The organism is Cupriavidus sp. FW305-26, assembly GCF_058787975.1.
This window is the reverse complement of the sequence record NZ_JBYTAH010000021.1, coordinates 1-54,964: the sequence shown is the minus strand read 5'-3', so window position 1 is coordinate 54,964 and position 54,964 is coordinate 1. Positions and strand designations below refer to the sequence as shown.

Here is a 54,964-nt window from a genome sequence, read left to right as displayed (position 1 = left end):
ACTTGTTTCATCGGACTCCTCTTCTTGTCATGATTTCGGAAGAAACAGTATAGGCTGGCCGGCGCCAGGCCGATTTCCGGTTTTGTCCTACATGCCGCACTAGACTGAGTGCACTAGTGTCCTGTTCCGTAGATACGGAACAGGACACTAGCCAATCACGCCATCAGGCTGCGGCTGCCAGCCGCTGCTGTGCCGCACCAAAGTGCGGGTGGCGCGAGAACAGGTCCGCTGCCCAGTTGACGAACACCCGCACCTTGGCCGACAGGTGCCGGTTCTGCGGATACATCGCCGAGATCGGCAGTTCTTCGGTCTGCCAGTCGGTCATGACCTCCACCAGCCGGCCGCTGGCCACATAGGGCTCGGCCATGGCGCGCGAGACCCGTGCCACGCCGTGGCCTTCCAGGGCGCAGCCCATGTAGACATCGGCATCGTTGGTGGAAATGGCCGACGGCAGCAGCACCTCGCTGCGCTCCATGCCGCGCGCCATGGGCCACGGCATCTCACGGCCGGTGCGGTTGGACAGGAAATTGACCGCCTTGTGCTGGGCCAGTTCGGCCAGGTCGTGCGGGGTGCCGAAGCGGTTCAGGTAGATCGGCGAGGCGTAGAACGCCAGTTGTACATGGCCGATGCGGCGGGCCACCATGGATTCCTCGACCGGCGTGCCCACGCGCAGCACCACGTCCACGCCTTCCTGCAGCAGGTCGATCGGCTTGCCGTTGATGGTCAGGTCCAGCTTCAGGTCCGGGTAGGCCTGGAAGAATTCGTGCAGGTGGGGCACCAGCACCAGCTGCGCCAGCCCCGCGGTGGTGTCCACCGACAGCGTGCCGCGTGGCGAGTTGTTCTGCCGCGTCAGCGACTGCTCGGCTTCCTCGACATCGGCCAGGATGCGCACGCACCGTTCGTAATAGGCCGCGCCGTCGTTGGTCACGCTGATGCGGCGCGTGGTCCGGTGCAGCAGCTTGACGCCCAGGTGGGTTTCCAGGTTCTGGATCAGGCGGGTCAGCGTGGCCTTGGGCAAGTCCATCGATTCCGCGGCGCGCGCAAAGCTGCCGACGTCCACGACCCGGGTGAATGCCTGCATTGATACGAGACGGTCCATGATGAGGTTCCGACGATAGATCCGAACGGCGTGCCGCGCGCGCTCGTGACGCACGTGGCCATGCTGGTTGTTGTTGTGGGGAGTCTGCCGGCTGGCTGGTACAGGGACTGCGCGCTGGCTGGGCGCGGGTTCCGGCATGGATTTCTGATCGGGCGCGCACCGGCCTGGCAGACCGCCGCGCGTGCCGAGAGCCGCAGTGAATCACAAAATCCAAGACCTTGTCATGCGTGGGGATATGCGGTTTCAGTGGCATGACGGGGCGGTTTGCGATTATTCCAATCCCGGAACAGTGCATTGGCGATCTCTCGCTTTATCCCATCCTCGTCAATCACCATAATCCGTTGCATCGCAACACTCAAGCGCATTGTTTCCGCCGTGCGCCAACGCCATGTCCGAGAAGCCAGGCCAACGCCCTGATGCAGCCAGCGCCGCCTCTGCCCCCACGGCAGCCGGGCAGGGGCAGGTGCGCGTGGCCGAGCATACGGTGACCAGTGACGGGCGCGAGATCCTGGTTCGGGTGTGCTACCCGGCGGGCTATCCGGCGCCGGGCGCCGAGGGCGCCGCGCTGCTGCCCTGGCTGGTGTACCTGCATGCCGGCGGCTTCGTCGAAGGCGGCCTGGAACACGCATGCCATCTGGTGCAGGACCTGGCCACCACGGTGCCGGCGGTGGTGGTAACGCCGGCGTATTCGCTGGCGCCGGACCATCCGTTCCCGGCGGCGCCGGAGGACGCGCACAGCACGGTGCAGTGGGTGCTGCGCAATGCCCGGCGGCTGAAGCTGGACAAGACCCGCTTTGCGCTGGTGGGCGAGGAGGCCGGGGGCAACCTGGCGATCGCGCTGGCGCAGATGCTGCGCGACCGCGGTACCGCGCAACCGCGCGGGCAATGGCTGATCCGCCCGGTGACGGACCCGTGCCTGCAGCATGCGTCCTGCGCGGGGTTCGACGGCGGGCAGGTGCCGATGGACACCCTGCGGCGCCTGGCCGACAACTATCGCGATTACCTGCCGACGCCGGCGGATACGGTGCATCCGTATGCCGCCCCGGCGCTGGCCTCGCGCCTGGCCGGGCTGCCGCCCACGCTGGTCCAGGTGGCTGAATACGACGCGCTGCGTGCCGAAGGCGAAGCCTTCGCCGGGCGCCTGGCCAAGGCCGGTGTGCCCGCCCAGGCCATGATCATGCCCGGCGCCTGCGGCGACGGCGTGGAAGAGGCCCATGACAGCTGTCAGGCATGGGTCGACGAAGGTGCGCGGTTCCTGCGGCGATGTCTGGCCGCGGCCGACGATACCTCATCCCTGACTGAACGCCGCGCTGACGCCAACGCCAGCCGGCCTGGAGCCAAGCCCGCCGGCTGAGCCGCTCCAGACAACCGCCAGCCGGCTCTGTTTCGGCCAGAGCCAGGACCGCCGCGACACGCAAGCGGTCCTAAGTCCGACCATCAGTTTGGCCATGGTCCCGGTCCGCCCACGCGGACCGGCAGGCGGCGTTCGGCCATTTGCTTTTCCGGTTGAAGAAAACCCGATCCAGGAGTTTGAGAAATGCAGCAGCAGAAACGACGTACTTTGATTGCCCTCGCCATCGTCGTGGTGCTGGGCGCCGGCGTGGCCGGCTCGATCTTGCGCCCGTGGCATGGCGGCGAAGCCCATGCCAACACCCCGCCGCCCGCGCCGGCGATTGAAGTGGCCGCCGTGGTCGGCCAGACCATCACCGAGTGGGATGAGTTCTCCGGACGGGTCGAGGCCGTGGAGCGCGTCGAGATCCGCCCGCGCGTCGGCGGCACCATTGACGCCGTGCACTTCCGCGAGGGCGCGCTGGTGAAGAAGGGCGACCCGCTCTTCACGATTGACCCGCGTCCTTATGCCGCGGAAGTCGCCCGTGCCGACGCCGCGCTGGGCGCGGCGCAGGTGCGCGCCGCCCATGCGCAGAGCGAACAGACGCGCGCCCAGCGGCTGCTGGACGACAACGCGATCTCGAAGCGCGAGTTCGACGAGCGCATCAACGCGGCCCGCGAAACCAGTGCCAACGTGCGGGCTGCCCAGGCGCAGCTGGAAACCGCACGCCTGAACCTGGCCTACACCCGCATCACCGCGCCGGTCGCCGGGCGCGTGTCGCGCGCCGAGATCACCGTCGGCAACCTGGTGGCTGCGGGCACGGGCTCGCCGGCCCTGACCACGGTGGTGTCGGTGTCGCCGATCTATGCCAGTTTCGAGATCGACGAGCAGAGCTACCTGCGCTACACCGCGCCGGGTGCCGGCGGTGGCCAGCCCAACCTGCCGGTCTACCTGGGCCTGGCCAACGAGGACGGCAATCCGCATGAGGGCAAGATCCAGTCGGTCGACAACCGCCTGGACCCGCGCAGCGGCACCATCCGCGTGCGCGCGGTGTTCCAGAACGAAGACGGGCGCCTGCTGCCGGGACTGTACGCCAAGGTCAAGCTGGGCGGCGGCGCGCCGCATGCGGCGGTGCTGGTCAATGACCGCGCCATCGGCACCGACCAGGGCAAGAAGTTCGTGCTGGTGGTCGACAAGACCAACAAGCTGGTCTACCGCGAAGTGGAACTGGGGCCTAACCATGACGGCCTGCGCGTGGTGCGCAAGGGCCTGAAGCCGGGCGAGACCATCGTCGTCAATGGCCTGCAGCGCGTGCGGCCGGGCGACACGGTCCAGCCCAAGCCGGTGGCGATGGCCTTCCGCAGCGAACTGGAACCACGCGGCACTACGCCTGACCGCAAGCAGGCTGCGAGCGAGAAGGGCGAAGCCGACGTGAAGCCGGTGAGCTGAGTCATGCGAGCCGATGGTTTGCTCCCCTCTCCCGCTGAGGGGAGAGGGAGCCGGCCTGAGCGATGTTTGATTCCGTCGCTTATGGTAACCACGTGAACCCGCACACCCAGCGCCCCTAGTTTTTTTCGCTCCCAAAGCAGTTGATGGTGCCCGCCATGGCGGGCCGCCAGGGGAGCGTTTTTGCAGAGACCAAGATGAATCTCTCTAAATTTTTTATCGACCGCCCCATCTTCGCGGGGGTGCTGTCGGTGCTGATCTTCCTGATTGGCGCCATATCGATGTTCAAGCTACCGATCTCGGAGTACCCGGAAGTGGTGCCGCCGTCGGTGGTCGTGCGCGCGCAGTTTCCGGGCGCCAACCCCAAGGTGATTGCCGAGACCGTCGCTTCGCCGCTGGAAGAGCAGATCAACGGCGTCGAAGACATGCTGTACATGTCTTCGCAGTCCAACAGCGACGGCCTGCTCACGCTGACCGTGACCTTCAAGCTGGGCACCGACCCGGACAAGGCCCAGCAGCTGGTGCAGAACCGCGTCTCGCAGGCCGAGCCGCGCCTGCCGGAAGACGTGCGCCGGCTGGGCATCACCACGGTCAAGAGCTCGCCGGACCTGACCATGGTGGTCCACCTGGTCTCGCCCAACGACCGCTATGACATGACCTACCTGCGCAACTACGCGGTGATCAACGTCAAGGACCGGCTGGCGCGCCTGCAGGGCGTGGGCCAGGTGCAGCTGTTCGGCTCGGGCGACTACGCCATGCGCGTCTGGCTCAATCCGGAGAAGATGGCCGAGCGCCAGCTCGCCACCAGCGACGTGGTCAGGGCCATCCGCGAGCAGAACGTGCAGGTGGCGGCCGGCGTGATCGGCCAGTCGCCGGCGCTGCCGGGCGCGGACCTGCAGCTGTCGGTCAATGCGCAGGGCCGCCTGAGCACGGTGGAGGAGTTCGGCGATATCGTCGTGCGCACTTCCGCAGACGGTGCCGTCACGTACCTGAAGGACGTTGCCCGCATCGAGCTGGGCGCGTCTGAGTACGCACTGCGCTCGCTGCTGGACAACAAGCCGGCGGTGGCCATTCCCATCTTCCAGGCGCCGGGCTCCAACGCCATCCAGATCTCGGATGACGTGCGCAAGACCATGGAAGAGCTCAAGCAGAACTTCCCGGACGGCATCGACTACAGCATCGTCTATGACCCCACGCAGTTCGTGCGCCACTCCATCGAGGCGGTGACGCATACGCTGTTCGAGGCCATCGCGCTGGTGGTGCTGGTGGTGATCCTGTTCCTGCAGACCTGGCGCGCGTCGATCATCCCGCTGCTGGCGGTGCCGGTGTCGATCGTCGGTACCTTCGGGCTGATGCATGCGTTCGGCTTCTCGATCAACGCGCTGTCGCTGTTCGGGCTGGTGCTGGCCATCGGTATCGTGGTCGATGATGCGATCGTGGTGGTGGAAAACGTCGAGCGCAATATCGAAGAGGGGCTGACGCCGAAGGAGGCCACCTACAAGGCCATGCGCGAAGTCAGCGGCCCCATCATCGCCATCGCGCTGACGCTGATCGCCGTGTTCGTGCCGCTGGCCTTCATGACGGGCCTGACCGGCCAGTTCTACAAGCAGTTCGCGCTGACCATCTCGATCTCGACCATCATCTCGGCGTTCAACTCGCTGACGCTGTCGCCGGCGCTGTCGGCACTGCTGCTCAGGAGCCATGACGCGCCCAAGGACTGGTTGTCGCGCTGGATGGACCGCGTGTTCGGCGGTTTCTTCAAGCGCTTCAACCGCTTCTTCGGCCGCAGCGCTGAAAGCTATGGCCGTGGGGTGAAGGGCGTGATCCGCCGCAAGGGCTCGGTATTCGGGGTCTACGCGGTGATGCTGGCGCTGACCTGGGGCGTGTTCCAGCTGGTGCCCAAGGGCTTTGTGCCGGCGCAGGACAAGCAGTACCTGGTGGGCTTTGCCAAGCTGCCGGACGGCGCCACGCTGGACCGCACCGAGGACGTGATCCGCAAGATGAGCGATATCGCGCTCAAGCATCCGGGCGTGGAATCGGCGGTGGCCTTCCCGGGCCTGTCGATCAACGGCTTCACCAACAGCCCCAGCGCCGGCATCGTCTTCGCCACGCTCAAGCCGTTCGAGGAGCGCAAGACCAAGGAGCTGTCCGGCGCGGCGATCGCGGCCGACCTGAACCAGAAGTACGCGGCCGTTCAGGATGCCTTTATCGCGGTGTTCCCGCCGCCGCCTGTGCAGGGCCTGGGCACCATCGGCGGTTTCAAGCTGATGATCGAGGATCGTGCGGCGCTGGGCTATGACGCGCTGTTCGAGGCCACCAACGCGTTTGCCAACAAGGCGCGCGCCACGCCCGAGCTGACCGGCATCTTCAGCAACTACCAGGTCAACGTGCCGCAGCTCGACGTCAAGCTGGACCGCGTCAAGGCCAAGCAGCTGGGCGTGCCGGTGACCGAGGTGTTCGACACGCTGCAGACCTACCTGGGCTCGGCCTATGTCAACGACTTCAACAAGTTCGGCCGGACCTACCAGGTCAAGGTGCAGGCAGACGCGCCGTTCCGCGCCCATGCCGAGGACATCCTGCAGCTGAAGACGCGCAACGCCGCCGGCGACATGGTGCCGCTGTCGTCGCTGGTGCAGGTCAAGCAGGGCTTTGGTCCGGACAGCGTGGTGCGCTACAACGGCTTTACCGCCGCCGACATGAACGGCGGGCCCGCGCCCGGGTTCTCGTCGGGCCAGGCCCAGGCCGCGGCCGAGCGCATTGCCGCCGAGACCCTGCCCAAGGGCATGAAGTTCGAATGGACCGAGCTGACCTACCAGGACATCCTGGCCGGCAATGCGGGGGTGTGGATCTTCCCGCTGTGCGTGCTGCTGGTGTTCCTGGTGCTGGCTGCCCAGTACGAAAGCCTGACGCTGCCGCTGGCGGTGATCCTGATCGTGCCGATGAGCCTGCTGGCGGCGATGACCGGGGTGTGGCTGACGCAGGGCGACAACAACATCTTCACGCAGATCGGCTTCATCGTGCTGGTGGGCTTGTCAGCGAAGAACGCGATCCTGATCGTGGAGTTTGCGCGCGAACTGGAGCATCACGGCCGCACCGTGGTGCAGGCCGCGATCGAAGCCAGCCGCCTGCGCCTGCGCCCGATCCTGATGACCTCGTTCGCTTTCATCATGGGCGTGGTGCCGCTGGTGATCTCCACCGGCGCCGGCTCCGAGATGCGCCATGCCATGGGCGTGGCAGTGTTCGCGGGCATGCTCGGCGTGACCTTCTTCGGGCTGTTCCTGACGCCGGTGTTCTATGTGGCGCTGCGCCTGCTGGCCACGCGCGGCCAGCGCCGCGCGGCCACGCAAGAGCAGGGCGCGCAACTGACGGCATCGGCTGAATAATGGTGATCAACATGAATGCCCCTGCATTTTCGACAACAAATTGGCTGCCTAAGCTGGCGACCCTGGCGGCAGCGCTGATCCTTGCGGGCTGCTCGCTGGCCCCGACCTACAAGGTGCCCGAAACGGCCACCGTGCCGGCCTTCAAGGAGGCCGAGGCCGCCCAGGCCGAAGGCGCGCAATGGAAGACCGCGACGCCGGCCGAAGGCCAGCATCGCGGCGACTGGTGGAAGATCTTTGGCGATGCCGAACTGGACCGCCTGATCGACGCGGCTGGCAGCTCCAACCAGGATCTGGCGATTGCCGCTGCCCGCCTGAAGCAGGCGCGGGCCTTCACGGGTGCCACTGAGGCGGATCTGTACCCGCAACTGAGCGTGGGGCTGGACCCGACACGCGCGCAGCCGTCGGCGGCCTCGCAAGGCTTGCCTGACGGCACGCGGGTGCCGCCGCAGACGGTGCTGAAGGCGCGCGCGTTCGCCAGCTATGAGCTCGACCTGTTCGGCCGCGTCGCGTCCAGCGTCAACGCCGCCCGGGCTGAAGGCGAGGCCGCGGAGGACCTGTACCGCTCGGTGCAGCTGGCGCTGCAGGCCGACGTGGCGCAGGCGTACTTCGCGCTGCGCACGCTGGACAGCGAGCGCGACCTGCTCAATGCCACCATCAAACTGCGCGAGGATGCGCTGTCATTGCTGAAGAAGCGCTATGACGCCGGCGAGACCACCGACCTGGATCCCGCCCGTGCCGAAGCTGAACTCGGCACCGCGCGCGCGGACCTGGCCGGCATCGAACGCCGCCGCGCCAACCAGGAGCATGCGCTGGCGGTGCTGACCGGCGTGCCGCCGGCGGCATTCTCGCTGCCGGCGCGCCCGTTCGACGCGGCGCCGATCGCGATTCCCGCCGGGTTGCCGTCCGAGCTGCTGGAGCGCCGCCCCGACATCGCCGCGGCGGAACGCCAGATGGCCGCGGCCAACGCGCGCATCGGCGTGGCCAAGGCGGCGTTCTTCCCGCGCATCACGCTGACGGGGCTGTTCGGCTTTGAATCGGCGGACCTGTCGAACCTGTTCAAGTGGTCGTCGCGCACCTGGGCGCTGGGGCCGCTGATCGGCTCCACCATCGCACAGACCGTGTTCGATGGCGGCCGCAACAGCGCCAACCTCGCCGGTGCCCGTGCCGCGCACGAGGAATCCGTGGCCGGCTACCGGCAGACCGTGCTGGTGGCGTTCCGCGAGGTGGAAGACAGCCTGGCGGACGTGCGCTGGCTCAGCCAGCAGGCCGGCGCGCTGGACGGCGCACTTGGCGGCGCCCGGCGCGCGGCGCGGATCTCGCGTAGCCGCTACGATGCCGGCGCGGTCGATTACCTGACGGTGATCGATGCCGACCGTACCGTGCTGCAGTCGCAGCGCGAGGCCAACCAGGTGGCAGGCCTGCGCGCTGCGGCAACGGTGTCGCTGATCCGCCGGCTGGGCGGCGGCTGGGGCCCGCTGCCGGAGACGGTGGCGGCCGTGCCGGCGCCGGCGGCCGAGGGCGCGCCGGCATCCCAGGCCCGCTAAGCAGCGCGGGACTGGCGCGATGCTTCCCAGTCACTACACTGGAAGCATCGCGCCATGCGTACACGATGCACGGGGGCGCCCCGGATGCATCCTGTCCCGCCGCCATGCTTGTTCGACACAGGAAACCGTTCTGGGGACTGATCTTCGCCGCGATCACCGTGGGCATGCTGCTGGCGCCGCTGCCATGGTCCGACCGCACCGCCATCCATGACGAGGTGGTGATTGCGCGCCCGCCAGCGCAGGTGTTCGACTACGTGTCCACGCCGCTGCACTGGCCCAAGTGGCATCCGGCCTCGCTCGGCGTGGCGGGAGCGACCGACCATCCGCTGGGGCAGGGCGAGCGCGTGACCGAGACCTTCATGGTGGCGCAGCGCGGTGGCGCGGTGGTCTGGACCGTCATCGAAAGCCAGCGGCCGCGCACATGGTCGATCGAAGGCGTGGCCGAAGGGCGCAGGGTCGGCACCATCACCTACCGGCTTACGCCCGCCATGACGCCGTCGCTGACCCCGTCGGCCGAACGCACGCGCATTGAGCGGGAATTCCGCTACCGGTCGCCTACGCTGCTCTTTGCCCTGATCAACCGCCTGACGCTGCGCGAGCGCGTCCAGGCCGAGTCCACCGAAGCCGTGCGCCGGCTCAAGGCGCTGCTGGAGACGCAGCCGCCATAGCGCGCGGCGACGCCTTGCGTGGGACACCGATCCGGCCTAAGTTGGAGCCATCCCTCAGTGCGTCCAGCGAGGCCCGTATGCCGTTCCAGCTGCAATCGACCGCATTCGCCCCGGGTGGCGAGATTCCCGCAGAGCACACCTGCGAAGGCGCCGATATTTCCCCGCCGCTTGCCTGGACCGGCCTGCCGCCCGGCACGGCCAGCCTGGCGCTGATCGTCGACGACCCCGACGCACCCGACCCCGCCGCGCCGAAAATGACCTGGGTCCACTGGCTGCTCTATAACCTGCCGTCCCATGCCGAGGCGCTGCCGGCGGATATCGGCAAGGCCGGGCTGCCCGCGGGCACGCGCGACGGGCTGAACGACTGGCACCGCGCTGGTTATGGCGGCCCGTGTCCGCCGATCGGGCGGCACCGCTACTTCTTCAAGCTGTATGCGCTGGACGTGGCGTTGCCGGACCTGGGGATGCCTGACAAGGAGGCGCTGGAGCGGGCGATGCGGGGCCATATCCTGGCCACCGCAGAGTTGATCGGCACTTACCAGAAGCTGCAGCGCTAGGCGCGGTGCGGCCGGAGGCTACGTCATGTCGTACCGAATGCTCCGCCTTGATGTTCGTTGGCCGTGGTGGCGGCTGGCGGCGGCCGGGGCGCTGTCACTGCTGGCCGTGGCCGGCCCGCTGCGTGCCCAGCCGCATGAATCCGGCCCGATCACCATCGGCGGTTCGGCGCAGGTGCAGGGGCCGCTGACGGTGCACGGCAAGCTGGTTGTCGCCGGCCACGTCTATGCCAGCGGCCCGCTCACCGCCGCGTATTTCACCGGGCCAGCCACCGCACGGGGGCTGCCGTACGGCGGCGGCTATCTCAAGGTCTTCAACGGCCCGGTGACGGTGCATGGCGACATGGTGGTCAGGGGCGACCTGAGCGTGGCCGGCCCGCTGACCGTGGACGGCCCCATTGCCGCCAGCGGCGGCATCGATGCCGACGGGCCCATGCGCGAGCGCGAATACGGGCGCTGACAGCGCGCACCGGCGCCACGCAATGCCGGCATTGCCTGCCGGTGTTGCACAATACCGGCTTTGCAATTCTTGCATCGACCGGGGACACCGCATGGCAAAGCAGGGCGCAATGGGGCTGAGAGGTATCGCATTGTTCGAGGCCGCCAAGGGCTTGCTGGTGATCGTGGCCGGCCTGGGCCTGGCCGCACTGCTGCACCGCGACGCCCAGGCGCTCGCGGAAGCCATCATCCAGCGCCTGCATGTCAATCCGGCCAGCCGCTATCCCACCATCTTCCTGTCCTTGCTTGCGCATCCCGACAACGCCCGCCTGTGGGCAATCGGCGGCTCTGCCGTGGTCTATACGCTGATGCGCTTTGCCGAAGCGTACGGGCTCTGGCGCGGGCTTGCATGGGGCAACTGGATCGGGGTGTGGTCCGGCGGCATCTACATTCCGCTGGAACTGTACGAGGCCCTGGTCCACCCCAGCTGGCTGCATGGCACGCTGGCGGCAGCCAACCTGCTGGTGGTGCTTTACCTGGCGCGGGGGCTGCTGGCGAAGTCGACCACCAGGGGGTCGTGATCCGATGAACGGTAGGGGCCGGGCGCGTAGTGGCCCGGCACCGCAGGCGCACCCGGCGCCGGGGCGTAGGAGAAGGCCGGAGGCTCGTCGGCATTGATATGCCAGGCATGCACGGCCATGACATGGCGGGCCGCGGCGGCATCGGCAAGCACATGATCGAGATAGCCCGCCTGGCCGTTGTAGACGTAGCTGTACGCCGGCTTCCCGGCGAATTCCGCGACCATGTCGGCATAGCCGCGGCGCGCCAGCACGCGCACGGGGTCTTCCATCGCATAGCTGTTCAGGTCGCCGATCACCAGCACGCCCGCGCCGGCCACGCCCGTCGGCGTTGTGCCCAGCCATTCGGCCAGCGCCTGGGCTGCCTGCACGCGCGCGGGATTCCAGCAACCCTGGCCATCACCCTGGTCGGCTTGCGCGCCGGTGGCCTCGGTGCACGTCTTGGACTTGAAATGATTGACCACGACCGTGACCGGCGTGCCGCCAGCCGCCGCGCGGAAGGTGCCGGCCAGCGGCTGGCGGCTGCGCTCGCCCAGCCAGGTGGTGGCCGCGCGCCCGGCGGGCACGGCGGTGCGGGCGTTGTACAGCAGGCCGACAGCGATGGCATCGCTGCCAAGCGCCGGCGTGCCGGGATCGAGCACGCGCCAGTCCGGCCCCAGCCGCGTGGCCAGCTGGCGGATCGCGCTGTACTGGCCGTAGCCGTCGTTTTCTACCTCCATCACGCCGATCACGTCCGCATCCAGTCCCCGCAGCGCGGCGAGCAGCCTGGCTTCCTGGCGTGCCAGCGCCGCGGCGTCCTGCGCGCCGCGGTTGCCGGGGGCATCGAAACCGCCGCCCTGGCCGTCACCATTGAAGTAGTTCTGCAGGTTGAAGGCGGCCACGCGCAGCGTGGTGGCCGGATGCCGCGGCGGGGCACCGCGGCGCGGGTTGGTGGCCTGGAATACCGGCGCGCTCGCTCCGGGCACCGGCTGCAGGCGCCACTGCCCGTGGCGTTTTTCCAGCACGCCCTGCACGCCGCTGACCGTGTCTCCGGCCCGCACCGGGTGGTCCGCGGCCAGGCGCGGTGGCGGGTAGGGCACCACGGCGGGATACTGCCGCGTCGAGCCATCGTCAAGCAACAGCCGGTTGCGGGCGTTGGCGGCGGCGGCTTGCCGCGCGGCCGTTCCCGGCAGTGCCTGTTGCGTCGGCGCGATGGGCCGGCCGTCGCTCAGCGCCAGAGTGCCATAGCGACCAAGCTCATGGGTATCGGCAACCGTCAGCGTCTGGGGCAGGCGCACCAGCATGCCTTCACGCGCGGCAAGATCGGATTCGCCCGCGACCGGCAAGGCCAGCGTCTGCGGCGTCACCGCCATGCTGCGTGCGCACACCGCCAGCGCACCGGACAGCACCAGCTGCGTCTGCCCGAATTTCTCTTCGACCCTTCCGGACACGCGCACCATGTCGCCGGCGCGCGCCGTGGTGCGTGGCGCATAAACAAACAGGCCTTCCGACACGCCGGGCCGGTGCAGGCGTTGCGCGTCCGCGGTCTGCAGGAAGAAGCCGCGCAGGCTGCCATCGCCGCTGAAGGCCGCGGTGACGACTGCCTCTACCTCCACCACGCTGCCCGCGAGCGGCGACGCCGCCGCGGCACCCTGGATCTCGGCGATCGACGTCGCCGGCGTGCCGCATGGTTGCGATGCAGCATGCGCGCCCGCCAGGCAGGTCAAGGCGAGGGCGGGCAAGACGGCCCGGGCGAGGTGGCGCTTGCGCAGGGACATTCGCATGGTGTTATCGGCAGGTAGTGGCAGGGTGGACGATGCTAACCGCCGCGTGTAACGGAATGCTTGCAGCAGGCATGTGGCCCCGCGATCGTGCTAAGGTAGCAGACACCCGCCGGTGCCCCGGCATCTACTCCATTGGTAAAACCGTCATGATCAAGGAAATCGCACAACTCACCATCAAGCCCGGCATGGACAAGCAACTGGAGCAGGGCGTGAGCCAGGCCACGCCGCTGTTCCTGCGCTCGCGCGGCTGCCACGGCGTGCAGCTGTTCCGCTCGATCGAGCAGCCGGAACAATACACGCTAGTGGTGGAATGGGAGACGGTGGACGACCATATGGTCCATTTCCGCGAATCGCCCGAGTTCCAGCAATGGCGCGCCCTGGTCGGTGAAACCTTTGCCGCGCCGCCTGACGTGCACCACGTGGCCAAGGTCCTGTAAGCGCACGCCATGAGCACCCGGCCGGAACGTCCCCGCCATTTCTCGATGCTGCGCGAGCTGCAGCTGGCCGATGTCTTTACGCTGGGCAATGCGGCCTGCGGCATGGGGTCGGTGTTCTTCGCCATGTTCTACGTGGCCGACCAGCAGTTGTCGCATTTCTACACGGCGGCGGCATTGGCGCCGCTGGCCTTTATTTTCGACGTGCTTGACGGCCGCATCGCGCGCTGGCGCCATGCGCATTCGGCGCTGGGGCGCGAACTGGATTCGCTGGCCGACGTGATCTCGTTCGGCGTCGGGCCGGCCACGCTGGCCTTTGCCGCCGGCATGCGCGGCGGCTGGGACCTGGCCGTGCTGATCTACTTTGTCTGCTGCGGTGTCAGCCGGCTGGCGCGCTTCAACGTCACCGCCGAATCCCTGGCCGAGGGCAGCGACAGCGGCAAGGTCGCCTACTTCGAAGGCACGCCGATCCCGACCAGCGTGCTGCTGACCGCGGTGCTGGCATGGTGCGCCTGGCAAGGCCAGCTTGGCGGCGAACTGCCGGGCGGCGCGTGGGTGCTGGGCCCGGCGGTGCTGCATCCGCTGGCGCTGCTGTTCGCGCTGTCGGGCACGCTGATGGTCAGCAAGACGCTGCGCATTCCCAAGTTCTGAGCCGCCGGCGGCTTCGCTTCTGGCGGCCCCTTGCTGCGGGCCTCAGGCAGGCGCCGCATTTCCCGCCTCGGGACCTGCTGGCCGCGTGATGACCTGCCCGTCGCGGGCCCCGCTGTGCGCGCCGTGCTGCCAGGTAATGGTGCCGTTGACGATCACGGTGTCGATGCCTTCGGCTGGCCGGGTGGGGGTTTCGTAACTGGCGGCATCGCGCACGTTGGCCGCATCGAAAACGACGATGTCGGCATGGTTGCCCACGGTAAGCGTGCCGCGCCGGTGCAGGCCGAAGTTGCGCGCCGTCAGTCCGGTCATTTTCCAGACCGCCGTCTCCAGCGGGAACAGGCCGACCTCGCGGCAGTAGTGCCCCAGTACGCGCGGGAAGGTGCCCCACAGGCGCGGATGCGGGCTGGCGCCGACGGGGATGCCGTCGGAGCCGATCATGGTTTCGTCGAAGGCAAGGATGCGCTGGACATCGTCCTCGTCCATCTGGAAGTAGATCGCGGTGCCAGGCTGCAGGCGGCGCGCCGCTTCGTCCTTGGGCACGCCCCATTCCCTGGCGATGTCGTCGAGATCGCGGCCCGCGCATTCGGGGTGCGGTTCGCTGGCGGCGATCAGCACCCGGCCGTCGAGCATGCCGCGGTCAGTGCGGATCATGGTGGAGCCGGCCGTGTACGGGTAGCAGTCGAGCGACACGCACTGGTGCTTCATGGCCTCGCGGATAAAGGGCAGGGTTACCTGGCTCTTGCCAAAATTGGCCTGCCTCTGCACCTTGTGGTGCGACACCACCACCGGCACGTCGAGCTCTCGGCCGATGCGGAAGGTCTCATCGAGCGAGGCCATGACGTGGTCGGACTCGTCGCGCATATGGGTGACGTAGAGCGCCTTGCGCACACTGAGCGGCCGGCAGACTTCGATGATCTCCTCGGTCGTCGCCATGGCGGCGGGCGGGTAGAAGGTGCCGGTCGACAGGCCGATCGCGCCGGCCTGCATGGCCTCCTCGACCAGCGCCTGCATGGCGGCGATCTCCTTGGCATCGGCTGGCCGGTCCAGCGCCGCCATGGTGACCGCGCGCAAGGTCGAATGCCCGACCATGGCGGCTACATTGACCGAGCTCGGCATGGTACGCAGCGCGTCGAGGTAGGCGGCGAAGGTGGTGAAGCGGCCTTGCGCCGGTGTGTCGATCAGGCTCAGCGGCATCGGCAGATCCATGTCGGCGCGCAGCGGCGCGGCGCTGATGCCGCAGTTGCCGGCGATCACGGTGGTGACGCCCTGCGAGACTTTGAACGGCATGGTGGGTTGCGACAGCACCGCCTGGTCATCATGCGTGTGCGCGTCGATGAAGCCTGGGGCGACGATCAGGTCCGTTGCATCCAGCACGCGGTCGGCCGTGTGCCCGGCGAGGTCGCCGATCGCAGCGATGCAGCCGTCGCGCACGCCGATATCGGCGCTGAAGCGGGGTGCCTTGCTGCCATCGATCACGGTGCCGCCGGCGATCAGCAGGTCATAGTGCGGGGCGTGTGCAGAGGTGGGGTCGGACATGGGATTCCTTTCCTGGACTGGAGCGTGGCGGTCAGCGGAAATGGCAGGCCACGTGGTGGATGCCGGTGGCGGAGGGACGTTCGGTCAGCAAGGGGGCCTGCTCCTTGCAGCGGGCTTGCGCATGCGGGCAGCGCGTGTGGAAGCGGCAGCCTGCCGGCGGATTGGCCGGGCTGGGCGGATCGCCCTGCAGCAGCAGGCGCCGCGCGGGCCTGCGCGGGTCGGGCACCGGCACGGCGGACAGCAGGATCTCGGTATAGGGGTGGCGCGGCGCCGAGAACAAGGTGTCGCGGTCGGCCAGTTCGACGATCTGGCCGAGGTACATCACGGCGACCCGGTGGCTGATATGGCGCACCACGGCCAGGTCGTGCGCGACGAACAGGTAGGCGATGCCGAACTCGGCCTGCAGGTCCATCAGCAGGTTGACCACCTGCGCCTGGACGGAAACATCGAGCGCCGATACCGGCTCGTCGCAGGCGATCAGCTTCGGGTTGAGTGCCAGCGCGCGCGCGATGCCCAGCCGCTGGCGCTGGCCGCCGGAGAACTCGTGCGGGAACTTGCGCACGGCTTCGGGCCGCAGGCCGACCTTGCTGAACAGCCATTGCACGCGCTCGTTGCGCTCGGCACGCGACTGCAGGCCGAAGTTGCGCAGCGGCTCGCCCACGATCTCGCCCGCCGTCAGCCGCGGGCTGAGCGAGGCATAGGGGTCCTGGAAGATGATCTGCAGGTCGCGCCGGCGCTGCCGCATGGCGCTTGCCGGCAGGCCCAGCAGTTCCTCGCCGTCGAGCTGCACCGAGCCTGAAGTCGGCTCGATCAGGCGCAGCACCGACTTGGCAGTGGTGGTCTTGCCGCAGCCGGATTCGCCGACCAGCGATAGCGTCTCGCCGTGCTCCACGGTGAAGGACACGCCGTCCACAGCCTGGATCGGCGGGCTGCCCGGTGCCAGCCAGCGCCGCGGTGCGAGGTAGTGTTTCTTCAGGCGGTCGACCTTGAGCAGGGGCGCTGGCGTGGCGGAGATTGTGCTCATGCGATGGCTTCCTGGGCTTGCGGGTTGCATTCGATGCGGCCTTCCTCGACGGCGAAGCAGGCCACCGCATGGTCGCCACCGTGGCGTGTGAGCTGCGGCAGCTCGCGCGCGCAGCGCGCGTTGGCATGCGCGCAGCGTGCCGCGAAGGCACAACCGCGCCGCGCTTCCTGTGGCGAGGGCACCAGGCCGGGGATTTCGGCCAGGCGGCGGCTGGTGTTCATCGACGGCATCGATGCCATCAGCGCGCGGGAGTAGGGGTGCAGCGGGCGGTCGAACAACTCAGTGACGCTGGCTTCCTCGACCTTGAGCCCGGCGTACATCACGATCACGCGGTCGCAGCATTCGGCCACCACGCCCAGGTCGTGCGTGATCATCACCACGCCCATGCCCAGTTCCTGCTGCAGGCGGCGGATCAGGTCCAGGATCTGCGCCTGGATGGTCACGTCGAGCGCCGTGGTGGGTTCGTCGGCGATCAGCACCTCGGGATTGCAGGCCAGCGCCCCCCCATCACGCGCTGGCGCATGCCGCCCGAAAGCTGGTGCGGATACTCGTTGACGCGGCGTTCGGGCTCTGGGATCTGCACCAGCCGCAGCATTTCCACCGCGCGCCTGAGCGCCTCGGAGCGGCTCGCGCCCTGGTGCAGCTGCACGGTTTCGCCAATCTGGCGGCCGATCGTCAGCACCGGGTTCAGCGAGGTCATCGGTTCCTGGAAGATCATCGAGACGCGATTGCCGCGGATGCGGCGCATCTCGCGTTCGCTGAGCTGCAACAGGTCCGTGCCGCGCAGCCGCACAGCGCCGCGGATGCGTGCCGGCGGCGTGGGCAGCAGCCGCATGATGGACAGCGCCGTCACGCTCTTGCCGCAGCCTGACTCGCCCACCACGCCGAGCGTCTGGCCGGCACGCACGGTGTACGAGACGCCGTTGACCGAGCGGGCCGGCCCGGTGAGCGTGTCGAAATGCGTATGGAGGTCCTCCACTTCGAGCAGCGGCTCGCCCGTGGCCGGCCTGACATGGGACATCGCGCGCGACATCGTGATGGTCATGGTTGCGCTCCCGGATTCAGAGTTGCCGCGCCAGGCGCGGATCGAGCGCGTCGCGCAGGCCGTCGCCGAGCAGGTTGATGGCCAGCACCGTCGCGGCCAGCAGGATGCCCGGGTACAGGATGATGTGGAAGGCCACGGCCACGAAATTGCGCCCCTCGGCCATCATGTTGCCCCAGCTCGGCATCTGGGCCGGCACGCCGACGCCGAGGAACGACAGCGCGGCTTCCGTGAGCACGGCGGTGGCGGCCACGAAAGTGGCCTGCACGATCAGCGGCGCCACCATATTGGGCACCACGTGGCGCACCAGGATCACCGGCAGGCGGGTGCCGACCGCATGCGCCGCCTCGACGTAGAGCTGCTCGCGCAGGGTCAGCGCCAGCGAGCGCACCAGCCGCACCACGCGCGGGACCTCGGGTATGGCGATGGCGATGATCACCGCGCCCAGGCTGGCCTGCGTGACGGCCATCAGCGCGATCGCCAGCAGGATGCCCGGGATTGCCATCAGGCCGTCCATCACGCGCATCACCAGGGAGTCCGCCCGGCGCACGAAGCCTGCGACCAGGCCCAGCAACACGCCGGACACGGTTGCCAGCAGCCCGACCGACAGGCCCACGATCATGGAGACGCGGCTGCCCCAGACCGCGCGGCTGAATACGTCGCGGCCGAGCGCGTCGGTGCCGAACCAGTGCTCGGTCGATGGCGGCTGCATGCGCGCCAGCGGGTCGATGTCCTGCGGGTCGACGGTGGCAATCCAGGGCGCGCCGAGGGAGAACACGGCGATCACCGCCAGCAACAGCGCGCCCAGGATCAGCGTGGGGTGCTTGCGCGCCCAGTGCCAGCGCGGCAGCACGAAAGGCGCATGGTCGGGTGCCGGTACGGCAGGTTCGTTCGCGGGCAGGGAAGTGGTCATGTCAGCGGTGTCTCGCGGCGAAAGCCATCAGTACTTGATGCGCGGATCGAACAGCCGGTAGCTGAGGTCGATCATCAGGTTGATCAGCACGTAGACCCCGGCGGAGACCAGCAGCACGCTCTGGATCACCGGGTAGTCGTGGCGCTGCACCGAGTCGACCACCAGGCGGCCGACACCCGGGATCGCAAACACGGTCTCGGTCACGACCACGCCGCCGATCAGCAGCGCGATGCCCATGCCGACGGTGGTGGCGATCGGGATCGCCGCGTTGCGCAGCGCGTGGCCCAGCACCGGCAGCACGCCCAGGCCCTTGGCGCGCGCAGTGCGGATGTAGTCCTCATGCAGCACTTCCAGCACGGTGGCGCGCGTCATGCGCGTCACCAGCGCGATATAGACCAGCGCCAGGTTGACGCAGGGCAGCACCAGGCTGCGCAGCCATGCGCCGGCGCCGTCGGCGAGGCGCGCATAGCCCTGCACCGGGAACCACGGCAACTGGATGGCAAAGGCGTAGACCAGCAGGTAGCCCACCAGGAACACCGGCAGCGAGAATGCCAGCACCGCGAACAGCATTACCAGCCGGTCGACCCAGCTGCCGGCGCGGTACGCGGCCAGCGTTCCCAGTGGCACCGCGACCAGCAAGGTCAGCAGCATGGTCAGCGCGGCGACAGAGATGGTCGGCTCCAGCCGCTGTGCCAGCAACTGCGCCACCGGCACCTGGGTGAAGATGGAGGTGCCGAGGTCGCCGGTGGCGAGCCGGCCGAGCCACAGCAAGAACTGCCGCCACAGCGGCTGGTCCAGCCCCAGCACGCCGCGCAGCCTGGCGATGTCGTCAACGGTCGCGAGGTCGCCTGCGATCAGCGCCGCCGGATCGCCCGGCGACAAGTGGATCAGCAGGAAGACCACCACGGCCACCACTGCCATCACGGGCAGCGTCGCGGCCAGGCGTCTGAGCAGGTAGCCCATTGTCGTGTTTCCCCCGGTGGTTCGTGCTTCGTGGTTATTTGTCGAGCATCCAGACCGTGGGCATGCCGGCCCACATCTTGTCGATGCCCTTGAGGCTGGCACGCGCCGCGAACGCCGACGAGTACTGGCCGGCGTTCACATAGGGCACCGCCTCATAGGCGCGCTTCTGGAAGGCATCGAGCAGTTCCTTGCGCTTGGCGGGCACGGTCTCGCGGACCCAGGCCGTGCGCAGTGCGTCGAGCGGCTTGTCGCAGGGCCAGCCGGGCAGGCTGGTGCCGCAGGGGGCGCTGAGGTAGGCATTGGTAATCGGGGAATCGGCATCGAACTCGCCCGCGACGGTCACGTACATATTCCAGCCCCCGGCCTCGGGCGCATCCCGCTTGGCGCGGCGCGCGCCGATGGAGGCCCAGTCCATGTTCTGCATGTCGACGTTCATGCCCATGCTGCGCATGGTCTGTGCCGCCATCAGGGCTTCAGCGTTGAGCTGGGGAATGTCGGTCGGCACCAGCAGCACCACCTTTTCGCCCTTGTAGCCCGCCGCACCCAGCAACTGCCTGGCACGCGCCGGATCGGCCTTGCGGTACGGTTCGGCGCCGGCAGCGGTATCGTTGGGGCCGCCGCAGATGAAGAAGGTGGCGCAGTAGTTGATGCGCATGTCGAGCGGATAGCCCATGGCCGCGGTGAAGCGTTCCTGGCTGACCGCCTGCAGGAAGGCCTGGCGCACTTTCGGGTTGTTGAATGGCGGATGCAGCTGGTTCATCACCAGCACGCCCTGGTAGGCGCCGCCCGAGCCGATCTTGATGCTGGCGTCGCCGCGCAGCGGGGTGATGTAGTCCGGCGGTACCTGTTCGATCAGGTCGACCTCGCCGCGCTTGAGCGCCGCGATGGCGCTGTTGGCGTCCGGCAGGTAGAGCCATTCGACGCGGTCCACGCGGGGCTGCTTGCTGCCGGCGAGGCCGCTCGCGGGCTCGCTGCGTGCCACGTAGTGCGGGTTGCGCACGAACACCGCCTTGTTGCCCGGCACCCATTCGTCGCGCTTGAAGATGAAGGGGCCGGAGCCCAGCACCTCGGGCAGCGGCGCGGTGGTGGGCATCCTGGCCAGGCGCTCCGGCAGGATCACCGGGGGAAAGCCCGAGGGCTTGGCCAGCGCATCGAGCACCATGCCAAAGGGCTCCTTGAGCGTCAGCGTGAACGTGCGCGCGTCGACCGCCTTCCACTCGGCGCCGGCTTCGCCCATGGCTCGGCCCAGGCTGTCGCGCGCGCCCCAGCGCTGCAGCGAGGCGATCGCGTCGGCCGAGGTAACCGCGCTGCCATCCGAGAACTTCAGGCCGGGACGCAGCGTGAAGCTCCACTGCCGGCCATCCTTCGAGCTGCTGTACTTCTCGACCATCTGTGGTTGCGGCTTGCCCCTGGCATCCTGCGCGAACAGCGTGTCGTAGACCATGTAGCCGAAGTTGCGCGTGATGTAGGCCGTGGTGAAGGTCGGATCGAGGATCTTCAGGTCGGCATGCGCCACGACCTTGAGCGTCTTGGTCTGTGCCAGCACGGGAAGGCTGGCGCCTGCCAGGACCAGGGCGCCCGCCGCGAGCGCGGCGGACAGGGATCGGTTTGGTGTCATGTGCAGTCTCCGCATTCTTCGTTGTCGTTGTTGTCGTGATCGCAGCCAGGCGACCGGCGCTCAGGCCGCGGCGCTGTCCAGGGGCCACTTGGGCCGCTGGATCTTGCGATAGGGCAGGGTCGTGAGGTCAAGCGTGACGGCCCCCGGGGCGCCTGCGTAGATCACGTGCCTTGCCACTTTCGAGAAGGACGCGTAGAAGTGCTGCGAGGACTTGACCACGATGATCTGCTTGCGCGCCAGGTCACAGCCCAGCTGGGTGAACATGTCCGTGCCCATGGCCTGGTTGCGCAGCGTGTTCAGCACGATGTCGATGCCGTTGGCTTCCAGCAGCGCGCAGTCGCCCATCGGCACCGGCGCGTCGGACAGCCCGGTCATCACCATGTCGGGCAGCAGAGCCTTGACCGTGCAGTCCAGGTCCAACGGGTCGCCCGATAGCGGACTGATCTTGCCGCCGATGCGCATCCGCAGGCGTGCGCCCACGCCGGCATCGAAGGCGATGCGCACCGCGATCGGGTCCCACATCGGGCCGACCGCCGCATTGCCGATGCCGCGCTCGATCATGCGACGCAGGACAAAGGTGGAGTCGCTGGCTGCGCCGCCGCCGGGATTGTCGGCGCCGTCGGCCAGCACCACCGGCCCGCCGTCGCAGGCCAGCGCCTCGTCAAGCGAGGTGTCGATGTCCGGGTAGCGCACCGTGAGCCCGTCGCGCATGGCGATCAGTTCGTCGGCGAGTTGCCGCGCCAGCGCATCGGCCCTGGCCTGGTTGCCATCGACGTAGACCAGGACCTTGGTGCCCATCGCCGGCACATCGCCCCATGAAAACCCATGCGCCACCGAGATCGACAGCACGCCGTCGCGCCCTTCCAGCGACTGGATGCGGTCGATGAAGCCGCGCGCCGGCTCGCGCGAGGTGTGGACCGTGACGATCATGCTGCAATCGACCACCGCTGCCACCGGGCGAACCTTGCCTTCCACCGTGGCCGCGCACAGGTCGACCAGTTCCAGCGCGCGTTCCAGCACGTCGGTATGCGGGTATTCCTTGAAGGCGACCATCACGTCGGCGTATGCCGTCATCTCGGGCGTCAGGTGGCAGTGCGGGTCCAGCTCCGCGCCGATCACCACGTCCGGGCCGACGATGGCGCGCACACGCTGCAGCAGGTCGCCCTCGCAGTCGTCATAGCCATCGGCCACCATCGCGCCGTGCAGGCCGAGCAGCACCATGTCCACCGGCAGCGCCGCGCGCAGGTCGGCCAATAGTTCCTCGCGCAGGGTTTCGTAGGCATGGCGGGTGGTGGTGCCGCTGGGCTGCGCGCCGGCCACCATGCCTTCGCACAGCTGCCAGCCGCGCTCCTTGCCGCGGATCCGTGCTGCCCACAGCGGCCCTGAGAAAAACGTCATCTGGTCAGGATGCTGGCCGGCCGCGAAGTAGCCGCGATCCCTGAAGGACGCCAGGCCGGTGGGCATCGGCGCAAAGGTGTTGGTTTCGGTAGCGAGGGAGGCACTGAAGACACGCACGATGGTTGGCTCCTGGTCAGTCGGGGATTAGCGGTTGGGGGAAAGCGCGATTCAGGCCGAGGCGGCCAGGCGGCGCAGGCGCCCCGGCCCAAGCATCCCGGCGCTCAGGCCGAACGAAGCAGGATGCGCCGGCACCGGCAGGCCGCGCGCCAGCGCGGCACAGGTCTCGCCCATGGCCGCCGAGGTCTGGATGCCGTAGCCGCCCTGGCCCGCCACCCAGAAGAAGCCCGGCACGGCGTCGTCGAACCCGCCCACCAGGTCGCCGTCGGCGACGAAGGAGCGCAGCCCGGCCCAGGTGCGCGCAGGGCGGCGGATCCTGAGCGAGGTCGCGGTCTCGATGCGGTCGATGGCGAGCGCGATATCCATTTCCTCGGGCTGGACGTCCTGTGGCTCGACCGGGTCGGCATTGGCCGGGGAGCCCAGCAACATGCCGGCATCGGGCTTGATGTACCAGTCCTCGTCGGCGCCGAAGACCATGGGCCAGCCGCTGGTGTCCATATCCGCGGGCGGAGCAAAGACGAAGGCAGAGCGGCGGCGGGGTTCAATCCCCAGCGGCTGCACGCCGGCCAGCCGCGCGATGACGTCGGCCCAGGCGCCGGCGGCGTTGAGTACCACCGGTGCCGCATATACCGCCCCGCCAGCCTCCACGCGCCAGTGGTCCCGCACGCGTGCCATGGCCGTGACTTCGGCATCGCACACCAGCTTGCCGCCGGCCTGGCGCATGCCGCGCAGGTAGCCCTGGTGGATCGCGTCCACATCCATGTCCGCGGCGCCGGGCTCATAAACGCCGCCGATCACTTGCTCCGCGCGCAGCGCTGGTACGCGCTCGCACGCTTGCGCGGCACTCAGCAGGCGGGCGTCGGGATCGACGGCGCGCACCACGTCCCAGTGCGCGTCAAGCAAATGCTGTTGCCCGGGGCCGGCGACCATCAGCGCGCCGCGCGGCGTGAGCAGCGGGTGCGAGGCAAAACCCGGCGGCGGATCCTGCAGGAAGGCGCGGCTTGCCATCGTCAGCGCGCGGACCTGCGTGGTGCCGTAGCTTTCCATGAACAACGCCGCCGAGCGGCCGGTCGAGTGGTAGCCAGGCTGGGCTTCGCGTTCGAGCAGGATGACGCGGCCATGGGGCGCGAGCCAGTACGCGACGGAAGCACCGGCAATGCCGCCTCCGATGATGAGATAGTCGGCTGGAATCGGTGAGGCAGCGTGAGTCGGGTGCATGGATCAGGTGGCAGGAGAGCGCCTGCGGGGCGCTCATGCATTCGGAATGGGAGTGAGTGTAGGCAAGAATTTGCGTATATGCAAATTGCGGATACGCAAATCTTGCGCTAAGGTGGGCGGCAAGGGGATAAGCCTTGGCGCGGTCTGCTCTGTTAGCATTCCGTCCAACGGAAAAAAGGACGCAGGCTTGAAACCACACACCGCCCAGGGGCGCGGCAGCGGCATCGGGACCGATGACGGCGAGTCGCGCACGCTCGACCGTGAAACCTTTGGCAAGCGCCTGCGCGCGGCGCGCAAGGCCTTTGGCTGGACGCTGGCGCACCTCGCCGAACTGTCGGGAGTCTCGATCACCACCATCTCGCGCGCGGAGCGCGGGCAACTGGCGCTGGGCTACGAGAATTTTGCCGCGCTGGGCCAGGCGCTGCAGATGGACATGGGCTCGATGTTCGCGGGTGCCGGCACGAAGACGTCACCGTTCCAGGGGCCGGTCGTGACCCGGGCCGGCGCGGGCGTGACCTACCGGGGATCGTCGCTGACCTATGAGTTTCTTGGCACAGAGGCCGTCGGCAAGCAGATGAGCCCGGTGGTCGGTACCGTGCATGCGCGCCGCATCGAGGGCCCCGGTGACTTCTCGCGCCATCCCGGCGAGGAGTTTGTCTATGTGCTCAGCGGCGAGATCGAAATCCATTTCGACAACGGCGAGAAGCTGCACCTGGCGCGGGGCGATGCGCTGTATTTCGATGCCCGCATGGGCCACGCCTACATCAGCGTAAGCCGGCAGCTCGCCCGGATCGTGGGTGTGACCACCAGCGAAAGCAACTTGATGAAGTCGGCCCAGGCGGCGAAGCCGGAGGCGGTGCCAAAACGGGCCGTCGGGCGCACGCAGGGGAAAGCCGCCGCGACCAGGGGCAAGGGCAAAGGCTGAAGGGGGAGGAACCCGCGCTTTCAGGTTCCGAGGTGAAACATTGCTTGCGGAGCCACGCGTGGCCGTGGATACGGCATGGGGTCGGTGTTCTTCGCCATGTTCTTCGTGGCCGACCAGCAGCTGTCGCATTTCTTTACGGCGGCGGCGCGGCTTGCATGCCGTTGCGAGCAGGCTGTCCCTGGTGAATTCGGTTTTTTTGAATTCTGGCTTCATTTTTCTTGAAGAGCAAAATCAGAATCGCCTGATTTATTTTTTCGACAGCACCATTTTTACTATCCATCTTGAGTTGCAGCGCCGTCATTCAATGACCGCCGCAGCGACAGCGTGCCGCGAGACGCAGCGTATCCAGTCACTAGTTTTTTTCGGCACGAAAGCGTTCAACTCCACGGAGTGCTTCGCATGGGTAGCCGATTACCGTTTTCCTCCCGTACCGTTACCGTATCCGGTGATGGGTTGCCGGAACTATTGGGACAGCCGCTGCTAGTATTTTCCAGGCTGTCCGGCACCGAGGGTATCAATTCGCTGTTCGAGTATGAGCTGGAACTCAAGACGCCGGACGACCGCAATGTCCTGTACGGTCCGGCGGGCGATTTCGACCTGGAAGCCATGCAAGGCAAGGAGCTGACAGTCAGTATCGAACTGGACGGCTCCGGCAGCGGCCTGGACGGCGGCCTCGGCAGGGGCAAGCGCGAGATAACAGGGATCGTCACCGATGTGCGCGGCCCTTACCACGAAAACGAGCGCATTCGCTATCGCCTGACCTTGCGCCCCTGGTTTTGGCTCGGCACGCTCACCTCCACCTTCAAGCGGTTCCAGAACATGAATGTCCTGGAAATCGTGGAAGTGGTGCTGAGCAGATATACATTTCCGGTCGAGCGCCGGCTTTCACTCATCGAGTATCCCAAGCGCCAGTATCAATTGCAGGCCGGCGAGACCGACTACCAGTTCGTGCGCCGGCTGCTCGCAGAGTGGGGCCTGAATTTCCATTGGGAGCACACGAACGGCCATCACCGCATGGTGCTGACGGATGGCAATGGCGCCTTCCAGAACATCCCCAGCCCCGCGTATCACACCATCAACTGGTATCCATCCTCGGACCGGGTGGACGAAGAACACCTCCACCAATTCGAGGTACGCGATTGCCTGATTACAGGCTCGTGGGCGCACGGGGATTACGACTACAACCAGCCCCGCGCCGACCTGAATGTCTCCGTTGACGACCCCCGCGAGACCAGCCATGCCACCTATGAACTGTACAGCTGGCCAGGCGATTACGTTCAGCCCAAGTCCGGCAATGACGCCCGCAAGGAAGGCGACATGCTGGCGCGCATCAATATGGAACGCCTGCGGCAACACGGCGTGCGGGTGCGCGGCCAGGGCAACGTGCGCGCAATGGCGCCGGGCCACACCTTTACGCTGAAGCGCTTCCTGCGTGCTAAGGCCAACCGCGAGTACCTGATTTTCGCTACGCGCCTGCTAATCGAGGACGTGGGCGAGTTCGCGGGTAGCGACCAGCAATGGCGCTGCGAGGTGGAATTCGAAGCCCAGCCCACCAGCGAAATCTTCCGGCCCGAGTCGGTCAAGAAGCCTTACATCGGCGGGCATCACATCGCCAGGGTCGTCGGCCCGGCCAATCAGGAAATCTGGAGCGATGATCTGGGACGGGTGCGCTGCCAGTTTGTCTGGGATCGTTACGGTAGTTTTGACGAGAATAGCTCCTGCTGGATTCGCGTAACCGGTTTTTCATCGGGCGGTCGTTTCGGCAACACGCACCTGCCGCGCATCGGCCAGGAAGTCATTGTCATATACGAGGGCGGAGACCCGGATCGGCCAATCATCATCGGGCCTGTCAATAACCGGCTGAACCTGCCGCCGTGGCAGTTGCCCAGCCAGCATGCATTGTCCGGCTACCAGAGCAAGGAACTGTTCGGCGAAGGCCGCAACCAGACCCTCTACGACGACACGCAGGGCCAGCAGCAGGTGCAAGTCGGGTCGGACTACCAGAACAGCCTGCTGGCCCTGGGCCACATTGTCCGGGTGAGGGGTTGGGAGGGACGCAAGGACAAGCGGGGAGAAGGGTTCGAACTGCGCACCGACGCGCATGGCGCGCTGCGCGCCGCACTTGGCCTGCTTATCACCACCTTTTCGCGCCTGAACGCTGAAGGCAACGCGATGAATGTGCGGGATGTCGTCCAGTTGCTCGAACAGGCACAGGGCATTGCCGCCACCATGGGAGAGAAGGCGACTGAAGCCCAGGCCCAGGACGGCGAACAGACCGACATTGCAAAACTGCTGGAGAAGCAGCTCGAGCAAATCCAGGGCGGAGGCGAACTGAAGGAATTTACCGCCCCCCATCTGGTATCGGCCAGCCCCGCCGGCATCGTCTCCACGGCAGCGGGTTCGACCCACATCGCCAGCGGTGGCGACACCGCACTGACCACGGGGGAACACCTGTCCGTCACCGCCGGTGGCGGCTTCTTTGCCAGCGTGCGCAAGGCGCTGCGCATGTTCGCCTATGAGGCTGGCATGAAGCTGGTTGCAACCACCGCAGCACCGTAGTGTTTCGCGGCGACGACATGTTCGGCGCGGGCCGGGCCGAGGTCAATGCGAAGCTGACGCCGACGCTGAACAAAGTGGCGGGCGAAATCAATAAGTTGCAGGGCAAGGTGCAGGTGATCGGCCACAGCGACAACCAGCCCATCAAGAGCGCCCGCTACCCGTCCAACCAGGTCCTGTCCGAGGAGCGTGCCGCCATGGTCAGCGAATACCTCGCCAGCCAGGGCGTCGCCAAGAGACGCCTCGAAGCCATCGGCAAAGGCGACACCGAGCCGTTGACGGACAACAAGACCCCCGCCGCCCGCGCGGCGAACCGGCGGGTGGAAGTGGTCGTCACACAGTAGGAAGCTCGGACGCCAAGGCGGGCTATAAAGGGCGGTTGAACCGGCGGCTTTCCCTTCACGCCTTCTCTCCCGCTACCTGGTTCACCGACAGGGCCTGCGCCGTCTGGATCAGCGGCGCCCGCGCTTCATCCAGGCTGAGGCTGGCACCGAGGCAGCGCAGGTTACGCCCGCGCTGCCTCGGTTGCCGCCGCAGCGCGTGTCCGGCTGACCATCAGTGCCAGCAACGCCGCCACCATGCAGGCCGCACCGGCCGCGTACAGCGCCGGCGTATAGGTCAGCAGCAGCGTACGGCTCAACCCCGCACCGAACGCTGCCACGGCCGCGCCGATCTGGTGGGCCGCGAAGATCCAGCCGAACACCATCGGCGCGCGTTCGCGCCCGAAGGCGGTGGCCGCCAGCTTGATAGTGGGCGGCACGGTGGCGATCCAGTCCAGGCCGTAGAACATCGCAAAGATCGACAGGCCGTACAGCGTGAAGGTCGAATGCGGCAGCCAGAACAGCGACAGGCCGCGCAGCGCGTAGTACCAGAACAGCAGCTTGCGGCTGTCGTAGCGGTCCGACAGCCAGCCCGACAGGATGGTGCCGATGAAATCGAACGCACCCATCATCGCCAGCGCCGAGGCGGCCGGCACCGGGCCCATGCCGAAGTCGCCGCACAGCGCGATGAAGTGGGTCTGGATCAGCCCGTTAGTGCTCAGGCCGCAGATGAAGAAGGTGCCGGCCAGTACCCAGAAGGTCTGGGTACGGGCGGCATCGCGCAGCACCAGGAAAGGCCCGCGCAGCGTGAACGGCGTGACGGTTTGTGCGGCGGGCGGCGTGGCTGGATGGGCCGGGATATCGCCAAACGCCGCCAGGCCGACATCGGCGGGTCGGTTGCGCATCAGTGCGAATACCAGCAGCGCCAGCGCCGCGCAGGCAGCCAGCACCGGCAGCACGGCCACGCGCCAGCCCATATGCTCGATCAGCCAGGCGGCCACCGGCAGGAAGGCCAGTTGCCCCGTCGCCGCGCTGGCCGTCAGGATGCCGATCACCAGCCCGCGCCGCGCGCTGAACCAGCGGTTGGCAACCAGGGCCGCCAGCACCAGCGCGGTCAGCCCGGAGCCAACGCCCAGCATCAGGCCCCAGGCGACAAAGAGCTGCCACAACTCGGTCGTCACGGTGGCCAGCGCCATGCCACCGGCAATCAGCGCCAGCGCGGCGCAGACCACGTTGCGCACCCCGAAGCGATCCATCAGCAGCGCCGAGAACGGTGCCATCAGCCCGAACAGCGCAAAGCGAAAGGCCAGGATCGATGAGATCTGGTCGGTGTTCCAACCCATCTCCTTGGTCAGCGGCTTAAGGAAGGCGCCAGGCAGGCCAAGCGCGGCCGAAGTGGTGAGCATCACCAGGAAGGTCAGGGCGGCGACCAGCCACGCGTAGTGGATGCCGCGCCGGTCGAGCCGGCTGGAAAGGGCTTGCGCGAACATGGGGGTCTCGTTGTCAGGGTCCGGGAAGGCGTTGGCAAAGGGCAAAGCGAAGCCATCCCCGCCGTGTCTGACGGCGGCGGGGTGTCTCAGCCTTGGGGAAAACGGGGTTTAGGCGGTGCTGCCCAGCAGGCGGCTCCGCACCGCATTCAGCATCTCGTCGGAGAGCGGATCGCCGTCGGCGGCACGCGCCAGCGTAAGGGCGCCGACAAGCAGGGCCATGCGCACCAGCGCTTCATCGTGGCGCAGCTGGGGGTCATCGGATTCAACGGTCTGCGCCATGTCGTCCACCAACGCGCGCAAGCCTTCCACGTAGGCCTGGCGCACGGGCTTGCCGGCCGGCTCGCGGGCCACGTCCACGGCCAGCGCCGCGGCGGCACAACCCACGCCCGGGTTGGCGCAATGCGCGGCGGTCAGGTAGGGCTCAACCAGGTTGGCCAGCATGGCCTTGCGGTCGCCATCGGCGCGGGCCAGGCGGCGTTCCCAGCGGGCGGTCGATTCTTCAAACGCGCGCTTGCAGGCCTGCGCGGCCAGCGCGTCCTTGGAGGCGAAGTGGCCATAGAAGCCGCCATGGGTCAGGCCCGCGTCGGCCATCAACTCGGCCACGCTGACGCCATTCAGTCCGCGTTCGCGGAACAGGCGCGACGACGCCTGTTCGATCGCCTCGCGGTTCTTGTCGGTTTGTTCGCGTGATGCGCGTGCCATCTGAAGACCTCTTCGGGATTTATGCCTTGACTGGAGTTTAGATGATGACCATACTTTATTCAATAGATGATGGCCATCATCTATGTGCAGTCTCCCTTTCGCCGCATTTGTGCCGATGTGTGTCCAGGTGCCGGCTCCCAATCTTCACAGGAGTGATCAGTCATGCAGAACCTCTTCGACCTTGGCGGCCGCGTTGCCGTCATCACCGGCTCCACCCGTGGCATGGGCCTGGAAATGGCGCGCGCGCTTGGCGCGGCCGGCGCCGCCGTGGTGGTGTCCGGGCGCGATGCAGGCGCGGCGCGCGACGCCGCCAGTCAGCTGGAGGCCGAGGGCATCCGCGCCACCGGCATCGCCTGCGATATCGCCGATGTCGACAGCGTGCGCGCCTTCGCGGAGCAGGCGCTGGCCGCGTATGGGCGCGTCGATGCACTGGTGCTCAATGCCGCCGCGAGCGGCCAGCCCGGATCGATGCTGAGCCAGGGACCCGAGGTGTTCGATGCGGCCATGGCGGGCAATGTGCGCGGCAACCTGGTGCTGGTGAACGCCCTGGCGCCGCAGATGATCGGTCGCCATGACGGATCCATCATCTTCATGTCGAGCATTGCCGCCAAGCGTGGCTCTGCCTTCCTGGGGATGTACAGCGTGACCAAGGCCGCCATCGACCAGGCGGTACGCAGCCTGGCGCTGGAGCTGGGGCCGTCCGGCATCAACGTCAACGCAATCAATCCCGGCCCGGTGCGCACCGAGTTCTCGCGCGACGCGCTGTGGGGCGATCCGGAGCGCGAGGCGCGGCTGGCTGCGGGCGTGCCGATGCGGCGCATCGGCGAGGCCAGCGATGTCGCGGGTCTTGCCGTCCTGCTGGCGGCACCGGCCGGGCGCTTTATCCACGGGCAGAGCATCGGCGTGGATGGCGGGCTGTCGGCGCAGTAACCCCGTGCCGTGGCGGGCGGCCGATGCTCAGTGTCATTGGCCGGGCGGAGGCGAAATGTGCATACATAGGAACGCGCCTTCAGCACGTTGAAGGGTTTTCCCGTATCGTCTTGACCTGATGTTCACCATGCCTTGCGTGCAGCCCTCGCACCACTAGTCCCGGCATGGCGGCAACCGGTAAAGACAGTGTCCAGCACAGCACCCCTCCAATCCGCTTCCACCGCGGACGCCGCGATGACTTCGCGCGAGCGCCGCGGCATGGCCGCCATCCTCATCGCCGTCGCCCTTGCCACCCTGGATACCGCGATCGCCAACACGGCGCTGCCGTCGATCGCGGCGGACCTGCGCGCCACGCCGGCCGCGTCGGTGTGGGTGATCAATGCCTACCAGCTGGCCATGGTGTCGACGCTGCTGCCGTTCGCGGCGCTGGGCGGCGTGGTGGGCCACCGGCGCATCTACCTTGGCGGCGTGGTGCTGTTCACCGCCGCCTCCGTGGTGTGCGCGCTGGCGTGGTCGCTGCCGACGCTGGCGGCGGCGCGTGTGCTGCAAGGCATCGGCGCGGCGGCAATCATGAGCGTCAACACGGCGTTGATCAGCGCGATCTTCCCCACGCACCGGCTCGGGCGCGGGCTGGGGCTCAATGCACTGGTGGTGGGCGTGTCGTTCGCGGTGGGCCCCACCGTGGCCTCGGTGATCCTGTCATTCGGCACGTGGCCGTGGCTGTTCGCCGTCAACCTGCCGATCGGCCTGCTCGCGCTGGCGATCGGGCGCGGCTCCTTGCCGCAGACGCCGCGCAGTGCGCATGGGTTCGACCGCGTCGCGGCGGGGCTCAGCGTGGTTGCCTTTGCCGCGCTGGTCCTTGCGCTGGGCGAAGGTGCGCAGCGCGCGCCGCTGCATCTGTCGCTGGCCGCGGCGGGCATCTTCATGGTGACGTTCGGCCTGCTGCTGTGGCGCGAGCGCGGCCATCCGGCGCCGATGCTGCCGGTGGACCTGTTCCGGCGGCCCATGTTCGCGCTGTCGACGCTGACCGCGGTGTGCTCCTTCGCCGCGCAAGGCCTGGCCTTCGTCTCGCTGCCGTTCTACTTCCAGCACGTGCTCGGGCGCGGGCAGGTCGAGACCGGTTTCCTGCTGACCCCGTGGTCCGTCGTGGTGGCGCTGATCGGGCCGCTTGCCGGGCGCCTGTCTGACCGCTACCCGCCGGCCGTGCTCGGCGGCGTGGGGCTGGCGGTGCTTAGCGTTGGCATGCTGTCGCTGGCCATGCTGCCGGCCGACCCCAGCGCGCTTGATATCGGCATCCGCATGTGCATCTGCGGTGCGGGTTTCGGCTTCTTCCAGTCGCCCAACCTCAAGGCGTTGATGACGAGCGCCCCGCGCGAGCGCAGCGGTGGCGCCAGCGGCGTGGTGGCCACGGCGCGGTTGCTGGGGCAGGCCACGGGTGCAGCACTGGTGGCGCTGTGTTTTGGCATTGCCGGGGACCACGGGCCGGGGTTGGCCCTGGCGCTGGGCGCGGGCTTCGCCGGGCTGGCCGCGATCGCGAGCTGGCTGCGCCTGGCAGCGCGCGATCCGTTGGCGGCGTCGTAGCGGCGCGGCCGGGCCGGCAGCAATTCCGGCGCCGGCCTAGAATCGATATTTCCTGTCCGATCCCTGCATGGAGCAGCACGCATGAGCTTTCTGTTCGAACCGCTCGCCATCGGCGATCTCACCCTCGCCAACCGCATCATCATCGCCCCGATGTGCCAGTACTCCGCGCGGGACGGCAACGCCGGCGACTGGCACATGATCCACCTCGGTTCGCTGGCGCTGTCCGGCGCCGGCATGCTGATCGTGGAAGCCACGGCAGTCTCGCCCGAAGGGCGCATCACGCCGCAGGACCTGGGCCTGTATTCGGACGAAAACGAGGCGGCGCTTGGCCGCGTGGTCAAGGCGATGCGCGCGCATTCGCCGATCGCCATTGCGATCCAGCTGGGGCATGCCGGCCGCAAGGCGTCGAGCCAGGCGCCATGGGATGGCGGGCAGCAGATCGCGCCGGATGCGCCTGGTGGCTGGCATGCGGTGGCGCCTTCCGCGGTACCGCATGGCGCGGAAGAAGTCGCGCCTGCCGCGCTGGACCGTGCCGGCATGGACAAGGTGCGCGACGACTTTGTCGCGGCGGCAAGGCGTGCGGCGCGGCTTGGGTTGAACGGGATCGAGATCCATGCCGCGCACGGCTACCTGCTGCACCAGTTCCTGTCGCCGCTGGCCAACCATCGTGACGACGAATACGGCGGCAGCCTGGAGAACCGCATGCGGTTCCCGATCGAGGTGTTCGACGCGGTGCGTGAGGTGTTCCCGGCTGAGCGTCCGGTGTGGATGCGTATTTCCGCAACCGACTGGGTGCCGGGCGGATGGGATATCGAAGGCACGGTGGCGTTGTCGAAGGCTCTCAAGGCGCGCGGCTGTGCGGCGATCCATGTGACCACCGGCGGCGTGTCGCCGCAGCAGGCGATCAAGCTCGGGCCCGGCTACCAGGTGCCGTACGCGCAGCGCGTAAAGGCCGAGGTTGGCCTGCCGACGATTGCGGTGGGCCTGATCACTGAGCCGGAGCAGGCCGAAGCCATCATCGCCAACCACGAAGCCGACGCGGTGTCGCTGGCCCGTGCCATGCTGTATGACCCGCGCTGGCCCTGGCATGCGGCCGCGCGGCTGGGCGCAAGCGTGCAGGCGCCGAAGCAATACTGGCGGTCGCAGCCGCGCGAACTGAAAGACCTGTTTGCCGATGCGGCTTTCGGGCAGCGCTAGGCTGCCGGTCGATACAGGAGGAACCCGCCATGAGACCCCGGATTACGCTGATCACGCTGGGTGTCGATGACCTGCAGCGTGCGGTGCGCTTCTATCGCGACGGCCTGGGACTGCCCACCGCAGGCATTGTCGGCGAGCAGTTCGAGCACGGCGCCGTGGCCTTCTTCGACCTGCAGGCCGGATTGAAGCTCGCGGTCTGGCCGCGCACCAGTCTTGCGCATGACACCGGACTGCAGGTGACACCGCGCGCGCAGACGGATTTCTCGCTGGCGCATAACGTCGGCGACAAGGCGGAAGTGGATGCGGTGATGGCCCAGGCGCTGGCCGCGGGCGCCAGCGTGGTCAAGCCGGCGCAGGATACGTTCTGGGGCGGGTACGCCGGCTATTTCCAGGATCCCGACGGGCATCTGTGGGAAATCGCCTGGAATCCTGAGATGTTGCCCGCGGATTAAGGACCGGCGCGATGCGCGCCTTGCGCACGCCCCGTTCCTTCTATCAAGACCTTGCCTTGCGGCGCTGCATCATGACTGGTGCAGTGCCGCAAAGGGATTTCCATGATTGCCACGCTCCGTCGAAGTGGTGACTATCATTTCAACAGACAGCCATAGCATGCTGGCGACGGAGCGCCCCCACGCATTCCCGCAAGACCCCCGCATCACGCCCCGTCGGCAGCCCACCGAAGTAAAGCAATAAGAACAATGGCAAGGGAGACATCCATGCAAGTCTATGACAGCCTGCTGTATGTGACTGCGATGGTGCTGGTGTGTTTGTATGTGTATCTGGGCGTGCTGTCCCGCAGCACGGCGATCCGGCTGGGTTCCCCGGCGATCGTTGCGGGGCTGGTGCTCGCCTATTCGCTGTCCCCGCTGCACTCGGGCGGCTGATGCCGCCGGCCCCCGGCTGAGCGGGGGTTCTGCTGATTCTACCGCGGCCGCCGCCTGATGGTCGGGGTTGCCTTCGCCCTGCGTGATCGAGTCGCGCGGCAGCGTATCGATCGCTGCCGGCAAGTCCTGCGGTAGCACCGGTTGTGCAGCCCAACGAAAAAAATGCCGGCGCCGCAAGGCGACACCGGCTTGAATCGCTGTCCGGACGCAGCAGTCCGGCGACTTGCAGCGGAGTTACAGACGGTTGACCGAGATGCTGAAGAACCGGCGAGCCGTATTCACGCCGATCGCCACATTCAGGCCCGTGTTGCCAATCGACATGCTGATGGCCTCACTACCGCCGCTGTTGTTGGGCGTCGGGGCACGGTAGCGCAGCCCGTCGAGCGGGGTGTTCACCTTCCAGGTGTCCACCCGTCCGTCGTCGCGCTCGCGCGTGTACGTGTTTGCCTGGGCATCCACCGCGGTGACCTTGACCGTGGAGGCCGTCGTCGTGCTGATGCCATCGGCCGTGGCGGAGTTGCTGTCCACCGGAAGAATGCTCGTGTCCCAGAACGAACTGGTCGCGCCCACGGCAGGCAGCGCACGGGCGATCCGCCTGGTGGCCATCGTGAATCCGTCACCGTGGGTGAAGACGATGACCAGTTGCCCGTCGGTGCCCTTGAACGCGTAGGCCCGCTCAACACCACCGTCCTGTTCGGTGAGGTTCAACCCGCCATCGGGGTTGAGCGTGATGGTGGGAAATTCATCCGGCAGCCATGCCGAGCACGAATCCAGGCCCGAGCAATCTGCGCCGGCGGTCACCTTGCCCGCGGCATCCAGGCTGAAGTTCACGCGCGACGCCGCGTACGGCGACGGGCCATCGCGCTCATAGCCAAGACCATTCCAGTCGCCAGCCAGGTCGGCCAGGGCCAGTGCCTGGGCAGGAATCAGCAGGGCGGGCAGGCGGTTGACCGTGCCAGCCGGAGGCAGCACCACGCTCAGGCCCGACTTGGAGACCAGCACGGTGTCGGTGCCTGCGGTGAAGCGGCAGGCTTCCGATGCGTCGGCGGTGAAGGTGGTCACGTCGGTGCCCAGCTTGAACTGCAACGTGGCGGCGTCCATTTCGCCGGCTTCTCCAATCGGCGTGCCCAGTTCCACGACGTGGTACTTGCCGGTCTTCAACCCGGCGCAGGTGGCCGCTGCCGGTTGCAGTGCGGTCTGGACTGCCGCTGCGCCGGCATTGGCAGCGACTGCTGAAGAAAGCTCAGCCAGCGTGGTCTTGGATGCCTCCAGGCGATCGCCCAACTGGTCCAGCAGCTGGTCCTGCGCATTGCCCGCGTTGGCGCCGTTGGCGGCCACCAGCGGATCCTTGACCGGGTCGATGCTGGAAAGGTCGACCACGCCCGTCAGCACCAGGCGCACGGCGCCGATGGCACTGGTTACGTTGTCGGAGGTGAGCCTGGCTTGCGCGTTCGCATCGAACTGCTCGAAGAAGGCATCGGTGTTGCCCTGTGCCAGTGAAGCGGTGACCAGCTCGGTCAGCGGCGTGATGTTGGCCGTCGCGGTGGTGCCGGTGCCGGCTTCGACCACGGAATGCAGCGTGGTGCCGTCAGGCGCCGTGACGCTGAGCACGCAGGGACGCGTCGCGCCTTCGATGCTGATGGTGAAGCTGCCGTCCGCCGCGGTGGTGGCGGTGCCGCTGCCCGATGCGCACTTGGCCTGCACGGCGGCATTGCCCAGTGCGGCGCCAACTGCGGCGGTGCCACTGATCCTGGTGGCGGCAGGTGCCGCCGTGGTGGTGGTCGGCGCGGTCGAACCGCCATCGCCGCCTCCGCATGCAGACAGGACCGCCGTCGCCAGACCCGTCAAGAACAGTTGTTTTGTTTTCATCCCGTTTCGCCCTGTATGGTTTTTGTTCTGGCGGAGTCCTGCGGTGGTCGATATCCGGCTCATGCAGGCCCCGCCCGCAGGGTGGCTGACCCGCCCCGCGAGGCGAGTCTGCGTGATAGGGGGGATGGGGCCAACCCGAGTTCAGGCGATTGACAAACTGTCGGGAGTGTGTGGGCAGAGGCTGCTGCGGCAACGCTGCAGGATGGCTGTCACGTGCCTGGCTGCCGTGGTTGCATTCATTGGTCTGGCGGAAAAAAGAAAAGCCGGTGCCGCAGGGCGGCACCGGCTTGGTTCGTGTCCGGGCGCGGGGTGCCCGGATTCACGGTTGGGGGCGAGGTTACGGGCGGCCGACCGAGATATCGTAGAACAATCCGTTCACGCCGATGCCGAGGGTCAGGGCGGTATTGCCCGGGATCAGCGCAATCATTGCCGATGCATTGCTGGTTGCTGCGCGCGGTGGTTGACAAACTCCGCGCCATGTGACGCCCAGGCCGCTGCGTCAGGCGGCCGTCGGCACAAGGCCGGGCCAGGTGGCAGTGGGCGCTGTGGTGCGGCTGCCTGCCCGGCAATCTTCCACCAGGCGCGCCGCATCGATGCCGAACCAGTTCTGCCAGCTGCGCGCCAGCGCGCTGCCGGAACGCAGGCCGGCATGCGCCGCCAGCACGTCCAGCGAAGACACCGGGCCGGCGGCGGCCAGCGCGTGCAGGGCATGGGCGGCGCGTTGCTCGCGCAGCAGCGGGTGCAGCGCCTCGCCTTCGGCGAAGAGCCGGGCGCGCACCTGGCGGGCCGGCACCTGCCATTGCGCGGCCAGGCGCTCGACATTCCAGTCGGTATCGGGGCGGGAAAAGACCAGGCCGGCAAAGCGGCGCGACCAGGGCCTGTCGCCGGGCTTGCCGGCCAGGCGCGGGCATTCACTGTCTGGGACGGCAGTCAGGACGATGGCGCAAGGGTGCTGCCACGTGCCGGGCAAGTCGCAGTCGAAGTGGGCAAAGGCGTGGACCACGAACGGGTCGCCGGGCCGCACCTCGCGCCGCGCATTGGCATCGCGCAGGCTGGCCGTGCCGTGCAGGGCTTGTACCTGCACGGCAAAGGGGAAGCGCAGGCGGGCAAAGCGGACGTGGTGACGGCTGACAAGCGGCATGCGGAAGACAACCCGGAAGCTGAGCGGGGGTGCGGCCGGTAACTGTCGCAGGATTCAACGGGCGGCGCAAGGCCGCGGACATCGTCCGTTTGATCGTTCACGGCGCCCGGTGACGGCAGCGTTACAGCTCGGACAGCCCGAAGTGGCGCAGCCGGGGCAGGTCGGTCACGCGGATGCTCTGGTAGGACAGGTGGACCATGCCGGCATCGGCCAGCCGGCGCAGCGCCTGGTTGACCCGCTGGCGCGACAGCCCGGTCAGCAGGCCGATCTCTTCCTGCGACAGCTCCAGCACGGGGCTGGTGCGCGGATACAGGTCCGGGTGGAACAGCTGCGCGATGGCCTGCGCCACGCGCGCATCGGCGCCCAGCAGGCGGTCGTTCTGCACGGTGGCGATGAACTGGCCCATGCGCTCGTTGAGCTGGCGCACGACAAAGCTGGCGAACGGCAGGCTCTGCGCCAGCAGCGTATTGAACACCGGCTCTGGCACCAGCAGCACCTGCGAGTCACGGATCGCGATCACGTCATAGCGGCGGTCTTCGCGCTTGATCACGCTGCCTTCGCCGCACCAGCCGCCGGCGGGCACGCCGGAGAAGGTGCAGCCGCGCCCGTCGGGGGTGTACACCGCCAGCTTGATCAGGCCGCTGTCCACCCCGATCCAGTGGCGCGACGGCTCGCCGCGCCGGGCGATGAAGGCGCCCGCGGCAAAGGACTGGAGCAGCGTCTCGCGCGCGGCCAGCGCCTGGTGTTCCGGCGCCAGGGCACCGAACCAGGCATGGCCGGCAAGGACTGCGGCAGGGGCGGAAATCGGGTCTGCAGGTTCGCTCATGGCATGGGCGCGCGGCTCGGGCCGGGTCCCTGTAAGAATCGTGTAAGCCTTGCCTGGCGCGGGTTTGCGGCAGGTTTGTCGTCTCGGCGACAGTGCGCCAGCGTGTGCGATGATAGCCTTGTGCCAGAAAAAGTGACAGCGCCGGATGGCGTGGACAATGGTCACCTCGCCCCGGACATCGCTGCACCCATGCAGCGCATTGACAGCATCACGCGGCCTGTTGCGCGGCCCTGCCGCCAACGCCGCCAGATACGCGGAGACACAAGCAATGCCCACCGATTTCGACAGCGGCCTGGCCCGCAACGCGGCCAATTTCGTACCGCTTACGCCCATCGACTTCCTGGTCCGCGCCGCCGAGGTGTACGGCCAGCGCCTGGCCATCGTGCACGGCCCGCTGCGCCAGAACTGGCGCGACACCTATGCGCGCGCACGGCGCCTGGCCAGCGCGCTGGCGCGTGCCGGCATCGGCAAGGGCGATACCGTGGCCGCGCTGCTGCCCAATACGCCGGCCATGGTGGAGGCGCATTTCGGCGTGCCGATGGCGGGCGCCGTGCTCAATGCGCTCAATATCCGCCTCGACGCCGCCAACCTGGTCTTCATGCTGCGCCATGGCGAGGCGCGCGTGCTGCTGGCCGATACCGAGTTTGCCGACCTGGCGCGCCAGATGGCGCTGGAGATCCCCGGCCTGAAGGTCATCGCCGTGCATGACGTGCTGGGCCCGCAGGAGGCGCCGTTCGGCGACACCGATTACGAAGCCTTCCTCGCCTCGGGCGACCCGGACTACGCGTGGCACATGCCGGCCGACGAGTGGGAAGCCATCGCGCTGAACTACACCTCGGGCACCACCGGCGACCCCAAGGGCGTGGTCTACCACCACCGCGGCGCGGCCATCAATGCCGTGTCCAACATCCTCGAGTGGGATTTGCCCAAGCACCCGGTCTACCTGTGGACGCTGCCGATGTTCCACTGCAATGGCTGGTGCTTCCCGTGGACCGTTGCCGCGCGCGCGGGCGTCAACGTGTGCCTGCGCAAGTTCGAGCCCAGGCTGGTATTCGACCTGATGCGCGAAGAGGGCGTGACCCACTACTGCGCCGCGCCGATCGTGCATACCGCGCTGGTCAATGCGCCCGCCGCGTGGCGCGAGGGCGTGCGCGGCCCGGTGCGCGGCATGGTGGCCGGCGCGCCTCCGCCGGCCGCGGTGCTGGCGCAGATGGAGGCGATGGGGTTCGAGCTGACCCATGTCTATGGCCTGACCGAGGTCTACGGCCCGGCCGCGGTCTGCGCCGAGCAGGATGACTGGAGCACGCTGTCCGAGCAAGACCGCGCGGTCAGGAAGGCGCGTCAGGGCGTGCGCTATCACCTGCAGTCGCAGGTGGCGGTGCTCGATCCCGATTCCATGCAGCCGGTGCCGGCCGATGGCGAGACCATCGGCGAGATCATGTTCCGCGGCAATATCTGCATGAAGGGCTACCTCAAGAACGAGAAGGCCACGCGCGAGGCCTTTGCCGGCGGCTGGTTCCATACCGGCGACCTGGGTGTGTGCATGCCCGATGGCTATATCAAGATCAAGGACCGCAGCAAGGACATCATTATTTCCGGCGGCGAGAACATCTCCAGCGTTGAGGTGGAGGACGCGCTCTACCGGCATCCCGCGGTGCTGGCCGCCGCAGTGGTGGCGCAGCCCGATGCCAGGTGGGGCGAGACCCCATGCGCGTTTGTCGAACTGAAGGACGGCGCCAGCGTCAGCGCGGAAGAACTGATCGCGCATTGCCGCACGCTGCTGGCGGGCTTCAAGGTGCCCAAGGCGGTCTACTTCGGGCCGCTGCCCAAGACCTCGACCGGCAAGATCCAGAAGTTCGAGCTGCGCCGCAAGGTGAAGTCGGATTCGGCGATCGACGTTTGATGGGCTGAAGCGGCGCTGGTGCAGCGCCGCTATTGCAGCGCCGCGTCCTCGGCATCGTGCAGGCCGGCGATGTGCGTGTCGATGGCCTCGCGCCCCCAGGCAATGCCCGCGCGCGTGGCGTCGGTGGCGCAGCCAAAGCGCGTCTGCGCGGCCGGGCAGGGCAGCGCCAGCTTGCTGCCGTGATGCCAGATCTCCGCGCGCAGCGTCCACCACCCGTCATGCTGGCCGCCATAGCGCAGCGCCGCGACATGGATGCGGTGGCCGCGGTATGTCACGTTCTGGTCATGCCATCCACTGGGCATAGACGTGAGGCGCGCCGGGGCAACTCAACGCGCCCGCATCTCGGCGGGGTTGCCGGGTTTGGGCGGGCGGTGCCAGTCCTGGTCGATGTCCGGGAACACCTCACATTCACCCCGCACGATGTTTTCAATGGTGGCGCATACGCATTCGGTGCCGCGCGGCCCCACGCAGACCAGGCTGCGCGGATGGTCGGTGTGCTGCGGGATGGCATAGACGCGCATGCCCTCGCGGAAGAGGGGATGCTTGGTGAGGCGCTCGTTCATCAGTTCAACGAAGCGCTGGGGAGTGACGACCGGCTTATCCATTGCATGCTCCTGCGGCCTTGCCCACCGTGCCCGTTTCTAGGGGCGGCATGGCGACCAGGTCAGTTAAGGCCAGGAATATGACAGGCAGGTGGCAGGAAGCGCCCCGGGCAGCATACGTTGCCCGGGCGTGGCCGGAACGGAAAACCGCAGGTAAATGCATACCCCGCGTTGCCACTGCCACGCTTCCAGACTAGGACACGCGGCACGTAGTGCAAGTGTTGCGCGATGCCGTGGGGGCTTCAGGTGGCGTGCAGCTCGCCTGCGGCGCGCGGACCGTTCAGTATGCCGTTGCCGGCGGCCCAGCAGGCGGCCTCGGCCTCTGCGCGGGAACCGTAGGTGGATGGCGCTGCGACGGTGCAATCCTCGTCGGCGGCGCCACAGCGTTCTTCCATGACGATGCGCCAGGTGAACTGGCCGGGTGCATCTTCAAGGACGTGAAGCACCAATGTGCGGTGATCGTCAGTCAGCGTGAGGGGCAAAGTCGACATGGCTGTCTCCCGTTCGCGGGTGGGCGCCATTGATGCTAGCAAGAGGTCGCCGCAAATGCCATGACTGTCTTGCGGCCGCGGCATGGCAAGATACGGCCTTTGCGGCCTTCGCCGCGCCTGTACTTTCCGCCAGACCATGCCCATCTCGCCTGAGCTCAACCAAGGGGTCGCCGCCCTGACGGCACATTACGATGCCACCGTGCTGCCGCTGTGGACCGCCAGCGGCTGGAACGGCGACCTGCTGCTGCCCTACGAGGCACTCGACGGCGCCAGTGCCGCGCCGTTGGCGCCGGCCCGCTATCGCGCCATGGCATGCGCCCGCCAGCTCTATGTGTTCTCGCTGGCCGGCAACCATGCGCATGCCGATACGCTGTTCGGCTCGCTGCAGGCCTACTTCGGCAATGGCGAGGGCGCGTGGCTCTATAGCGTCGACCCGGCCGGCACGCCGCTCGATGCCACGCGCGACCTCTATACGCATGCCTTCGTGATCTTCGCCTGCGCCAACTATCATGCGCGGCGCGGCAATCCCGATGCGCTCGACGTGCTCGATGAAACCGTCGATGTCGTCGAGGACCTCTTCGGCGACGAACAGGGCCTGTACCACGCCGCGCTTACCGAGCATTTCCGGCCCAAGGGCGCCGGCGTGCTGCAGAACCCCATCATGCACCTGACCGAGGCCTACCTGGCCGCGCTGGATGCGACCGGGGACGAATGGTATGCCGAACGCCTGCGCGAGATCGCGATGGCGGTGCATGAGCGCTTTGTCGATCCGGCCAGCGGCTGCATTGCCGAGCTGCCCCAAGGCAGCCCCGGCAACCGCATCGAGCCGGGCCACCAGTTCGAGTGGTTCTCGCTGGTGGCAGGCAGGCCGGCGCTGCTCGGCGACCTGCCGCTGGCCGATACGCTGCGCCAGGCCTTTGCCTTTGCGCAGCGGCACGGCGTGGTGCCGTCGACGCAGGGCGTCAGCGCGGCACTGAACGCCGATGGCTCCATGCTGGACGATACCCAGCGCATCTGGGCGCAGACCGAATATGCGCGCGCGCTCGCCGTGCATGGCGCGCCGGAGTCGCTGGCGGCGCTGGAAGCCTGGACGCAGCAGTTCCGCAGCCGCTTCCTGCACGATCACGGCTGGCATGAATGCCTGGCGCGCTCGGGCAGCGTGGTACGCGCCGAAATGCCTTCGACCTCGCCGTACCACCTGGCGACGTCCTACTCGGCGCTCGCCGCGCTGGCCGGCGTGGCGTGGCCGGCATTGCCAGGGGCTTAGGCCACCCTGCGCCAGGCGGTGCGGCAGCACGATGCGCTGCTGCGGGGCGTTTGTGGCGGCACAGGCCCTGCAGAGGCAGCCGCGTAGGCGGCTACCGCGCTCTTATCAATTCTTTGCAGTCGTCGGTGGACACCGCGCCTACACTCAAGCCCGCGCTCCGGCACGTGCTGTTGTTCTTCTTAACCACTGGTCGTCGTTCTGAAGTTACGGGCCGGGGCGCACCCGATGCGGCTCAGCGCCGCGCGCCCAGGGCCTGCGACAGCCGCTCCGGCTGTTGAGCGGCCGGGGACGCAGCGTGGGTCTGGATCAGGCCTGCGCCGGCGGGCTTCACCCGGACGGCCATTTGCTCGACCCTTTTGGCGGCCTGGGTCTCGGCGTGGTCATTCAGGATCAGGCACAGCAGTGTCAGCAAGGCTGCTGCGATCATGCTCAGCGCGATCCAGGCCAGGCAGTGCTTGCGTTCCATGGTAGGCGGGAGGGGGGCGTCATCAGTGCGCGAAGTTTACGCGCCCGCGCGCAATGCAATTGTCAATCTTTGCAAACGCCGGCCGCCGTCCGGCCCGCTATTCCGTCACGCCGTTTTCATGCAGCAGCCGCTCGCATTCTTCCAGCATGTCGTAGGCAAACGCAGACTGGTAGTTGGGATCGAGGGCTTCCATCATTTCGTGCGCGGCGTACAGGCCGGCCTCGCGTGACAGGGTCTCAGCCAGCTGGCGTGCAAACTGGTCGCTCAGTTCCGACAACAGGCGCCGCTCGGACAGCGGCAACTGCAGCTTCGAGCGCGACAGCCATTCGCCGGCCAGCGTCGCACCCTGGGCGTCGGTCATCCACTGGCGGTGTTCATAGTAGGCCGACAGCCGTTCGGCAGCGAGTGCGAATAGCAGTGCCTTGCGGGTATTGAAATCGATCCTGGGGAGTGGGGCGAGGGTCATGCTTGCGGCGTGGTGCGATGCGCGGCGCAGCGGCCGGCAATCATCTTGTCGGGGAGCGGATCAGGACTGCGCGGTGGCTGCCTGCGCAAAGCGCGCTGCCAGCCAGGCGCCGATGGCGGCGATCTCTTCCAGGCAGACCGAATGGCCCATCGGATAGGTGTTCCAGGTCACCGGGTGCTGCCGCGCCTGCACGAAATCGCGGGCGGCGACGCCCAGCTGCAGCGGCACCACGTCGTCCTGCGTGCCATGGGCGGCGAACACGGGCGTGGTGGCGTTGGCGGCGCTGACCTCGGCCGCCAGCGCTTTCGGCGCAGGGATGTAGGTGGACAGCGCGACGATGCCGGCCAGCGTCTCGGCATGGCTCAGCCCGGCGGTGTAGGCAATCGCGCCGCCTTGCGAGAAGCCTGCCAGCACGATGCGGTGCGTGGGGATGCCACGGGCGTTCTCGCGCGCAATCAGTGCGCGAATGGCTTCGCAAGAGGCACGGATGCCGGCTTCATCGGCGCGTCGCCCGGATTCATCGAGGGAATAAATGTCATACCAGGCCGGCATGACATAACCGCCGTTGCAGGTCACGGGGATAGCCGGCGCGTGCGGGAAGATAAAGCGCACGCCGGGCGCTGCGGGCAGCCGCAGCTCAGGCACGACCGGGGCGAAATCGCTGCCGTCGGCGCCCAGCCCATGCATCCAGATGACGGCGCAGGCGGGATTGGGCGCGGTTTCGAATTCGATCGCGGGCAGCAGTTCGCTCATGGGGCTGGTTCCTGTGGATATGCGCCTGCGCGCCGCACGGGCGCCAGGCAGCGCGAGTATCGCACAGGTCGGGGCCTGTCCCGGCTGCGTCAGGCCGCGGACGGAACGATAGGGACCGTGGTGAGGCCAGGCGTGCGTGCCGGCAGCTCCGGCATCGCAGGCGGCGTGGCGCGGCGCTTGTCGACCACGTCTTCCACGCCCTTGGCCGCGACGTCTTCCAGGAACGCCACCATGTCGCGGTAGTAGGCCACCTGCATCTGCGCTTCGAGCAAGCGCCTTTCGGCCTGGAACAGCGTCAGCCTCATGTCTTGCAGTTCCCTCTCGGCGATTTTCTCCGGGGTCGGCGGACTGAACAGGTTTGCAAGCCAACGCATGGCAGTACCTCCAGTGCTGTCAATGGCGAAATTGCGATGCTCGTGCCATGGGGTCCAATATAGACAAGAAACCGGCAAAAAGTCTCTCGGGCATCTCGCCGTGGCGCCTCGCCCACAAGGATGATTGCTGGTGGCGGAAGTCTGCGGTAGATTGGCCGCCCAGGGTCGGCCGTACCGGGACCCTGGTGCCCGCGCTCGCCACTTGCTGTGGCCAACGAGCCCGTGCAATCCCTCAGTGTGCCTGCCTGACCCGTGTTGCCCGGCGGGTCGCCTTCATATCTCTCGCGTCGTTTCCTGCCAACAGTGCCTGCATGGCATCGCCGTCCTGCGCGCGCACAAAGCGCAGGATCGGCGGCCAGAATGCCTCGATATGTTCTGGCAGGATGGCTGCGTCATGCGGCATGGCGTCCAGCATCACCAGCGCATGCAGATGCCTGGCCGCACGGGCCACGCGTTCCGCGTGGGGTGGGACGATCACCGCGTCGTCCCGGCTGTGCACCACCAGCAGCGGCCGCTCCAGCCGGCTGGCACGCGCAGCGTTGTTCCACGGATCCGGCAGCAGCCACGCGGCCCATGCGGGTATGCGCCCGGTCTGCACTGCGGCCAGGCGCGCCGAACTGAAGCCCGCCGCAATGACATAGCCGTCGGGCTGCGGATCGAAGCGCTGCGCCACCTCCAGCAGGATGCCGGATCCCAGCGAATGCCCCAGCACCACGCGCCGTTTTGCCTGCGGCGTGGCTGCCAGGAATTGCCGGTAGGCGGCCAGCGCATCCTCGCGCAGGCGGCGCACGCTTGGCCGCCCGCTGCTGCGGCCGTAGCCGCTGTAGTCGAAGACGTAGGAGGCGATGCCCGCGCCCGCCAGCATGGCCTGGACCGGGGCCCAGTCGGGCAGGCTCTCATTGTCGCCGTGGCACACCATCAGCGCTGGCGCTTCGGGGTCCGCGGCCGGCATGAAGGCGGCGTGCAGGATGCGATTGCCGCTGGCGAACGTGGCATGGCGCACCGTCAGGGCTGAAATGTCGGGTGCTGCCGCGTCCTTTGTTTCATCCGTCGGCGTGACAAAGGCTTTGCGTTCCACCGCACGAAACAGTAGATGCCGCGCAACACCCGCGGCCACGGCGAGTGCCGCGGCGGTGGCGAGCCAGCGGTGGCGGGATTCCGGCTGAGCGGGGCGGGGGCCTTCAGGCATGGCGATTTCGGGATGGCGTTCCCTTCAGGCTAGCAGGCCATCGGCGTCCGGGTGAAGAAAAGTTCATTCGCACGCATGCCTTAAGTGGATTCGCAGCCATATCGTGCAGCGTCGGCAGGCGGCTATCGGCCCGATAGAAAACTTTTGCCTTGACTATCTACCTAGTAGTAGATAGCATTGAATCTATGGCACCGCTGCACCGCCGGAAGCAAGCAAGAACGGGCGGAAAAGTGGCGATCCCATCGCAAGACCGGCATGGTCATTTTTTTAGCGCCTGTCATCTATCTACTGGTAGATGCGGCTCGAAAGAGTGACCCTGCCACAGCCACTGATACCGAATTGACGCGATCCCGAAACATCGCACCCAGGAGCCCATCATGAATGCCAAGTTCGCCAAGACCCTGATCACCGCCGCCACCCTTGCCGCCGCACTGGCAGGTGGCGTGGCGCAAGCCGCCAGCGTGCAAGACAACACCTCGGCTGGCGACAAGTACGGCTACAGCTACCGCGCCGGCAAGTTCGACACCTTCACGGAAGGTGCCCGCACCGGCAAGTTCGACCCGTTCACGGAAGGCGCCCGCGTCGGCAAGTTTGATCCGTACACCGACGGCGCCCGCGTCGGCAAGACCGATCCCTACACGGACGGGTACCGCACCGTAGCTGGCCTGGACCGTAGTGGCGTGTCGGCCGGGCCGGCCCGCAGCTTCGACCCGTACACGGACGGCGCGCGCGTCGGCAAGGCTGACCCCTACACCGACGGCGCCCTGGCTTGATTGCTGCCGGCTGAGGCCGGCGGCCAACAACTTTACGGCGGCGGTCACGCTGACTGCCGTCCGATGGAGTCCATCATGAGTTTGCGTGACAGTATCCTGCTGCTTGGCGGATGGCTGGTGCTTTGCGTGACGAGTGGCTCGATGATCACCTTCGCCGCGCAGGTCCTGCCTGGTTAAAGCACATGCCTTAGATGCCCCGGGGCTAGGGAATTACCCCAGCCCCGGGGCATTTCGGCTTGAGCGCCTATCTTCGCGTAGATAAACTGCTTTCATGAAAACGCAATCAGTACGCGAGCAACTGCTCGAGCACACCCTCGTCCTGATCCGCCGCCGCGGCTTCAACGGCTTCAGCTACCGCGACCTGGCGGAACTGGTGGGGGTCAAGACCTCCAGCATCCACTATTACTTCCCGTCCAAAGAGGACCTGGTACTGGAGGCGGTGAAGGAATACAGCGCCCGCCTGGCCGAGCGCATCCGCTCCATCGACACCAGCCTGCCGGTCACCGAGCAGGCGGCCATCTACCTGGCGCCGTTCCGCGCCAGCTGCGGCTCGGACCAGATCTGCCTGTGCGGCATGTTGTCGACCGAGACGCTGTGCCTGCCGGAGTCCGTGCACAAGCTGCTGCAGGGTTTCTTCCTGATGAACGAACAATGGCTGGCCGGCCTGCTGGAGCGGGCTCAGCCGCAGCGCAGCACGCCGTTCCCGGTGCCGCCGGCGCGGCTGGCACAGGTGGTGTTTGGCTCGCTGCAGAGCGGGCTGATTGCGGCACGCCTGTTCGGGACCTCCGACCGGGTGGAAGCCGCTGCGGATACGCTGATGGCCGCCGTCGCCGGCTAAGGTTTTCGCGCAATATCAGTGGCGCGTCTGAAGCCGTCATGTGGCGCAAGCTGCATGGCGGTTTTTTTATTTGCAGACAGCCGGTCGGCCGCCGGCGCTTCGGAATCGGTGATAAGCGCTTTTAAAACAACGAGATAGAGCCAGAAAAGGCATAGGCTATCGGGCCGATAGAAATGTTTTTCCTTGACTCTCTACCTAGTAGTAGATAGTATTTGACTCATGGAAGCGCTGCACCGCCGGCAACAAGCAAGACAAGGCGAAAACGTGGCGGTCCCATTGCATGACCGGAGGCGGTCATTTTTTCGAGGCCGAGTATCTATCTACTAGTAGATGCGGGATCGAAAAAAACGATCTGCCACAGCCACTGATACCGAATTGACGCGATCCCGAAACATCGCACCCTGGAGCCCATCATGACCAAGATCACCAAGACCCTGATTACCGCCGCCACCCTTGCCGCCGCGCTCGCGGGCGGTTTTGCGCAAGCGGCCAGCGTGCAGGACAGCACCTTCTCCGGCGACAAGTACGGCTACACCTTCCGCACCGGCAAGTTCGACACCTTCACGGAAGGCGCCCGCACCGGCAAGTTTGATCCGTTCACCGAAGGCGCGCGCGTTGGCAAGGCCGATCCCTACACCGATGGTGCCCGCGTTGGCAAGCCCGATCCCTACACCGACGGTGCCCGCACGGTAGCCGGCCTGGACCGCAGCGGTGTTTCGGCCCAACCGTCGCGCAGCTTCGACCCGTACACCGATGGTGCCCGCGTTGGCAAGCCTGATCCCTACACCGACGGTGCCCGCACGGTAGCCGGCCTGGACCGCAGCGGTGTTTCGGCCCAACCGTCGCGCAGCTTCGATCCGTACACCGACGGTGCGCGCGTGGGCAAGGCTGACCCTTATACCGACGGCGCCATCGCCTGAGAGCCGGCCGGCGTGATGCCGGCCATTGAAAACCGCCGGGCCGCCTGGGTGCGGCCCGTCTTCAGGAGTTGATCATGCGTTGGCGTGACACTGCGCTGATCCTTGGCGGATGGGTAGGGCTTTGCTTCGCAAGCGGGTCCCTCATCACGCTGATCGCACAAACGCTGCCGGCCTGAACGGCGCGGCAGCAAGACGATGGAGTTGATGCCATGAACACCCGATCCGTACGCGAGCAACTGGTCGAACATGCGCTGGTGCTGATCCGCCGCAGGGGGTTCAACGGCTTCAGCTACCGCGACCTGGCCGACCTGGTCGGGGTCAAGACCTCGAGCATCCACTATTACTTCCCGTCCAAGGACGACCTGGTGCTGGCAGCGGTGCGCGAATACGGCACCCGCAGGCGGGCGCGCCTGGATGCGATCGACGCCAGCCTGCCGCCCGCGGAGCAGGCGCGGCAATACCTTGCGCCTTTGCGCGCGGGTGCCGGCACCGACCAGGCTTGCCTGGTGGGCATGCTGTCGGCCGACGTGCTGATGCTGCCGGACGCGGTGCGCGCCGCGATGCAGGACTTTATCCGGCTCAATGAGCAATGGCTGGCCAGCTTGTTCGAGCGCGCCGCGGCGCAGCGCAAGTCGCCCTATCCGATTCCGCCGCAGCAGCTGGCGCAGGTGGTGTTCGGGGCGTTGCAGAACGGCTTGATCAGTGCGCGGCTGTTTGGCACGCCGGACCGGCTCGATGCCGCGGCGGCGCTGCTGACCAGCGCCATGCCGGCGGAGCAGGCCTTAGCCGCCGCTTAGTGTCAGTATCACCGAGCCGGCGACGGCATTGCACAGCCACTGCGGGTCATCGTGGGGCAGGTCATGCCCGGCCCAGTGGTGCGTCAGCAACTGCGCGTCCCAGGCTTGCGCGATGCGCGCCGAGCACACCGGGTTGACCAGGCGGTCTGCCGCCGAGGCAAGCAGCAGCGCCGGGCAGCGCGGCGCACTGGCGGGGGCGCGATAGCGGGCAGCGGCCAGCAACTGTGCCAGCGCGGCTTGGCGGCTCACCGGCGCGTCGGCGGCAATGGCCTGCCAGGTCTCGAGATCGCGTGCCAGCGTATCGGTGCGGGCACAGGTGATGGCATGGATGGTCCGCTCGCAGTACGCGCGGTCCTGCCAGCGCTGCGCCACGCGCAGCAGCTTGCCCCAGTTGCGCGGCCGCAGGCGCTGTGCGGGCGTGCAGAACGGCCGCATGCTGGTATTGACCAGCACCAGGCCGCCGACTTCCTCCGGATAGGCGCTGGCCCACTCGGTCGCGGCCATCGCACCCAGCGACATCGCCAGCACGCGGTACGGTCCGTGCGCGCCGGTGGCCGACAACTGGCGCCGCACCGCGGTGACCATCTCAGGCACGCTCCACGGCGCCGGCTGCGCCGACAGCGCGCCGTTGCCGGGCAGGTCGGGCAGCAGCGGCCGGCCCAGCCCGGCCGCTTCCCAACGCGCCGGCAGGCTTCCCCAGTGGCGCGATTCCCGCGTCAGTCCCCGCAAGAATACCCATCGGCTCATGGCGGCGGCTCCGTCTGCCAGTGTGCGCGTGCCTGCAGCAGCAGGTCGTCACGCTGCGCGCCGCGCGGCCGCCAGCGATCCGGCGCAAAGGCCACGCGGCCCAGGAAGTCGAACAGGCTCACGTGCCGGCGCAGCACGCGCGCGGTGCGGTGCGCCTTGATCGGGTTGAAGATGCCCTCGCGCGAGAACAGCTGGCGCGGGTTCTTCTTGATCCACAGCCACGAGCCCAGTTCCAGCGTCATCGGCAGGAACAGGTTGCCGTGCGGCGTCAGGTCATAGGCATGGTCCCACAGGTCGCCGTGCAGCAGGTACTGGTGGCTTTGCGGCTCGAAGGTGTAGCCGTGGTGCGGGTGGGCCTGCTCGAACAGCGTCTTGAGCAGGTACATCTCGGGCAGGTGCGCCATCGGCCGGCGCGTGCCCGCGTACGGAAACCAGATGCTGTCGCGCCAGCCGTAGCCTGAATGGCAGTCCACGGCAAAGCTGAGCGGGCGCGGCAGCAGTTCTTCCTGCACCACGCGCAGCAGCGCGCGGCTTTCCGCTTCCATCGGCGCGCCCGCCGGGCCGCGGTACCAGGGCAGCCAGGCGCCGATGCGCTGGCCGCCGGCCAGGAAGGGCACACGCGCATCGGCGTCCTGCGGGCCATTGCGCATCAGGTCGACGCCGTTGGGGTTGGCGCGGGTGCCGGCCCACATGCCGCCGGGGTTGACGATCGGCATGAATACCAGCCGCACCGACTGCAGTTCGCGGTGCAGCAGCTCGTCCCATGCCAGCCGGCTCAGCACCGAGCGCAGGTAGTCCAGCACCAGCTGCGTGCCGATGCGTTCCAGCCCGTGGATGCCGCCGAAGATGCCGATCGCCGGCGCGCCCGGATCGCGGCTGCCGAGCGTGGCGACATGCACGCCGAAGCGATGGCCCTGCACCATGGTTTCGCAGACCACCCGCGTATCCAGCACGTGGCTGCCCGTATCCAGCAAGGCCAGCAGCTGGTCGTACTCGGGGAAGCCGGCGTGCGGATGCATGGGCTCAGGCGGCCGGCACGCCTGCCGTGCCGAACAGGTGCAAGACCGGCCAGCCGCGTGCCTCGGCCGCGTCCCGCAGCGTCGAATCCGGATTGACGGCGACCGGGTGGCCAACGCTTTCGAGCAGCGGCAGGTCGTTGCGGGAGTCGCTATAGAAGGTGGCCTGTGCCAGCGCCGTGTGCGCAATGCCCAGCGTGTCGAGCCACGCCAGCACGCGCAGCACCTTGCCAGGCCCAAAGGCCGGCACGCCGGCCAGCGCGCCGGTGAACTCGCCGTGCGCATCGTGTTCCGCCTCCACCGCCAGCAGGTGCGGCACGCCCAGCTGGCGCGCGATCGGCTCGGTGACAAAACGGCAGGTGGCGGTGACGATGCAGCACAGGTCGCCGGCGGAGAGGTGGCGGGCCAGCAGGTCGCGCGCCGCCGGCTGGATGGCGGGCACGATCACTTTGCGCATGAAGTCCGCGCGCCACTGCGTCAGTCGTTCACGCGGATGGCGCGCCAGCAGGCCCAGGGCAAAGCGCGCATGGGCGGCAAAGTCCAGCCGCCCCGCCTGGTAGGCCGCCAGCCAGCGCGTGTTGTGCGCATCGATTTCGGCAGCCTCGGCGCCGCCCACGGCAACGAGGTAGCGGGCCCATTCATACTCGCTGTCGAGCGGCAGCAGGGTGTGGTCGAGGTCAAACAGGGCGAGGCGGGGGGCAGCGGGCATGCGGGATAGCTCAGTTGGCGAAACCGGCAAGCTTGGCGCGGCGTGGTGACCGCGCGGTGATGAAGGACCCAAGTTTTCCGATACCGGCATTGGCGCTTTACCTTGCGCGGCAGGCATGCGGGTGTCAGGCGGCGTGGGTGGCGGCGGTCGGCTCGTCCAGCGCCACGCAGTCCAGGAAGGCGCCGACCAGCCGGGTCTCGCGCCGGCTCTGCAGGCAGTATAGGTATTCATGCAGCACCGGCGCGCCTTGTGCGAACGGCACCACGCGCAGCAGCGGGTCGCGCGGCACCTCGCCCAGCGGCACCACGCTGGCGCCCAGGCCCTGGCGGATGGCCTCGTAGATGGCCTCGCGGCTGCCGATCACGGTGTGCGGCGGCAGTTCCAGCCCGCACGCGGCCAGTGCCGTCTCGGTGGCCTTGCGCGTCATCGAGCCGTGCTCGCGCACCAGCAGGTGGCAGCCGCGCAGTTGCGGCAGCTCGACCTGCGCCAGCCGCGCCAGCGCATGGTCCGGATGGGCCACCAGCACCATCGGGTCCGTCGCCAGCCGGATGCAGGCAAGCCGGTCGTCGTCCACCGGGTGCGACGATACCGCGGCGTCGATGCGGTACTCGAACAGCGCCTCCAGCATCTGCTGCGAATTGCCGATGTCCAGGCTCACGTCGATCGCCGGGTAGCGCTGCCGGAACGCCGCCATCGTGCGCAGGATGTAGTAGGGGCCGGTGGCGCCGATGCGCAGGTTGCCGAAGCGCAGGTTGCCGGCGTTGCGCAGCAGGTAGTCGGCATTGCCTTCCTGCTGCATCAGCTGCTCGACCACCGGCATCAGCGCCACGCCCACGTCGCTCAGGTCGACGCGGCTGGCGCGGCGGTGGAACAGCTCAACGCCGTAGGTCTCTTCCAGCTGGCGGATGCGGCCGGTGACGGTGGGCTGGCTGATGCGCAGCTGCCTGGCCGCCATGGTGATGCTGCCCTGGCGTGCCACTTCGAAAAAGGTCATCAGCAGGTCGCCGAGCATGGTTATCCGCAGGAAAGTTGGGGGGCAGCCCGGACAGGTCCCGGACGACCGCGCAGTCTAGCGGGCCAATATGACAAAACGGCTACGCCCGCCCGCGGCCGGAGCGGCCGGGGGCGGGCGCAGCGCTGCCCGTCAGGCGACTTGCGCGTCAGCCGTTGAGGCCCATCGCCGGATCGGACACGCTGTCCTTGCCGGTCTCGATGCGGCCGGCGAAGCGGCGCGTGAAGCCGCCTTGCGCGGTGGTGACGGTGAAGTCGTACCAGTTGCCCTGGCGGGCCACGGGCCAGTGCTGCTGCAGCTGCATGCCGGCCGGCACCTCGTAGGTCCAGGGACCGTCGGTGCGGTAGGCGTTAGGCTGCACGGTGAAGGTGCAGGGGGCGCTGCCGGTGTTGATCATGTCCACGTACACCGCGGCATTGGCGATGTCATAGCAGACCCGGATCTCCGGCGCGCTGGCACCCGCCGCAGTCACGGCCCCCACGTTGCCGCGGAAGGCGCGGTGGAAGCCGTTGGGGCCAAGCACCCACAGGTCGTACTTGCCGTCGTCGCTGGCAAAGACGTCCCAGCTGCCATGCAGTTCCTTGCCCGGCTCGACCATGTAGCGGCGCGGCACGCGGTCCAGGTGCAGGCGGTCGTAGACGTGGAACACCGCCGCCGCGGTGCCGGTGTTGCTGAACAGCAGCCACACCGCGCGCTGGTCGCGGGCGTCTTCGCGGGCGCTTACGTGCAGCTCATAGGGCAGGGCGCGCGACGGGCGCGTGCCGGTGTCCTGCTGCGGCATCTGCTGGCTGCTGGCCGAAGGCAGCGGCACTTGCGGCAGCACGCCTTGCGCGGTGCGGATGGCATCGGCGCTGGCCTTGTCGCGGTTGGGCAGCGTGGGCAGCGGGTTGGTGTTCGGGCTGACGAAGTTGAAGGCCGAGGTCAGGTCGCCCGCCACCGCGCGGCGGAAGCTGCTGATATTGGTCTCGGCCACGCCAAAGCGGGCTTCCAGGAAGCGCAGCACCGAGGTGTGGTCGGACACCTGCGAGTTGACCCAGCCGCCGCGGCTCCATGGCGAGACCACGTACATCGGCACGCGCGGGCCGGGGCCGTAGGGGCGCTTGTCGACGTGGTACTCCGGCCTGACCTGTTGCGGGTCGAGCGTGGTGGCGCCGGCCAGCGTGTCGCCGTCGTAGGCGGGCGCGCACGGCGGCGGCACGTGGTCGAAGTAGCCGTCGTTCTCGTCAAAGTTGATCAGCAGCACGGTCTTGCTCCAGACCGCCGGGTTGGCGGTCAGGGCATTCAGCACCTCTTGCGTATACCACGCGCCCTGTACCGGGCTGGAAGGCCCGGGGTGCTCCGAGTACGTCGCCGGCGCCACGATCCACGACACCTGCGGCAGCTTGCCCGCGGCAACGTCGTCGCGCAGCGATTGCAGGAAGCCGCCGTCAGGCATGGTGTTGGCCACGCCCTTGAGCAGCGGGCTGATGGCGTCGTCGGCGCTGGTGTATGCCGGGTAGGGGCTGCCGTTGGCCTGGTTGCCGCGCGCGGCGTTGGCGTCGCGGTATTGCTTGAAGCCCGCAAGCGGGTTGTCGGTGAAGTTGTCCGGCATGTTCTGGTAGACCTTCCAGCTCACGCCGGCGGCTTCCAGGCGCTCCGGGTAGGTTTTCCAGGTGTAGGCCGGGGCCGACCCCGTGAACGAGTCGCCGCTGTTGTCGATCACCGGCCCGCCGTTGGCGCCGCCGGGGTCGTTGGTGCCGGTCCAGTGGAACAGGCGGTTGGAGTTGGTGCCGCCGTGGAAGCTGCAATGGTAGGCGTCGCAGACGGTGAAGGCATTGGCCAGCGCCACCTGGAAGTCCAGCTCGGCCTCGGTGTAGTAGCCCATCGACTGGGTCTGCTTGTAGGTGGGCCACTTGTTCATGCGGCCCAGGTCCCAGGCGTTCTGCGCATCCGGGTACGAGTGCGGCGTGCCGCTGACGCGCTGCGCATTGCCGGCGCTGCTGTCGAGGTGGTAGGGCAGCACGGTGCGGGTGGTGCTGCCGTTGGTATAGGTCTGCTGCCAGACGTTCAGGCCGCCCGCCAGCGGGATCGGGAAGCGGTCGCCAAAGCCGCGCACGCCGCGCAGCGTGCCGAAGTAATTGTCGAACGAGCGGTTTTCCTGCATCAGGATGACCACGTGCTCGACGTCGCGGATGGTACCGGTGGCGTTGTTGGCCGGGATTGCCAGCGCGCGGCGGATGGACGGCGGGAAGGCCGCCAGCGCGGCGGTGGCGGCGGCGCTGCCGCCGGCGAGTTTGAGGAAGTTGCGTCTGCTTTGCGGGTTCATGGATTCTGTGCCGGGTGGTTTCTGGAGGGGAGACGGGCCAGGCCCGGCTTCAGGGTGCGCAGCGCAGCTGCGGCTTCACGGCGGGCGTCTCGCCAGGCTGGTCGCTGCCATTCCCCTGGCCGGGGTTGCCGCCGGTACCCGGGGCACCCGGCGTAGTCGGTGCCGCGTTGGGCGAGCCGGTGGGGCTGTCGCCGGAGT

53 protein-coding genes and 1 pseudogene (1 of these 54 cut by a window edge) are annotated in these 54,964 nt (G+C 67.7%); 24 read left to right on the top strand and 30 right to left on the bottom strand.

Annotation, left to right across the window (positions count from 1 at the left end):
• Both AC3WQZ_RS14130 and AC3WQZ_RS14125 read right to left on the bottom strand, forming a co-directional pair.
• Positions 1-11, bottom strand: the beginning of a protein-coding gene (locus tag AC3WQZ_RS14130) for a superoxide dismutase family protein (protein WP_492300754.1). The gene continues 562 nt to the left of window position 1, outside the view; only the first 11 of its 573 coding nucleotides appear in the window; its start codon is at positions 9-11; its stop codon lies beyond the left edge, outside the window.
• A 152-nt stretch (positions 12-163) separates the two neighbouring features.
• The gene (locus AC3WQZ_RS14125) at positions 164-1,099 is read right to left on the bottom strand and encodes a LysR family transcriptional regulator (RefSeq protein ID WP_011617016.1); all 936 of its coding nucleotides are present in this window, start codon (positions 1,097-1,099) and stop codon (positions 164-166) included.
• A gap of 388 nt (positions 1,100-1,487) precedes the next feature.
• Here AC3WQZ_RS14125 and AC3WQZ_RS14120 point away from each other — a divergent pair, with 388 nt between their 5' ends.
• The 8 genes from AC3WQZ_RS14120 to AC3WQZ_RS14085 all read left to right on the top strand — a co-directional run bounded on the left by AC3WQZ_RS14120 (position 1,488) and on the right by AC3WQZ_RS14085 (position 11,043).
• A complete protein-coding gene (locus AC3WQZ_RS14120) occupies positions 1,488-2,453 on the top strand; it encodes an alpha/beta hydrolase (protein WP_058697030.1) in 966 nt (321 codons plus the stop codon).
• Positions 2,454-2,636: 183 nt separating this feature from the next.
• Positions 2,637-3,878, top strand: a complete 1,242-nt coding sequence (locus tag AC3WQZ_RS14115) for an efflux RND transporter periplasmic adaptor subunit (protein ID WP_011617018.1) — start codon at positions 2,637-2,639, stop codon at positions 3,876-3,878.
• Positions 3,879-4,072: 194 nt separating this feature from the next.
• Positions 4,073-7,258: an efflux RND transporter permease subunit gene (locus tag AC3WQZ_RS14110; RefSeq protein ID WP_439672648.1), complete on the top strand. Its 3,186-nt coding sequence runs from the start codon at positions 4,073-4,075 to the stop codon at positions 7,256-7,258.
• 11 nt (positions 7,259-7,269) lie between these two features.
• On the top strand, positions 7,270-8,802 hold the full coding sequence (locus tag AC3WQZ_RS14105; RefSeq protein WP_037025558.1) for an efflux transporter outer membrane subunit: 1,533 nt from the start codon (positions 7,270-7,272) through the stop codon (positions 8,800-8,802).
• A gap of 104 nt (positions 8,803-8,906) precedes the next feature.
• Complete coding sequence (locus AC3WQZ_RS14100; RefSeq protein WP_010812460.1) at positions 8,907-9,470, top strand: SRPBCC family protein; 564 nt, start codon at positions 8,907-8,909, stop codon at positions 9,468-9,470.
• A 77-nt stretch (positions 9,471-9,547) separates the two neighbouring features.
• Positions 9,548-10,027: a YbhB/YbcL family Raf kinase inhibitor-like protein gene (locus AC3WQZ_RS14095; RefSeq protein WP_010812461.1), complete on the top strand. Its 480-nt coding sequence runs from the start codon at positions 9,548-9,550 to the stop codon at positions 10,025-10,027.
• A 25-nt stretch (positions 10,028-10,052) separates the two neighbouring features.
• Positions 10,053-10,484, top strand: coding sequence for a hypothetical protein (locus AC3WQZ_RS14090; protein ID WP_011617020.1), 432 nt, complete (start codon positions 10,053-10,055; stop codon positions 10,482-10,484).
• Positions 10,485-10,575: 91 nt separating this feature from the next.
• Positions 10,576-11,043 carry a DUF2127 domain-containing protein gene (locus AC3WQZ_RS14085; RefSeq protein ID WP_011617021.1) on the top strand — a complete coding sequence of 156 codons (468 nt, stop codon included), beginning with the start codon at positions 10,576-10,578 and terminating at the stop codon, positions 11,041-11,043.
• Here the strand turns inward: AC3WQZ_RS14085 and AC3WQZ_RS14080 are convergent.
• Positions 10,995-12,803 (bottom strand): ExeM/NucH family extracellular endonuclease, encoded by a 1,809-nt coding sequence (locus AC3WQZ_RS14080; protein ID WP_492297872.1) that lies wholly within the window; start codon positions 12,801-12,803, stop codon positions 10,995-10,997. The genes AC3WQZ_RS14085 and AC3WQZ_RS14080 overlap by 49 nt on opposite strands.
• Positions 12,804-12,949: 146 nt before the next feature.
• Here AC3WQZ_RS14080 and AC3WQZ_RS14075 point away from each other — a divergent pair, with 146 nt between their 5' ends.
• Together AC3WQZ_RS14075 and AC3WQZ_RS14070 are read left to right on the top strand one after the other, a co-directional pair.
• Positions 12,950-13,240 carry an antibiotic biosynthesis monooxygenase family protein gene (locus AC3WQZ_RS14075; protein ID WP_010812465.1) on the top strand — a complete coding sequence of 97 codons (291 nt, stop codon included), beginning with the start codon at positions 12,950-12,952 and terminating at the stop codon, positions 13,238-13,240.
• A gap of 9 nt (positions 13,241-13,249) precedes the next feature.
• Positions 13,250-13,888, top strand: coding sequence for a CDP-alcohol phosphatidyltransferase family protein (locus AC3WQZ_RS14070; protein ID WP_010812466.1), 639 nt, complete (start codon positions 13,250-13,252; stop codon positions 13,886-13,888).
• A gap of 42 nt (positions 13,889-13,930) precedes the next feature.
• On the opposite strand, the gene AC3WQZ_RS14065 is transcribed toward AC3WQZ_RS14070, so the two are convergent.
• From AC3WQZ_RS14065 to AC3WQZ_RS14030, 8 genes and pseudogenes are all read right to left on the bottom strand, one after another.
• Entirely contained in the window at positions 13,931-15,424 is a 1,494-nt protein-coding gene (locus tag AC3WQZ_RS14065) for an N-acyl-D-amino-acid deacylase family protein (RefSeq protein WP_011617024.1), read from the bottom strand.
• 31 nt (positions 15,425-15,455) lie between these two features.
• A complete protein-coding gene (locus AC3WQZ_RS14060) occupies positions 15,456-16,448 on the bottom strand; it encodes an ABC transporter ATP-binding protein (RefSeq protein WP_492300752.1) in 993 nt (330 codons plus the stop codon).
• A pseudogene (locus AC3WQZ_RS14055) lies at positions 16,445-17,493 on the bottom strand (ABC transporter ATP-binding protein). Before AC3WQZ_RS14055 ends, AC3WQZ_RS14060 begins: the two are co-directional and overlap by 4 nt.
• A gap of 16 nt (positions 17,494-17,509) precedes the next feature.
• Complete coding sequence (locus AC3WQZ_RS14050) at positions 17,510-18,403, bottom strand: ABC transporter permease (RefSeq protein ID WP_492300751.1); 894 nt, start codon at positions 18,401-18,403, stop codon at positions 17,510-17,512.
• Between the two features lie 27 nt (positions 18,404-18,430).
• A complete protein-coding gene (locus AC3WQZ_RS14045) occupies positions 18,431-19,366 on the bottom strand; it encodes an ABC transporter permease (protein ID WP_439672652.1) in 936 nt (311 codons plus the stop codon).
• A 34-nt stretch (positions 19,367-19,400) separates the two neighbouring features.
• Complete coding sequence (locus tag AC3WQZ_RS14040) at positions 19,401-20,984, bottom strand: ABC transporter substrate-binding protein (RefSeq protein ID WP_492300750.1); 1,584 nt, start codon at positions 20,982-20,984, stop codon at positions 19,401-19,403.
• Between the two features lie 60 nt (positions 20,985-21,044).
• Positions 21,045-22,499, bottom strand: coding sequence for a M81 family metallopeptidase (locus tag AC3WQZ_RS14035; RefSeq protein ID WP_439669941.1), 1,455 nt, complete (start codon positions 22,497-22,499; stop codon positions 21,045-21,047).
• Between the two features lie 51 nt (positions 22,500-22,550).
• The gene (locus AC3WQZ_RS14030; protein ID WP_439669942.1) at positions 22,551-23,717 is read right to left on the bottom strand and encodes an NAD(P)/FAD-dependent oxidoreductase; all 1,167 of its coding nucleotides are present in this window, start codon (positions 23,715-23,717) and stop codon (positions 22,551-22,553) included.
• A 187-nt stretch (positions 23,718-23,904) separates the two neighbouring features.
• Between AC3WQZ_RS14030 and AC3WQZ_RS14025 the strand changes: the two genes are divergently transcribed.
• The gene (locus tag AC3WQZ_RS14025) at positions 23,905-24,642 is read left to right on the top strand and encodes a helix-turn-helix domain-containing protein (protein WP_011617030.1); all 738 of its coding nucleotides are present in this window, start codon (positions 23,905-23,907) and stop codon (positions 24,640-24,642) included.
• A gap of 133 nt (positions 24,643-24,775) precedes the next feature.
• On the opposite strand, the gene AC3WQZ_RS14020 is transcribed toward AC3WQZ_RS14025, so the two are convergent.
• Entirely contained in the window at positions 24,776-24,943 is a 168-nt protein-coding gene (locus tag AC3WQZ_RS14020) for a hypothetical protein (RefSeq protein WP_161940220.1), read from the bottom strand.
• A gap of 98 nt (positions 24,944-25,041) precedes the next feature.
• Between AC3WQZ_RS14020 and AC3WQZ_RS14015 the strand changes: the two genes are divergently transcribed.
• Together AC3WQZ_RS14015 and AC3WQZ_RS14010 are read left to right on the top strand one after the other, a co-directional pair.
• Entirely contained in the window at positions 25,042-27,201 is a 2,160-nt protein-coding gene (locus AC3WQZ_RS14015) for a type VI secretion system Vgr family protein (protein ID WP_492300748.1), read from the top strand.
• A complete protein-coding gene (locus AC3WQZ_RS14010; protein ID WP_492300747.1) occupies positions 27,201-27,542 on the top strand; it encodes an OmpA family protein in 342 nt (113 codons plus the stop codon). Before AC3WQZ_RS14015 ends, AC3WQZ_RS14010 begins: the two co-directional genes overlap by 1 nt.
• Positions 27,543-27,703: 161 nt before the next feature.
• On the opposite strand, the gene AC3WQZ_RS14005 is transcribed toward AC3WQZ_RS14010, so the two are convergent.
• Entirely contained in the window at positions 27,704-29,008 is a 1,305-nt protein-coding gene (locus AC3WQZ_RS14005) for an MFS transporter (RefSeq protein ID WP_011617037.1), read from the bottom strand.
• A gap of 108 nt (positions 29,009-29,116) precedes the next feature.
• The gene (locus AC3WQZ_RS14000) at positions 29,117-29,710 is read right to left on the bottom strand and encodes a TetR/AcrR family transcriptional regulator (protein ID WP_011617038.1); all 594 of its coding nucleotides are present in this window, start codon (positions 29,708-29,710) and stop codon (positions 29,117-29,119) included.
• Between the two features lie 162 nt (positions 29,711-29,872).
• Between AC3WQZ_RS14000 and AC3WQZ_RS13995 the strand changes: the two genes are divergently transcribed.
• The 5 genes from AC3WQZ_RS13995 (at position 29,873) to AC3WQZ_RS13975 (ending at position 34,302) form a co-directional block, all read left to right on the top strand.
• A complete protein-coding gene (locus AC3WQZ_RS13995) occupies positions 29,873-30,640 on the top strand; it encodes an SDR family NAD(P)-dependent oxidoreductase (RefSeq protein WP_010812484.1) in 768 nt (255 codons plus the stop codon).
• Between the two features lie 234 nt (positions 30,641-30,874).
• Positions 30,875-32,221: an MFS transporter gene (locus tag AC3WQZ_RS13990; protein ID WP_010812485.1), complete on the top strand. Its 1,347-nt coding sequence runs from the start codon at positions 30,875-30,877 to the stop codon at positions 32,219-32,221.
• An 81-nt stretch (positions 32,222-32,302) separates the two neighbouring features.
• Complete coding sequence (locus AC3WQZ_RS13985; protein ID WP_010812486.1) at positions 32,303-33,418, top strand: NADH:flavin oxidoreductase/NADH oxidase; 1,116 nt, start codon at positions 32,303-32,305, stop codon at positions 33,416-33,418.
• A 29-nt stretch (positions 33,419-33,447) separates the two neighbouring features.
• Positions 33,448-33,870 (top strand): VOC family protein, encoded by a 423-nt coding sequence (locus AC3WQZ_RS13980; protein WP_010812487.1) that lies wholly within the window; start codon positions 33,448-33,450, stop codon positions 33,868-33,870.
• 264 nt (positions 33,871-34,134) lie between these two features.
• Positions 34,135-34,302 (top strand): hypothetical protein, encoded by a 168-nt coding sequence (locus tag AC3WQZ_RS13975; RefSeq protein WP_010812488.1) that lies wholly within the window; start codon positions 34,135-34,137, stop codon positions 34,300-34,302.
• A 234-nt stretch (positions 34,303-34,536) separates the two neighbouring features.
• On the opposite strand, the gene AC3WQZ_RS13970 is transcribed toward AC3WQZ_RS13975, so the two are convergent.
• The 3 genes from AC3WQZ_RS13970 to AC3WQZ_RS13960 form a co-directional block, all read right to left on the bottom strand.
• Entirely contained in the window at positions 34,537-36,171 is a 1,635-nt protein-coding gene (locus AC3WQZ_RS13970) for a hypothetical protein (protein WP_037025481.1), read from the bottom strand.
• A gap of 499 nt (positions 36,172-36,670) precedes the next feature.
• On the bottom strand, positions 36,671-37,312 hold the full coding sequence (locus AC3WQZ_RS13965; RefSeq protein ID WP_010812490.1) for a hypothetical protein: 642 nt from the start codon (positions 37,310-37,312) through the stop codon (positions 36,671-36,673).
• A 121-nt stretch (positions 37,313-37,433) separates the two neighbouring features.
• Positions 37,434-38,138 (bottom strand): Crp/Fnr family transcriptional regulator, encoded by a 705-nt coding sequence (locus AC3WQZ_RS13960; RefSeq protein ID WP_041688066.1) that lies wholly within the window; start codon positions 38,136-38,138, stop codon positions 37,434-37,436.
• Between the two features lie 268 nt (positions 38,139-38,406).
• On the opposite strand from AC3WQZ_RS13960, the gene AC3WQZ_RS13955 reads away from it, so the two are divergent.
• Positions 38,407-40,041 carry an acyl-CoA synthetase gene (locus tag AC3WQZ_RS13955; protein WP_454750174.1) on the top strand — a complete coding sequence of 545 codons (1,635 nt, stop codon included), beginning with the start codon at positions 38,407-38,409 and terminating at the stop codon, positions 40,039-40,041.
• Positions 40,042-40,070: 29 nt separating this feature from the next.
• Here the strand turns inward: AC3WQZ_RS13955 and AC3WQZ_RS13950 are convergent, their stop codons facing one another.
• From AC3WQZ_RS13950 to AC3WQZ_RS13940, 3 genes are all read right to left on the bottom strand, one after another.
• A complete protein-coding gene (locus tag AC3WQZ_RS13950; RefSeq protein WP_231881500.1) occupies positions 40,071-40,316 on the bottom strand; it encodes a DUF6566 family protein in 246 nt (81 codons plus the stop codon).
• 51 nt (positions 40,317-40,367) lie between these two features.
• Positions 40,368-40,646 (bottom strand): hypothetical protein, encoded by a 279-nt coding sequence (locus AC3WQZ_RS13945; RefSeq protein WP_010812494.1) that lies wholly within the window; start codon positions 40,644-40,646, stop codon positions 40,368-40,370.
• Between the two features lie 239 nt (positions 40,647-40,885).
• The gene (locus AC3WQZ_RS13940; protein ID WP_010812495.1) at positions 40,886-41,134 is read right to left on the bottom strand and encodes a hypothetical protein; all 249 of its coding nucleotides are present in this window, start codon (positions 41,132-41,134) and stop codon (positions 40,886-40,888) included.
• Positions 41,135-41,270: 136 nt separating this feature from the next.
• Here AC3WQZ_RS13940 and AC3WQZ_RS13935 point away from each other — a divergent pair, with 136 nt between their 5' ends.
• The gene (locus tag AC3WQZ_RS13935) at positions 41,271-42,401 is read left to right on the top strand and encodes an AGE family epimerase/isomerase (RefSeq protein WP_010812496.1); all 1,131 of its coding nucleotides are present in this window, start codon (positions 41,271-41,273) and stop codon (positions 42,399-42,401) included.
• Between the two features lie 232 nt (positions 42,402-42,633).
• Here the strand turns inward: AC3WQZ_RS13935 and AC3WQZ_RS13930 are convergent, their stop codons facing one another.
• The 5 genes from AC3WQZ_RS13930 to AC3WQZ_RS13910 form a co-directional block, all read right to left on the bottom strand.
• Positions 42,634-42,867, bottom strand: coding sequence for a hypothetical protein (locus AC3WQZ_RS13930; protein WP_010812497.1), 234 nt, complete (start codon positions 42,865-42,867; stop codon positions 42,634-42,636).
• A gap of 97 nt (positions 42,868-42,964) precedes the next feature.
• Positions 42,965-43,333, bottom strand: coding sequence for a hypothetical protein (locus AC3WQZ_RS13925; protein WP_010812498.1), 369 nt, complete (start codon positions 43,331-43,333; stop codon positions 42,965-42,967).
• 60 nt (positions 43,334-43,393) lie between these two features.
• The gene (locus tag AC3WQZ_RS13920) at positions 43,394-44,086 is read right to left on the bottom strand and encodes an alpha/beta hydrolase (RefSeq protein ID WP_010812499.1); all 693 of its coding nucleotides are present in this window, start codon (positions 44,084-44,086) and stop codon (positions 43,394-43,396) included.
• 89 nt (positions 44,087-44,175) lie between these two features.
• The gene (locus AC3WQZ_RS13915; protein WP_010812500.1) at positions 44,176-44,460 is read right to left on the bottom strand and encodes a hypothetical protein; all 285 of its coding nucleotides are present in this window, start codon (positions 44,458-44,460) and stop codon (positions 44,176-44,178) included.
• 232 nt (positions 44,461-44,692) lie between these two features.
• Complete coding sequence (locus tag AC3WQZ_RS13910) at positions 44,693-45,649, bottom strand: alpha/beta hydrolase (RefSeq protein WP_010812501.1); 957 nt, start codon at positions 45,647-45,649, stop codon at positions 44,693-44,695.
• Between the two features lie 377 nt (positions 45,650-46,026).
• On the opposite strand from AC3WQZ_RS13910, the gene AC3WQZ_RS13905 reads away from it, so the two are divergent.
• The 4 genes from AC3WQZ_RS13905 to AC3WQZ_RS13890 all read left to right on the top strand — a co-directional run bounded on the left by AC3WQZ_RS13905 (position 46,027) and on the right by AC3WQZ_RS13890 (position 48,977).
• Positions 46,027-46,422, top strand: coding sequence for a hypothetical protein (locus AC3WQZ_RS13905; RefSeq protein WP_010812502.1), 396 nt, complete (start codon positions 46,027-46,029; stop codon positions 46,420-46,422).
• A gap of 271 nt (positions 46,423-46,693) precedes the next feature.
• Positions 46,694-47,260, top strand: coding sequence for a TetR/AcrR family transcriptional regulator (locus AC3WQZ_RS13900; protein WP_058697051.1), 567 nt, complete (start codon positions 46,694-46,696; stop codon positions 47,258-47,260).
• Between the two features lie 413 nt (positions 47,261-47,673).
• The gene (locus AC3WQZ_RS13895) at positions 47,674-48,180 is read left to right on the top strand and encodes a copper resistance protein CopQ (RefSeq protein ID WP_492300743.1); all 507 of its coding nucleotides are present in this window, start codon (positions 47,674-47,676) and stop codon (positions 48,178-48,180) included.
• 209 nt (positions 48,181-48,389) lie between these two features.
• Positions 48,390-48,977, top strand: coding sequence for a TetR/AcrR family transcriptional regulator (locus AC3WQZ_RS13890; RefSeq protein WP_011617048.1), 588 nt, complete (start codon positions 48,390-48,392; stop codon positions 48,975-48,977).
• On the opposite strand, the gene AC3WQZ_RS13885 is transcribed toward AC3WQZ_RS13890, so the two are convergent.
• From AC3WQZ_RS13885 to AC3WQZ_RS13865, 5 genes are all read right to left on the bottom strand, one after another.
• Positions 48,963-49,724, bottom strand: coding sequence for an alpha/beta fold hydrolase (locus tag AC3WQZ_RS13885; RefSeq protein WP_010814088.1), 762 nt, complete (start codon positions 49,722-49,724; stop codon positions 48,963-48,965). The genes AC3WQZ_RS13890 and AC3WQZ_RS13885 overlap by 15 nt on opposite strands.
• Positions 49,721-50,743 (bottom strand): M14 family zinc carboxypeptidase, encoded by a 1,023-nt coding sequence (locus AC3WQZ_RS13880; protein WP_011617049.1) that lies wholly within the window; start codon positions 50,741-50,743, stop codon positions 49,721-49,723. The genes AC3WQZ_RS13885 and AC3WQZ_RS13880 overlap by 4 nt, the downstream gene beginning before the upstream one ends.
• Positions 50,744-50,747: 4 nt before the next feature.
• On the bottom strand, positions 50,748-51,449 hold the full coding sequence (locus tag AC3WQZ_RS13875; RefSeq protein ID WP_454750170.1) for an HAD family hydrolase: 702 nt from the start codon (positions 51,447-51,449) through the stop codon (positions 50,748-50,750).
• A gap of 124 nt (positions 51,450-51,573) precedes the next feature.
• A complete protein-coding gene (locus AC3WQZ_RS13870) occupies positions 51,574-52,461 on the bottom strand; it encodes a LysR substrate-binding domain-containing protein (RefSeq protein ID WP_041688068.1) in 888 nt (295 codons plus the stop codon).
• A gap of 148 nt (positions 52,462-52,609) precedes the next feature.
• On the bottom strand, positions 52,610-54,766 hold the full coding sequence (locus AC3WQZ_RS13865) for a phosphocholine-specific phospholipase C (protein WP_011617051.1): 2,157 nt from the start codon (positions 54,764-54,766) through the stop codon (positions 52,610-52,612).
• Between the last annotated feature and the right edge of the window lie 198 nt (positions 54,767-54,964).

Excerpts from the sequence above, each read along its gene's own strand:
- AC3WQZ_RS13990 (WP_010812485.1), top strand. The coding sequence starts at position 30,875 with ATGACTTCGCGCGAGCGCCGCGGCATGGCCGCCATCCTCATCGCCGTC.
- AC3WQZ_RS13940 (WP_010812495.1), bottom strand. The coding sequence starts at position 41,134 with ATGTCGACTTTGCCCCTCACGCTGACTGACGATCACCGCACATTGGTG.
- AC3WQZ_RS14050 (WP_492300751.1), bottom strand. The coding sequence starts at position 18,403 with ATGACCACTTCCCTGCCCGCGAACGAACCTGCCGTACCGGCACCCGAC.
- AC3WQZ_RS13865 (WP_011617051.1), bottom strand. The coding sequence starts at position 54,766 with ATGAACCCGCAAAGCAGACGCAACTTCCTCAAACTCGCCGGCGGCAGC.
- AC3WQZ_RS13880 (WP_011617049.1), bottom strand. The coding sequence starts at position 50,743 with ATGCATCCGCACGCCGGCTTCCCCGAGTACGACCAGCTGCTGGCCTTG.
- AC3WQZ_RS13870 (WP_041688068.1), bottom strand. The coding sequence starts at position 52,461 with ATGCTCGGCGACCTGCTGATGACCTTTTTCGAAGTGGCACGCCAGGGC.
- AC3WQZ_RS14015 (WP_492300748.1), top strand. The coding sequence starts at position 25,042 with ATGGGTAGCCGATTACCGTTTTCCTCCCGTACCGTTACCGTATCCGGT.
- AC3WQZ_RS13895 (WP_492300743.1), top strand. The coding sequence starts at position 47,674 with ATGACCAAGATCACCAAGACCCTGATTACCGCCGCCACCCTTGCCGCC.
- AC3WQZ_RS14005 (WP_011617037.1), bottom strand. The coding sequence starts at position 29,008 with ATGTTCGCGCAAGCCCTTTCCAGCCGGCTCGACCGGCGCGGCATCCAC.
- AC3WQZ_RS13955 (WP_454750174.1), top strand. The coding sequence starts at position 38,407 with ATGCCCACCGATTTCGACAGCGGCCTGGCCCGCAACGCGGCCAATTTC.
- AC3WQZ_RS14000 (WP_011617038.1), bottom strand. The coding sequence starts at position 29,710 with ATGGCACGCGCATCACGCGAACAAACCGACAAGAACCGCGAGGCGATC.
- AC3WQZ_RS14110 (WP_439672648.1), top strand. The coding sequence starts at position 4,073 with ATGAATCTCTCTAAATTTTTTATCGACCGCCCCATCTTCGCGGGGGTG.
- AC3WQZ_RS14060 (WP_492300752.1), bottom strand. The coding sequence starts at position 16,448 with ATGAGCACAATCTCCGCCACGCCAGCGCCCCTGCTCAAGGTCGACCGC.
- AC3WQZ_RS13920 (WP_010812499.1), bottom strand. The coding sequence starts at position 44,086 with ATGAGCGAACTGCTGCCCGCGATCGAATTCGAAACCGCGCCCAATCCC.
- AC3WQZ_RS14030 (WP_439669942.1), bottom strand. The coding sequence starts at position 23,717 with ATGCACCCGACTCACGCTGCCTCACCGATTCCAGCCGACTATCTCATC.
- AC3WQZ_RS14040 (WP_492300750.1), bottom strand. The coding sequence starts at position 20,984 with ATGACACCAAACCGATCCCTGTCCGCCGCGCTCGCGGCGGGCGCCCTG.
- AC3WQZ_RS14080 (WP_492297872.1), bottom strand. The coding sequence starts at position 12,803 with ATGCGAATGTCCCTGCGCAAGCGCCACCTCGCCCGGGCCGTCTTGCCC.
- AC3WQZ_RS14070 (WP_010812466.1), top strand. The coding sequence starts at position 13,250 with ATGAGCACCCGGCCGGAACGTCCCCGCCATTTCTCGATGCTGCGCGAG.
- AC3WQZ_RS13975 (WP_010812488.1), top strand. The coding sequence starts at position 34,135 with ATGCAAGTCTATGACAGCCTGCTGTATGTGACTGCGATGGTGCTGGTG.
- AC3WQZ_RS13960 (WP_041688066.1), bottom strand. The coding sequence starts at position 38,138 with ATGAGCGAACCTGCAGACCCGATTTCCGCCCCTGCCGCAGTCCTTGCC.
- AC3WQZ_RS14065 (WP_011617024.1), bottom strand. The coding sequence starts at position 15,424 with ATGTCCGACCCCACCTCTGCACACGCCCCGCACTATGACCTGCTGATC.
- AC3WQZ_RS13930 (WP_010812497.1), bottom strand. The coding sequence starts at position 42,867 with ATGGAACGCAAGCACTGCCTGGCCTGGATCGCGCTGAGCATGATCGCA.
- AC3WQZ_RS14020 (WP_161940220.1), bottom strand. The coding sequence starts at position 24,943 with ATGACGGCGCTGCAACTCAAGATGGATAGTAAAAATGGTGCTGTCGAA.
- AC3WQZ_RS13985 (WP_010812486.1), top strand. The coding sequence starts at position 32,303 with ATGAGCTTTCTGTTCGAACCGCTCGCCATCGGCGATCTCACCCTCGCC.
- AC3WQZ_RS14045 (WP_439672652.1), bottom strand. The coding sequence starts at position 19,366 with ATGGGCTACCTGCTCAGACGCCTGGCCGCGACGCTGCCCGTGATGGCA.
- AC3WQZ_RS13945 (WP_010812494.1), bottom strand. The coding sequence starts at position 40,646 with ATGGATAAGCCGGTCGTCACTCCCCAGCGCTTCGTTGAACTGATGAAC.
- AC3WQZ_RS13970 (WP_037025481.1), bottom strand. The coding sequence starts at position 36,171 with ATGAAAACAAAACAACTGTTCTTGACGGGTCTGGCGACGGCGGTCCTG.
- AC3WQZ_RS14095 (WP_010812461.1), top strand. The coding sequence starts at position 9,548 with ATGCCGTTCCAGCTGCAATCGACCGCATTCGCCCCGGGTGGCGAGATT.
- AC3WQZ_RS13900 (WP_058697051.1), top strand. The coding sequence starts at position 46,694 with ATGAAAACGCAATCAGTACGCGAGCAACTGCTCGAGCACACCCTCGTC.
- AC3WQZ_RS13875 (WP_454750170.1), bottom strand. The coding sequence starts at position 51,449 with ATGCCCGCTGCCCCCCGCCTCGCCCTGTTTGACCTCGACCACACCCTG.
- AC3WQZ_RS14115 (WP_011617018.1), top strand. The coding sequence starts at position 2,637 with ATGCAGCAGCAGAAACGACGTACTTTGATTGCCCTCGCCATCGTCGTG.
- AC3WQZ_RS14120 (WP_058697030.1), top strand. The coding sequence starts at position 1,488 with ATGTCCGAGAAGCCAGGCCAACGCCCTGATGCAGCCAGCGCCGCCTCT.
- AC3WQZ_RS13885 (WP_010814088.1), bottom strand. The coding sequence starts at position 49,724 with ATGAGCCGATGGGTATTCTTGCGGGGACTGACGCGGGAATCGCGCCAC.
- AC3WQZ_RS14105 (WP_037025558.1), top strand. The coding sequence starts at position 7,270 with ATGAATGCCCCTGCATTTTCGACAACAAATTGGCTGCCTAAGCTGGCG.
- AC3WQZ_RS14125 (WP_011617016.1), bottom strand. The coding sequence starts at position 1,099 with ATGGACCGTCTCGTATCAATGCAGGCATTCACCCGGGTCGTGGACGTC.
- AC3WQZ_RS13965 (WP_010812490.1), bottom strand. The coding sequence starts at position 37,312 with ATGCCGCTTGTCAGCCGTCACCACGTCCGCTTTGCCCGCCTGCGCTTC.
- AC3WQZ_RS13995 (WP_010812484.1), top strand. The coding sequence starts at position 29,873 with ATGCAGAACCTCTTCGACCTTGGCGGCCGCGTTGCCGTCATCACCGGC.
- AC3WQZ_RS13890 (WP_011617048.1), top strand. The coding sequence starts at position 48,390 with ATGAACACCCGATCCGTACGCGAGCAACTGGTCGAACATGCGCTGGTG.
- AC3WQZ_RS14090 (WP_011617020.1), top strand. The coding sequence starts at position 10,053 with ATGTCGTACCGAATGCTCCGCCTTGATGTTCGTTGGCCGTGGTGGCGG.
- AC3WQZ_RS14085 (WP_011617021.1), top strand. The coding sequence starts at position 10,576 with ATGGCAAAGCAGGGCGCAATGGGGCTGAGAGGTATCGCATTGTTCGAG.
- AC3WQZ_RS13910 (WP_010812501.1), bottom strand. The coding sequence starts at position 45,649 with ATGCCTGAAGGCCCCCGCCCCGCTCAGCCGGAATCCCGCCACCGCTGG.
- AC3WQZ_RS13935 (WP_010812496.1), top strand. The coding sequence starts at position 41,271 with ATGCCCATCTCGCCTGAGCTCAACCAAGGGGTCGCCGCCCTGACGGCA.
- AC3WQZ_RS13925 (WP_010812498.1), bottom strand. The coding sequence starts at position 43,333 with ATGACCCTCGCCCCACTCCCCAGGATCGATTTCAATACCCGCAAGGCA.
- AC3WQZ_RS14075 (WP_010812465.1), top strand. The coding sequence starts at position 12,950 with ATGATCAAGGAAATCGCACAACTCACCATCAAGCCCGGCATGGACAAG.
- AC3WQZ_RS13980 (WP_010812487.1), top strand. The coding sequence starts at position 33,448 with ATGAGACCCCGGATTACGCTGATCACGCTGGGTGTCGATGACCTGCAG.
- AC3WQZ_RS13915 (WP_010812500.1), bottom strand. The coding sequence starts at position 44,460 with ATGCGTTGGCTTGCAAACCTGTTCAGTCCGCCGACCCCGGAGAAAATC.
- AC3WQZ_RS13905 (WP_010812502.1), top strand. The coding sequence starts at position 46,027 with ATGAATGCCAAGTTCGCCAAGACCCTGATCACCGCCGCCACCCTTGCC.
- AC3WQZ_RS14100 (WP_010812460.1), top strand. The coding sequence starts at position 8,907 with ATGCTTGTTCGACACAGGAAACCGTTCTGGGGACTGATCTTCGCCGCG.